This is a genomic window from Luteimonas notoginsengisoli, from assembly GCF_042648885.1.
Classification (GTDB): Bacteria; Pseudomonadota; Gammaproteobacteria; order Xanthomonadales; family Xanthomonadaceae; genus Luteimonas; species Luteimonas notoginsengisoli.
In genome coordinates, this window is record NZ_JBHRYF010000001.1 from 341,801 (window position 1) to 397,498 (window position 55,698).

Here is a 55,698-nt window from a genome sequence, read left to right on the forward strand (position 1 = left end):
GCTGGCTTCGTCGGCGGCGACGGCGTTGAAGTCGTACACGCAGCGGCCGTTCGCCGGCAGGATGTAGAAGTTCTCGTTGGTGCAGCCACCCGGCACCGGGTTGTAGGTGTCGATTCCGTTGACGTAGTTGGAGTTGACAAGATTGCCGTCGGCGTCCACCGAAACGTAGTTGTTGCCGTAGGTGCTGGCGCCAGGTGTGCCGCCCCACGGACGGCTGTTGGTGTAGATCATGGCGCGGCGGTTGTGCGAGAAGCCACCGACGATGTGGCCGCGGTCGCCGCTGACGCCGAACAGGATCGAGGCTTCGTCGGTCGGGCCCCACTTCGGGCTCGAATGGCCGACGGTGACCTGGGCGCCGTTGTAGTCCTTGCGCAGGATCAGGTTGATCACGCCGCCGACCGCGTCGGCGCCGTACACCGCCGAGGCGCCGTCAGTCAGCACTTCGATGCGCTCGACAGCCGCCAGCGGGATGGCGTTGAGGTCGGTACCCGAGCCGGCGGAGAACGGCGCCTTCGGCGCGCGGTGGCCGTCGATCAGGACCAGGGTGCGCTGGCCGCCGAGGCCGCGCAGGTCGGCGAACGCGCCGGCCTGGGCCGAGCTGCCCGACTGCGGGCGGAACTGGCCGACCGAGTTGAAGTTGGTGGTGCGCAGGTAGTCGGCAACGGACACTTCGCCGCTGGCGTCGATCTGGGCGCGGTCGATGACCGTGACCGGCATGGCGCCTTCGATCTCGGAGCGCTTCAGGCGCGAACCGGTGACCTCGATGCGGTCGAGGGTGGTGGTGTCGGAAGCAGCGGTGGTGCTGCTCTGGTCCTGGTCCTGCGCGAACGCAACACCGGTGCCGGCGAAACCGGTGGCGCCCGCAACGAGCGCGAAGGTGATCGCGTCGCGGAGCTTGGTGGTCTTGAACGTCATCTCTCTCTCCAAACGTAGAGTGCTCGGGAAAACCCATGGGAACCTCCCCGGTGATGTCAAGAAAGACACCAATGCCGGCAAGGCCGTCGCCGATAGTAGCCCCGCGCGCTGGAAAATTAAAGTGTCGTTAACAAACAGGAAAATTGGCGTGCGGACGGCGGTTGGCGTTCAGTACGCAGCCGTATGGAGCGCCGAGCGCATGCGCTCAATTCCCTTTCTCGTCAGACAGAGAGGAAGGCAGTCGCCGAGAGGGTTGCATGGTTCGCTGCCGGCAGGCCTGCAGCGGAATGCCTTCATTTCCAGCCCGACGAAGAATGTCGGTCGCTGCCCCGCAATTTCCCGACGTGTTTGGAGTGGAGGCTGCCCTCGTCGATCTCCCGTGCAGTCGGCCGCCAATCAGTCGCTGCGATCCGCTCCGGGGCCGGGAAACGATTCCGGATCGAAGTCCGGCAGTTCGCCGGCATAGGGACGCCAGCGGCCGGCGGAGCGTGCATGGATCGGCTCGCGCACCTGCCAGCGGCTCGGTGTCTGCACGGGGCGGTTGCTTCGGTGGAACTCCAGGCAAGCGCTTTCCCAGGGCAGGCCAAGGAAGGCGATCAGCGCCTTGGCCTGGGGTTCCGGGGATTCGACCAGGGCCTCGTATTGCAGCTCGTGGATCGGCAGCGGCAGCGTGGACTGCCAATGGCGCATCAGTCGCGTCTGCAAGGCAATGGAGTGGGCGATGGCGTCGAGATCCGTGGCAAACCGCGCGTCGAGCGAGAAGTTCTCGCTGTAGATCGACAGTGCGATGTCGCGCGGGTCGCGCCTGCACCAGACGACGCGGGCGCGCGGAAACATCAGCGCGATCAGGCCGAGGTTGAAGTAGTTCAGCGGCGACTTGTCGACCAGCCGCAGCGCGTTGGCCGGGGCATGCCTGGATGCAGCGGCGAGGTAGCGGGCGCTTTCCTGCTCGAGGTATTCGCGCCCGAGTTCGGCCGCGTTATCCGGCCAGCGATTGCCCATCGACTTGACGAGCAGCGGAATGTCGGGCAATTCGCCGCAGCCGTGCGCCTGCGAGTGCATTGCGACGATTTGTTCGGTGAGCGTGGTGCCGCTGCGCGGCATCCCGACCACGAAGACCGGTCGTTCATCGAGGTGGCCGATGGCAGCCGCCTCGCGCGCAAAGAATGCGGCGTCGAAAACATGCATCAGCCGCTGGATGCTGGTCTGCGCCTGCGACCGGTCGTACTCGCCGCTCGTCCGCCGCCTGGCGGCGTTGGCGTCGTGCCAGCTCGCCATGGCCGCCGCGTGCAGGCTGCGGCTGTCCTGGATTTTGCCCAGTGCGTAGCCGAGCAGCGCGCGGTCGCGGTCGGCGAGATCCGCTCGCGCCTGCAGGGCCAGGGCCTGCTCGACCAACTCGGCGGGCGGGTCTTTGCGCTGCAGCGACAGTAGCCCGCCCAGGGGCGTGATCCAGCCGGGCCGGAAACGCATTGCCTGCCCGTAGGCCTCGGCCGCACCCGTGCGGTCGCCGCCGTCCTCGCGGGCTTGGGCAAGCGCCATCCAGATGTCGGCCGACTCCGGCAGCGATCCCAATGCGTCCTGGTAGTTGGCGATCTCCCGGTCGAGCAGTCCCAGGCGATTGAGCGTCTCGCCCAGCTTCAGGCGCGCGTCGACGTCGGCCGGCCGCGCTGCGACCACCGATTGCCACAGCGGCAGGGCGTCCCCCGGCAGGCCTGCGTGGAATTCGGCGTCGGCCAGCGCACGCATTGCGTCCAGCTGGTCTGGCTGCAGCCGGTGGGCCTGGCGCAGGGCGGGCAGGGCCTCGAGCCGGCGCTCGTCGCGCATATAGGTAATGCCGAGCAGGAACCAGGCATCGAACGACGCCGGAGCGCATCGTGTCGCGAATTCGAAGCTCCGCCTCGCGCCCTGGAAATCACCCCGGGCAGCCTGCTGGCGGCCAAGTTCCAAGGCGTTTGCTGCTTCGTGGACGGGCAGGGAGGCGTGCGGTGCTGTCATCCCGGGAAGGGTAGCCGCCCGCAGTCGGGATGCCTATCTTGCGATGTCGCCGTGCGTGGGAAAAGAAGCTGCGCGCTTCGGGCGGAGCATCCCGCTCGCGATCAGAGATCCTGCTCGTAGCGGACGTAGGGGATTGCGCCCTCGTCCTGCTTGGCGTCGGAGCTCGGGGAAAACGGGTTCTTGCCGCGGGTCACCAGGTTGTCGGCGCCGATCGTGAGTTGTCCGCTCCAGGGCGTGCGCCACGTCAGGCCGATGCCGAGACCTTCCCACTGCTCTTGTCCGGGGGTGCTGACGACCTGGCCGATGATGCTGGCGCCGAACGCGCCGTAGGCGCCGCCGATCGACAGGGTCTTGCTGTCCCAGTTGTCGGCAAGTCCCGCCGGGATGTCGCCGCTGGGAATCAGCTGCGCCTTGGCCATGGTGCCCGCGATCGACACCGTGCCCTCGCGGCCGATGTTCTTCTGCGCGAACACGGTGAGGTCGTTGATGTTGATGTTGCTGGCCCGGGCAGTGTTCGGCGTCAGCCACGCGGGAAGCTTCGCCTTGCCCTTGCCGGCGGTGAGGCCGACACTGCCACCGGGCCGGCTCAGCGCGGCGGTGGCGCTGGCGTGGTGGCTGTCGTCGTCGCCATCGTCGCTGATGGAGCCGAGCTGGCAGTTGTTGACCAGGCTCGACAGCGCGCCGCCCAGGCCGCTCTTGCCGCTGCACAGCAGGGCCAGCGAATCGCCGGCCTCCAGCCCGAATGCGGCGTCGAGCTCGTTCTTGCCGCCGAAGCGCCAGCGCGCACCGGTGCGCGGGTTGTCGGTGGGCTCCAGCAGCAGGTAGGCGCCGACCTTGTTGCCGTTGTCCGAATCACTGTAGATGACCGGCAGGATCGCCCTATTGGCATCGTTCGCCTTCGACTGTGCGAACGCGCCCGGTGCCGCGCCAAGGGCGAGCAGCAGGACGAACGACAGTTGGACGAGGCGCAGGCGCATGAGCTTGGAATCGACCCTTTTCCCTGATCGAAGTTCCCGCCTTGGCGGGGCTCTTGACTCTAGCCGGTTTATGTTTCTTTAACAATCCCCCGGGACTGTCCCGTTCATTGAAGCGTGCCGGGCGTCCGGATCCCATCGTCGGGCCGGTGGAACAGGGCTTCGACCTCGTCGCCGCTGAACTGGTAATCCTGGCCGCAGAACTCGCAACGGATGCGGGCGGCGCCGTCGATGACTGCGGCCCGGGCTTCTTCGGGTCCCAGCGACTCCAGCATCGCCGCCACCCGTTCGCGCGAGCAGGAGCAGGCGAAACGCAGTGGCCGGTCGCCCAGCAGGCGTGGCGCGTCCTCCTGGAACAAACGCGCCAGCAGGGTGTCGGCCGGCCACTCCAGCAGCTCGCCGGGCTGGAGGGTGTCGAACAGCACGCTGGCGCGATTCCAGCCGTCCTCGTCGCCTTCGTCTCCGGGCAGCTTCTGCAGCATCAGGCCCGCGGCCTGGTGCTCGTCAGCCGCCAGCAGCAGGCGGGTCGGCAGCTGTTCGGACTGCCGGAAATACTGCTCGAAGGCGGCGGCCAGCGAGTCGGATTCCAGCGCCACGACACCCTGGTAGCGCATGGGCTCGCGCCCGGGCGCGCCACGGCTTTCGATGGTGATCGCCAGCATCGCGCCGGGACCGAGTTCGCGCAGGTCACGGGACACGGGAGAGTCGTCGCCTTCGGCCAGCTGGGCGATGCCGCGCAAGGTGCCAGCGGCCGTGCACTCCGCGAACAGCGTGCGCAGCCGCCCTTGGCCGCGCAGCTGCACCGACAGGCGACCGTCGATCTTGGCGTGGCCGGTAAACAACGCTGCCGCCGCCGTGGCCTCGCCCAGCAGTTCCGCCACCGCCAGCGGATAGTCGCCGCGGGCGCGGATCTGGGCCCAGCTGTCGCGCAGGTGCACGCGCACGCCGCGTACGCCGGCGCGATCGAGCAGGAAACGGGTCAGGCGGTCGCTGTCGTGGGTCATTCGTCAAAGCTCGCCGAGGTCGGCGCCGGTGCCGTAATAGGACAGCATTCCCTGCACGGTCTGCGACACCAGCTCGCGTTCCAGTTCGGTCAGCATCGGGTGCCAGACGTCGAAAATCAGCACCACCCGAAGCCGGTCGCTGAAGTTCCAGGCCTCGTGCCGGATCGTGTCGTCGAACATCAGCAGCTTGCCCGGCTCCCAGGTGCGGGTTTCGTCGCCCACGCGCAGCGCGCAGTCCGGCGGGATGATCAGCGGCATGTGCACCGTCAGGCGCGTGTTGGTCGCGCCGTTGTGCGGCGGGATGTGGACGCCGGGCTTCAGCGCCGAGAAGAACGCCACCGGTGCCCGGCCCGGCACGGTGTTCTGCGGCGCGTGCGCGAGCGCCGCCTCGGTGCGCGGGCACAGGTCGGCGTGCGCGTCGATTCGCGCGCCGTCCTTCCACAGGAAGTACGCACCCCAGTCGAGGTTGTTGTCGAGCGCGGCGAACTGCGCCGGCGGTTCGCCCGGCGTGGTCTTCACGTACGGTTCGAACGCCTGGTGGCTGGCGAGCACGCCCTGCAGTTCCTCGAGCATCGCCGGGAACGCCGCCTCCACCTCCGCGACCCACGGATAATCCTCGCGTTCGAAGAACGGGATCGCCGGCAGCCGGGGGAACGGCAGCATCAGCGGCCGCGCGGTGACGAACGGGCGCCGGCCGGTGACGATGTCCAGGCAGTGCTCGAAGCGCTGGAGTTCGCGCCGTTCGCTATTGCCCAGGAGCGCCTCCATGCGTTCGCGCAGGTGCGCGTGCAGCTGCTCCTGGTTCTCGCGGATCGCCGCGCGCGCCTGCTCGATCCAGGCCTGCATGTGCGGCGCGCGCGTCACCGGTTCGGGCATGTAGCCAAGAGCGTTGCTCCATGACATCGCCGCTTCGCGCGGGCGCCCGGCCGCCTGCAGCAGTCGGGCCCGCTCCATGTGCGCGCCCCAGGCCAGGGGGTCGGCGCGGATGGCCAAGTCGATCTGCTCCAGCGCCGCGGTGGCGTTGCCCTGTGCCGAATGCACGCGCGACAGGTTGGCGTGCGCGATCGCAAGCCCCGGCTCGGCCGCGATGGCATCGTCCAGCAGCTGCCTGGCCGCCACCAGGTCGCCTTGCGCCAAGGCGTGCGCGCCCAACTGGTTCGATGCCGCCGCGTGGCCGGGCTGCAATGCGAGGACCTGCCGCCAGCACGACAGGGCGGCATCCTGTTGGCCGCGCTGCGAAAGTTGTTCGGCCTGCGCGACCAGTTGGTTGATGCGTGTTTGCGCGGGCGCGTCCAAGGGCGGAGCCATGCGATCGTGGAATGTTCAAGGTTACCATTGCGCGGGTTGGCCCCGGCCGCTGTCCGGGCGCGGAAAACCCCTCCATGAATGCCGAACCCCGACGCCGCCGCTGGTTGCGCTGGCTGTGGAAGCTGCCGCTGCTGCTGCTCGTGCTGAGCGTGCTGCAGGTGCTGGCGCTGCGCTTCGTGGACCCGCCGTTCACCGCGTTCATGGCCGCGCGCCAGGTGCAGGCCTGGCGCTCTGGCGACTGGACGTTCCACATCGCCTACGAGTGGCGCGACCTCGATGAAATGGCCGCCAGCTTGCCGGTGTCGCTGGTCGCGGCGGAGGACCAGAACTTCGCCCGCCACAACGGTTTCGACTTCGCCGCGATCGAGCAGGCCCACGCAAGCAATGCGCGCGGTCGCAAGGTGCGCGGCGCCAGCACGATCAGCCAGCAGTTGGCAAAGAACCTGTTCCTGTGGAGCGGCCAGGGCACGGCGTCGCGCTGGGTGCGCAAGGGCATTGAGGCCTGGTACACGCTGCTGATCGAGGCGCTCTGGCCGAAATCGAGGATCCTTGAGGTGTACGCCAACGTCGCCGAGTTCGACGATGGCATCTATGGCGCGCAGGCCGCGGCACGCAGTTTCTGGCGCAAGGATGCCGCGCGGCTGTCGTCGGGGCAGAGCGCCACGCTGGCTGCGGTGCTGCCCAGTCCGAAGCGCTACAGCGCGTCGCGGCCGGGTCCGTACGTACAGCGACGCGCGCGCTGGATCGAGCGCAACGTGCGCAGGATCGGCGGGACGGGCTATCTCGACGCGCTGGATTGAGGGGCGGGCACGGCCAGGTTGCGGTCATGACTCGGCCATATCCCGCAGGGCAACCAGAACCGCTCGTGCGTGAAGCGTGGCTGCCGCGGCCCCTCTCCTTCCCGCGCGAATGTCGGGTTGAAGCCCCGCGGCTCGCCGTCCGACGAGGGCCTCTGGACAGGTCCCCGGGTCGGCTACCATGCCGGCATGACCAGCCGTGCCGCCGACCATGACCGCCTGACCATCGTCGTCGCCGCCTTCAATGAAGCCGAGTCGCTGCCATCGCTGCACCCGCGCATCGCCGCCGTGCTCGATGCGCTGGACGGGGTCGAAGGACGCGTGCTGTACGTGGACGACGGTAGTCGCGACGGCACCTGGGATGTGCTGCGTGGCATCGCCAACGGCGACGCGCGGGTATCGCTGCTCCGGCTGTCGCGCAACTTCGGCAAGGAGGCGGCGCTGACCGCCGGCCTCGACCAGGTCGAGCGTGGCGCGGCCATGATCCTCGACGCTGACGGCCAGGATCCGCCGGAGTTGATTCCGCAGTTCGTGGCCAGGTGGCGCGAGGGTTACGACGACGTCTACGGCACGCGCACCGTCCGTGAGGGCGAGACCTGGCTGAAGAAGGCGACCGCACACGCCTTCTATCGGGTGATGCAGCGGCTGTCGAAGACGCCGATCCCGGCTGATACCGGCGATTTCCGGCTGTTGTCGCCGCGCGCCCTCGCGGCGCTGCGGCAGCTGCGCGAGCGGCACCGGTTCATGAAGGGACTGTTCGGCTGGGTCGGCTTCGAACAGGTCGCCATCGCCTACCAGCGCGAGCCGCGGCTGGCCGGGACGAGCAAGTTCAGCTTCTGGCGGCTGTGGAACTTCGCCCTCGAGGGCATCACCAGTTTCTCCACGGCGCCGCTGCGGCTGGCGACCTATCTCGGCGTGCTGACCGCGCTGGCGGCGTTCGTCTACGCGCTGTGGATCGTGGCCAAGGCGTTGCTGTGGGGCGACGCGGTGGCCGGCTATCCGAGCATGATGGCGGTGATCCTGTTCCTCGGCGGCGTGCAACTGGTCGCGTTGGGGATGATCGGCGAATACCTCGGCCGCCTGTACGAGGAATCCAAGCAGCGCCCGCTGTACCTGGTCGATAGCTGGCGTCCGGGGTTGGGGGTATCCTCGGATCGTGTCCATGGCGAGGGAGAGACCCATGCGGACCGTACGACACCTGTTGGAAGGCAAGGCGCCTGAGGTCTTCGCGATCGGTCCCGACGCACCGGTGATCGACGCGGTGCGCCTGATGGCGGAGAAGGGCATCGGCGCTTTGCTGGTGATGCAGGAGGGCCGGCTGGCCGGCATCCTGTCCGAGCGCGACTACGCACGCAAGGTGGTGCTGCAGGGTCGCGCGTCCTCGACCACGCCGGTGCGCGACATCATGACGTCGCAGGTCATCAGCGTCGGCCTGGACGATACCGCCGAACATTGCATGCAGGTCGTGACCGAGCGGCGCATCCGCCACCTGCCGGTGCTCGATCGCGACGCCGTGCTCGGCGTGGTGTCGATCGGCGACCTGGTCAAGGCCGTGATCGAGGACCAGCAGAACGAGCTGGACCAGCTGCAGCGCTACATCGCCAGCTGATCGATGGCGCGGCCCCGGGTTGCGACCCGGCGTCGCGCAGGACGTCTCGCGTCCCGCGTGGTTCCGATCGACGCCAGTGCGGCGCGACACGCAGACGCGCCTCGCAACCCTCGTCGTGATGCCTGCGCGCGATACCGGTCGATTGCGCCGCGTTCCTACCCGGCGTTGGTCGCGTCTGTGCAGGCCAGCTCGCGCGCGCCGTCCTGCTGCGACAGGTGCGCCGCGCCTTCCTGGATCGTGAAGTACAGCGAGTCGCCGGTGTAGACCTGCGGCTCACTGCCGGCGACCCGGGTCAGCGCGTGGCGTTCGCCGCCGGGCAATGACACACGGACGGTGCCGTCGTCGAGCAGCTCGACCCCGGTGCCGGCCTGGCAGCCGAAGCGTCGCGTCACGTGTTCGTCGGCGCTCGACGCGTCGGCCGGCGATGGGGCCGTGGCAACAGGCTCCGTCGTCTGGGCTGCCGTGGCCGCGGGACGGTCACCGCAGCCGGCAGCCGCAGCGCAAACAAGCACCGTGGCTGCGAGGGCGAAGAGGTCGCGCATGGCGATCATCCGGGGAGATGGAACGCGCATTGTCCGCGCCGTACGGTCAAGCGCCAGTGACGCCACCGGCTGCGTGTCGCCCGTTATTTGGCGTACTGGCCGCCGCAGCCGCTGTCCTCGCCGCCGCCCAGGTCGACGGTGGCCAGAAGCGCGGCTGGCGGTGCGATGCTGCCGAGGGCCAGCGCGATCGCCCCGCGCAGCCCCAGGCGCTTGAAGTCCGGCCGGAAGGACGGGTCCTTGAACGTGCCGTCCACCATCAGCGGCGACCGCAATGTCAGGATGCTGCGATCCTTGGGTCGCGGCTTGAGCAGCAGGTCCAGGGTCTCGTCGCGCAGGTTCACCGTGCCTTTGCCGACGATGATCGTGTCGGTGGTGTCGAATGCCAGCGCGCGCGATGTCATCAGACCGTCCTTGACGCCGAAGTCACCGAACGCACAGCGGATCGGCACCTTGTGGTCCTTGCCGATGAGGAATTTCAGGGATTCGTAGATGTCGATCCCAGCCAGTTCCATGAGCAGGTTGCTGATCTGTCCACGGCCCATGCCGAGCGCGATGTCGCCGTCGGCGCTTCCCAGCATCCGCGCGATCGAATTACCGGTACCGGTAATCGCGACGCGGCCGCCGATCCGGCCGATCGCGTCGTCGGTCAGCTTGGCGCCGGGGAACAGTTCGCCCAAGTTGAGTCCCTTCGCCGTGATGTCGGCGCGGGTGTGGATGGTCTTCTCGCGCGCGTCCATGCGGATGGTGGAGCGGATGTCGCCGCCGGCGACGCCGAAGTTCAGGGGATCCAGGCGCAGCAGGCCGTTGTCCAGCGTCAGGTGCGCGTCCATGTCGTCCAGCGGCAGCGAAGGCGCGTTGATTCGATGCGCCTTCAGGCGCACGTCGGCGTCCATCGCACGCAGCTTCTCCAGCTTGTACGGCGTGTCCGGCAGCAGTTTCGGGTCTGCTTTGCGCTGCGCTGCGAGCGCGGCGAGTTCGGGATTGCTCGACTCGTCGCCGCCGGCCTGCGGCGCTCCACCGATGAAACCCGCCAGGTCGTCGAAGTCCAGGCGCTTGGACACCAGGTCCGCGCGCAGGAACGGTCGTGCACCGCCAGTGGTCACCGCGGCGGTGCCCGACAGGTCGCTGTCGCCGACCTTGCCGGTGAAGCCTTCGTAGCGCCAGGTGTCGTTGTCGCGGGTAAAGCGCCCGTCGAGTGCATAGGGCGGCGTGGGCGGCAACGAGATGCCGAGCAGGGGATACAGGTCCTCCAGGTTCTTGCCCGACAGCGCCATGCGCAGGTCGAAGTCGCGCAGCTGGAAAGGATTGACCAGGGTGCCGCGCGCGTGGGCGCGGGTGGCCCCTGCGGCCGCGTGCAGGTCGATGCGGTAGGGCTGGTCGGTCTGCTGCAGTTCGAGCGGCGATTCGGCCACGCCCTCCAGCGTGAAGCGATTCCCGGCCCAGCGGCCGCCGCCTTCGAGTGCGACCGGCGGGGCGCCGCCGCGCTTGTCGGGTTTGCGGCTGGCGACATCGATCTTGATGTCGGTCCGGTTGGGCGCATCGACGAACTGCAGGTGGCCGTCTTCGATCCAGATCCGCTCCAGGCGCGGCGGGTCGCCGTCTCCCGACTCCAGGCCGAAATCCCAGTTGCCCCCTCCTTCGGGACCGGTTTCCAGGTGCACGTCGGGTCTGGCGAGGCGGATTTCCGGGATGAGGATGTCGCCGCGCAGCAGGGCGAGCGGCGCGATGCGCAGTTCCAGGCGATCGGCGCTGGCCATCGTGGCCTGTTTCGACCATGCGGCGTTGCCCAGCTGCAGGCGATCGGCACGGACGATGGTGATGCGCCCGAGGTCGACGTCGAGGTCCCCGCCGATCTCGAAACTGCGTCCGGTGCGCGATTCCACCGCGCGTTCCACCGGGCCCTTGAACCAGTTCCAGTCCCACAGCAACACCAGCACGGTCAGTGCGACCGCCACCGCGGCCAACACGGTGCGCCACGGATGCCCGGTGGCGGCATCGCGCAGACGCTTGCCGAAGGTTTGTGATGGGGGAGTGGACACGGCGCAACCATCGCCGCGCGACGATCAAGCGCAGGTGAACGCGCTCACGGGCGGTTCATCGCGGCGGCAGCACCTGCGCCATCACCGCGACGTAATGGCAGGCGCTGCCGCCGATGCAGAACAGATGCCAGATGGCGTGCGAATAGCGCACCGATTCACGATGGTAGAACACCGTACCGAGTGTGTAGAACAGGCCGCCGGCGAGCATCCAGCCGAGGGTCCAGTTGTCCAGCGCGGCCATCACCGGCTTGATCGCCACGATGACCGCCCAACCCATCGCCACGTAGATCGCCGTGGACAGCAGCTTGAAGCGGCCAGTGTAGAACAGCTTGAACACCACGCCGGCGAGCGCCAGGGTCCAGATCGCCGCGAACAGGGTCCAGCCCAGGGTGCCGCGCAGGCCCACCAGCGTGAACGGCGTGTAGGTGCCGGCGATCAGCAGATAGATCGCGCAGTGGTCGAAGACCTTCAGCCGAGGCTTGGCGATGGGGTGCGAGACGGCGTGGTACAGCGTGGAGGCCACGTACAGCAGCAGCAGGCAGATGCCGAACACGATCGCGGCCGTCAGCTGCCAGCCGTCACCATTCAGCGCGGCCAGCGCGATCAGCACCGCACCGCCGGCAAGGGCCGCGGCGGCGCCGACGCCGTGGGTCAGCGCGCTGGCGAATTCCTCGCGTGGATCGTGCGTGCCCGGACCAGGCCCGCGATGCTCCTGCCCGCGGGGGTCGTGCCCGCTGGATTCATGCCCACGAGGACCGGAAGCGGAAGGAGTGACGGCCTGCATCCGGCCACCATGCGCCGCGCGCACCGAGCAATTACTCCGTAACCGCCGCGGCGCGGCACCGCAGCGTGTTGCCGGCAGTCCGCACCACCTGCAGTTCGTCGCCATTGCGCTGCAGCGAAATGGTTTCCCCGACGAATACGTCGCCGGCGCCCTTCGAGGCCGATTGCGCTTTCGGCAGCGATATCGTGGGCCCGCCGGGAAGTTCGATGCGGGCCTGTTCTTCGTCGCCGTAGGTCACCCGGACCACGCTGCCGTCGTCGCATTCGTAGCGCTGCGATTCGCCTTTCGTGGGGTCGGCGGAGAAAGAGGAATCCACCGGCGCTGCCGGGCTGGATCCTTCGCTGGCCTGAGGAGTGGCCGGCCGCGCGGGATCGGTGGGCGGTGCGGCCGGGCCGCAGGCGCTGCAGGCCAGCAGCATGACGACGGCGATGGCGGGCAGGCAGGGCGACATGGACGGGTTCCGGACGGGCGGAACCGCGAGTGTGCCCGCTGCGATGCGTGCGCGCGGTGATGGGCCGCGCGTCAGCGCGCGCCCACCACGTGCGCCTGTTCGCGCGTGGCCAGGAATTCCACCCCGGGCGCGCGCTCCTGCGCGAGCTGCAGGTTGATGCGCGTCGGCGCCAGGTAGACCAGCGCGCCGGCGCCATCGATGGCCAGGTTCATCGCGTTCTTCTCGCGGAACTCCTCCAGCTTCTTCTCGTCGGCGCACTTGATCCAGCGTGCGGTCGCCACCTGCACCTGCTCGAATCCGGCCTCCACCCCGTATTCGTCCTTGAGCCGGTAGGCCGCGACGTCGAACTGCAGCACGCCGACCGCGCCGAGGATCAGGTCATTGCTCATCAGAGGCCGGAAGAACTGCGTGGCGCCTTCCTCGCTCAGCTGCGCCAGGCCCTTCTGCAGCTGTTTGAGCCTGAGCGGATCGCGCAGGCGCGCGCGCCGGAACAGCTCGGGCGCGAAGTTGGGGATACCGGTGAACGAGATCGGCTCGCCCTCGGTAAAGGTGTCACCGATGGAGATCGTGCCGTGGTTGTGGATGCCGATGACATCGCCGGGAAAGGCCTCGACGGCGATTTCGCGGTCGCTGGCCATGAAGGTCAGCGCGTTGGCCAGCTTGACTTCCTTGCCGCTGCGCACGTGCAGCGCCTTCATGCCCGCGGCGAAGCGGCCCGAGCACACGCGCATGAACGCGACGCGGTCGCGGTGCATCGGGTCCATGTTGGCCTGGATCTTGAACACGAAGCCACTGAGCTTCGTTTCCGCCGGCTCGACCATGCGCGAAGTGGTTTCGCGCGGGCGCGGCGCCGGCGCGTGGCGGACGAAGAAGTCCAGCAGCAGCTGCACGCCGAAGTTGTTCACCGCCGAGCCGAAGAACACCGGCGTTTGCCGGCCGGCGAGGTAGGCCTGGAGGTCGAAGGGATGCGAGGCGCCCTGTACCAGCTCGAGCTCGTCGCGCAGCTCACCCAGCATGTCGGCGCCGATCCGCGCCTCGAGCTGCGGGTCGTCGATCGAAGCGAAGATGGTCGAATCCTGGCGGGTGAAGTTGCGCCCGGGTTCGTACAGGTGCACCTCGCCGGTCACCAGGTGCACGACGCCCCTGAGCCGTTTGCCCATGCCGATCGGCCAGGTCACCGGCGCGCACTGGATGCCGAGCACGCTCTCGACCTCGTCGAGCAGGTCGATCGGATCGCGGCCCTCGCGGTCGAGCTTGTTGATGAAGGTCATGATCGGGGTGTCGCGCATGCGGCACACCTCCATCAGCTTGATCGTGCGCTCCTCGACGCCCTTGGCGACGTCGATGACCATCAGCGCCGAGTCGACCGCGGTCAGCACGCGGTAGGTGTCTTCGCCGAAGTCGGCGTGGCCGGGTGTATCGAGCAGGTTGACGATGCGGCCCTCGTACGGGAACTGCATCACCGAACTGGTGACCGAGATCCCGCGCTCCTGCTCCAGCGCCATCCAGTCGGAGGTGGCGTGGCGGGTGGTCTTGCGCGACTTGACCGAACCGGCCATCTGGATCGCGCCGCCGAACAGCAGCAGCTTCTCGGTCAGCGTGGTCTTGCCGGCGTCCGGGTGCGAGATGATCGCGAAGGTACGGCGGCGGGCGGCTTCGGCGGCGACGTCAGGCATGGCGAAAGGCGCCTGCATGGCGCTGCGGTGGTGCGGGAAGGATGCGGATTATACGGGCTGCGGCGATTCGGGCAGGATGGTTGGCGCGTGTCCCATGCGGTTGATCACAAGTTTCGCTGCGACCTGAAGGGGGCCAGCGCGACCAACAGGCCTTCGGGGCGAATGTCCTCCGGCATCCGCCTGGCGGCGGATGCCTCCTCCTTTACTTCGCCCCGAAGGCTCGCCGGCCGCACCGGGCGCAGGATTGCAGGCTTTCTGACAGCGCGCATCGCTGTTTTACCTGTCTTGTAAAGCCACCGCGCAGGTCAGAGCGCCGGGTGCGGATGTCCTTGGGTGCGAAATCAAGGGGGAGGCGTCCGCCGCAGGCCGGCGCCGGAGGACATTCGCGCCAAGGGCATCCGTGCCCGGCGTCCCGCATCCCACGGAGGTGCTTAGCTCGCTCCACAAAGCACCGTGTCAGAGGGAACTATCGGAATCGCCTTCCATCGCCGGTTCGCTGAAGCGCAGGATTCCGCCGGGCCCGAACATCCGGAACGGGAGCGATGCCAGCTGCATGCCGCGATTGGCCTGCACTGCGAAGTGCAGGTGCGGCCCCGCGCTCTGGCCGCTGTTGCCGGACAGGCCGATCGGCTGCCCGCGGCGAACCCGCTGACCCGATCGGACCAGCGCGCCATCGCGCGCCAGATGGGCATAGACCGCCATGCTGCCGTCGGGGTGGAGGATGCGGATCAGGTTCGCATCGCCGTGCTGGCCGTTCGCCGCAGCTGATGCCATTTCGACTTGCATCACCACGCCCTCGCGCGCGGCGAACACGGTCGTGCCCGGCGGTGCCGCGAAGTCCACGGCATGGCGGTTCTCCACGTCCGCGTGGCTGTAGTGTCCGCCCCAGGCCTGTTCGATCCGCGGTTCGGGCAACTGCAGCGGAAACAGGTATTCGTAATCCCGCGGCCGGGCATTGACGCTGCCCGGCACCGTATCCAGCCGCAGGCCGAGGCCGCCGTCCTGCGCACCGGCGCGGCGATGCAGGCGTGCGACCAGCACGCTGGCGTTGGCCGGCACGGTGGCGCGCGCGGGCAGGGCCGGTTCGCCAGCCACGTCGCTGCGATCGGAATGCAGCATCACTTCCACAGGGCCGGCGAGCGTGTTGTCGGCCCACGCCAGGTAGGCGCCGTCGCCGGCTTCGATGCGAAGGCGCACGTCGTCGGCGGGAGGGGCGGCAGGCGCCCACAGGCAGGTTGCCAGTCCAAACACCGCCAGCAGGGCCAGCCGCGCATGGCGCAAGCGCGAACCCGGGCCAAGCGGGAGAAAGCGACGCATCCGCGCACTCGGGTTTCCCCCAGTGGGGTCGGCCCTAGATGTGCCGAGGCGGGGGTTGGCGTTCCAATGCATGCACGAATCATGCATGGACAAGCACTCCGGGAGGACAGCGATGGGCGACTTCATTACCGGCAACTTCAACTTCGGCGCCAGCCAGCAGATCGCCGCGGGCGGTTGCATCGGACGCGGCGAGGGTCCCTCCACCAGCAGGACGGCCGACGGCAAGGTGCAGTTCGAGAACGACAACTATCGCATCACCGCCGACGACAACAACGAGGTGATGATCCACAACAAGGCGACGGGGGAGACCTACCGGATCTGGGGCGACCCGCATGTCGAGATCGACGGCAAGCATGCGTTCGATTTCTGGGGCCAGACCACCTTCGTGCTGGACGATGGCACTCGCCTGACCATCGCGACCACGCCCTGGGACGCGGGCAACAACGGGGCCACCGTGGCGTCGCAGCTTACGATCGTCGACGGCGGCGGTGATTACGTCGCCCACATCGAGGGCATTGATTCCAATGCCCGCGGCGACCTGTCCTTCACCGATGTGCGCGTTGGCCAAAGCGACACGCTCAACGTGTTCGTGGATGAGGGCAACGTGCTGCGGGAGAACGCGAACGGCAGCGGTTTCGTCGCGGTCGGCGCGGACGGGAAGCTGCGTGGCGTGGACCAGGCGTTCATCAACGCCACCGACCAGGTGAAGCAGCAGGGCGCCCAGTTCGCCAAGCTGATGGGCAGCATCCTGACGGAGTTCAGCGGCATCGTATCGTTGGCTTTCGTGGGCACCCTGCTGGCGGTCGACATCGATGTCGGGCAGGAGCCGCCGCAGGTGGAAGCCACGCCGTTGCCGTTGTTCGGGAACCAGTTCAATTTCAACCTGGCCATCGGGCGCGGCTGAGTCCGCCGGAGATTCGACGCGAAGGGAATGCCGGTCATCCTGGATGGCCGGCATTCTTGTTTTCCTGCGGACCCGCATCCGCCAGACGGAGTGGAAGCAGCGACGCGTATCCTCAGCGCGTGCAGTCCGGATCCAGTGCGAGGACCCGTGCCACCTCGCCGAGGTCGAACGCTGCCACCGCCTTGTCATCGTGCACCGCGAACAGCGCGCCGGCGGGGAAGGTGGCCGTGGTCGCCGCATGCAGGGCGATGCCGTCGGTGTGCGCCGTGACCTCGCCCCGGAAGCTGCCGCGCGGCGCCAGGGTGTCGCGGTCGAACAGCAGGAAATGGGTCTGCGGGTAGCGCTGGTCGGCTGCGACCCAGTAGCCCGTGTCGGGTGTGCAGCTCCACAGCGCAACGCCTTCGGCTTGGGCCTCAAACGTCCCCGCGGGCAACTCGCGTCCGGTCGGCTTGCCGTCGAAGGTGTACTCGCGCAGGTTGGAGCCGCGCCGCAGACCCTCGGTGGACGTGAATTCGTCGGCGACCAGCAGCCGCTGCTGCGCCGGGTCGCCCGCGATCGATTCGACGATCCGCAGCGCGCTGGATTCGCCGGTGTCGCCGAATGCGCCCTCGTCGCGCGCGTTGAAGCGGGTGCCGTCGTCGTCGAATGCGATGCGGTAGCGGCGCACGCGGCGGTCGAGCTGGTCGAGCGGCGGCACCACGTCGTGGTGTTCGCCCTGCATGAAGCTGTCGGTGACGTAGACCTCGTACTCGCCCGGCGCGCTCTCGTGGATCCACAGCCCGTACGGACTGCGCAGGCGATCGCTGCCGAACGTGCCGAGCGGGGTGAAGTCCGGAAGCGACAGCACCTGCACGCGATGGTTGTCGCGCTCTGCCACGAACAGGTGGTTGCCGTGGATCGCGACTCCGTTGGGCCGCAGGAATTCGCCCGGCGCCTGGCCCTTGCGGCCGATGCTGCGCAGGCGTTCGCCGGTGTCGGCGTCGAACACCACCAGCAAATGGGTCGACTTGGCGGTGGCGATCAGCCAAGTGCGACCGTCCTCTGCCGGCCAGGTGGCCAGCGAGTCGAGTTCGTCACGCGGACTCTCGGGAGACACGTAGCGCTCCGGCACCACCATGGATGGCGCGGCGATCGCGATGGGTGCGGGCGGTAGTGCGCGCGGTGCGGGGCTGGTGCAGCCAACAAGGCAAACCGCCGCGGCAACACTGGACAGGACGAGTTTCGACATCGGCAAAGTATGCGGGAGAGGTGCAAGAGGGCGGAAGCGTGTCGACGGGCACGCTTCGGGAATCTTCATCGCTTCATGCCGATAAAGCGATTGACAATCCCCCGCGCCGGGGCGCAAGCTGTCTGCTCCATCGAGACCGGCTGAGGGACAGGCCCGAAGACGCCGGGGCAACCTGATGGAGCGCGGCCTTGCGGCTGTGCTCCTTCGCGGTGCCAAGTCCTGCGGGGACCTGTGGGTCCACCGGAAGATGGTTGCGGATCCGCCCTCGAGGCGGGTGCGCACGTGCCGCCCAGCGGCCGCTTCCGGCATGCCCCGCGCACTGCGATGGCCCGTCCTGTCATCGGAACGCGCCAATGAGCCTCGTCGAAAGCCCCATCGGGCAACACCCCATCCCGCACGCTCCTTTTCCGCATGCCCAGCCGCGCAGCGCGCCGCTGGCCGAAGTGCCCGTCGCGTCCGCGTCGCGCGGCCACGTCGACCTTGTCCTGCCGATGCGCCACGCCGGGGTGCGCAACCTGCGGGTCGCGTTCGAGGCGATCGGCGCGGCGGACGCGCCGGTGCTGCTGGTGGCCGGCGGAATCTCGGCGCACCGGCACGTCGCGGCCAGCGCGCAGTTCCCCGAGCCAGGTTGGGCCAACGACCTGGTCGGCCCCGGGCGCGCGCTGGATCCGGCGCGCTGGCGCATCCTCGCGTTCGATTACGTGGGTGCCGACGGCACGCTCGACGCGCCGATCGATCCTGCCGACCAAGCCGACGCGATTCGCGGCCTGCTCGATGCGCTCGACATCGAGACGCTGCACGCGGTCGTTGGCTATTCGTACGGCGCGCTGGTGGGACTGCAGCTGGCGGTGCGGAATCCGCGCCGGGTGCGGAAGCTGGTCGCGGTCAGCGGCGCGCACCGGCCGCATCCGTATGCGGCGGCGTGGCGCGCGCTGCAGCGCAGGGCGGTGGACCTGGGCCAGCTCCAGTGCGCGGACGGGCAGGGCCTGTCGCTGGCGCGGCAGTTCGCGATGCTGTCGTACCGCACGCCGGAGGAGTTCGAACAGCGATTCGATGCCGCGCCCGAACTCGTGCACGGACGCGTGCGCGTGGCGGCCGAGGACTACCTCGACGCGGTCGGTGCCCGCTACGTCGGGCGCACGCCGGCCACCGCGTTCCGTCGCCTGTCCGAATCGATCGACCTGCATCGCGTGGATCCGGCGCAGGTGCGCATCCCCACCGTGGTGGTGGCGGTCGAAGGGGATCGGCTGGTGCCGCTGTCCGATGCCGTCGCACTGGTCGAGGGATTGGGCACGCTCGGCAAGCTGCGCCTGCTGCGCTCGCGCTACGGCCACGACGCCTTCCTCAAGGACACCGACCGCATCGACGCGATCCTCGCCACTGCGCTGCGCGACACCGGAGACATCGCATGAGCTTCCGTGACCTTTCGATCGGCGGCGCTTGCCTTGTCGCCGCGACCCGCGCGGTGCGCGCCGGCATCGATCGCGACGAGGCCTTCGGCGCGGTCACGCCGCCGCTGGTGCTGTCGAGCAACTTCAGCTTCGCCGGCTTCGACGACAAGCGCCGCTACGACTACACCCGCAGCGGCAATCCCACCCGCGACCTGCTCGGCGACGCGTTGGCCGAACTCGAAGGCGGTGCCGGCGGCACCATCACCGCGACCGGCATGGCTGCGATCACGCTGGTGCTGCACGCGCTGTTGCAGCCGGGCGATCGGCTGGTGGTGCCGCACGACGGCTACGGCGGCAGCTGGCGGCTGTTCAAGGCGCTGGCGGCGAAGGGCGCGTTCGAGTTGGTGCTCGCCGACCTGACCGATCCGCGCGCGCTGGCCGTTGCGCTCGCACCGGTGGACGGGCGGCCCGCGCCGAAGCTGGTGTGGATCGAGACGCCCTCCAACCCGCTGCTGCGCATCACCGACCTGCGCTTGGTGATCGACGCCGCGCACCGCGCCGGCGCGCTGGCGGTGGTCGACAACACCTTCCTGTCGCCGGCCTTGCAGACTCCGATCGCGGATTTCGGCGCCGACGCGGTGGTGCATTCGACCACGAAGTACATCAACGGCCACAGCGACGTGGTCGGCGGCGCGGTGGTGGCACGCACGCCGGAGTTGCACGACCGGTTCACCTGGTGGGCGAACTGCCTGGGCATCACCGGCGCGCCGTTCGACAGCTTCCTGACCCTGCGCGGCCTGCGCACGCTGGACGCGCGCCTGCGCGTGCACCAGGAGAACGCGACCGCGATCGCCGCTCGTCTCGACGCGCATCCGGCAGTGGCCGCATTGCACTACCCGGGGCTGGCTTCGCACCCGGGCCATGCGCTGGCCTTGCGCCAGCAGAAGGGGTTCGGCGGGATGCTGTCGGTCGAGCTGGGTGGCGACGACGACGCGACCCGCGAACAGGCGGTCCGCGCATTCCTCGACGGACTGCGATGTTTCACCCTCGCCGAATCGCTGGGTGGCGTCGAGAGTCTGGTCGCGCACCCCGCGACCATGACGCACGCCGCGATGTCGCCCGAGGCGCGCGCCGAAGCCGGCATTTCCAACGGGCTGCTGCGGCTGTCGGTGGGCATCGAGGCGCTTGCCGACCTGCAGGCCGACCTTGAGGCCGCGCTCGGCCGTGCCCTTGCGGTGATCGAAGGTTGCCGACGCAAGCGGCCGCAGCTGGTGGACGCATGAATCGCGTGGCGATCGGCGCCAGCACGGCCGCGAGCGCATTGCCTGCGACCGTTCCACAACCGCGGCTGCTCCTGCTCGGCACCGGTACCGTCGGCAGCGCCTTCGTCGAGCGCTGGCAGCAACTGGCACGACGCGGGCTGGCATTGCCGCGCTTCGGTGCGCTCGCGAACTCGCGCGGCGTCATCCGCTGCGGCGAGGATGCGGGCGAGGCGCTGCGTGCGGCCAATCGCGCTCCTCGAGATGCCGCCGCGACCAATTTTTGGCAAAACGGCCATGGCTGCGATGCCCTTGTCGCCGATCCGATCGTGGCGGTGGCTGCTCCCATGGGGGATTTCGCATCGCCACGCCCCGGCGACATCATCGTCGACGCTACCGCGAGCGATGCGATCGCAGCGCGGCACGCGCCCTGGCTGGCGCGCGGCGTGCACGTCGTCACCGCCAACAAGCTCGGTACCGGCGCCGACCTGCTGCGTGCGCAGGCCGTCGCACGTGCGCGTAGCGATGGCAATTCCCGCTACGGCGATGCGGCCACGGTCGGCGCCGGGTTGCCGCTGCTGCGCTCGATCCGCGAGCTGCATGCAGGCGGCGACCGCATCCACGCGATTGCCGGCGTACTGTCGGGTTCGCTGGCGTGGCTGTTCGATCGCTACGACGGCCGGCAGCCGTTTGCCGACCTTGTGCGCACCGCGCGCGACGGCGGCTATACCGAACCCGATCCCCGCGAAGACCTGTCCGGCGAGGACGTGCGCCGCAAGCTGTTGATCCTCGCGCGCACGGCCGGCATCGCGCTGGAAGCGCACGAGGTCGCGGTCGAATCCTTGCTCACCCCCGAACTGGCCGCGGCAGCGCCGGAGGAGGTCGACGCCACGCTGTCCACGCTCGATGCACCGCTGCGCAGACGCCATGCCGGAGCCTGCGACCAGGGCGCCCGGCTGCGCTTCATGGCCCGTTTCCGGTACGACGGCGACGGCCGCATCCGGGCCACCGTGGGGCCGGAAGCCCTCGGCCCCACCGACCCCTTCGCCTCGAGCGGCGGCACCGACAATCGGGTCGCCATCTGGTCCGACCGCTACCGCGACCAGCCGCTGGTCGTGCAGGGCCCAGGGGCGGGCGCTGGCGTCACCGCCGCCGCGTTGCTGGACGACGTGTTGCGCGTCGTGGCCGCCGGATAGGAATTTCGGACAACTAGACGGTCGTCCAGGCGCAGCGACGAACCAGCCCCGGGAATCGATCAGGCCGCGACGGCTTTTCACCGGGCGCGAATCCTGATCGAAGTAGCAGTCACCGCGAAAATCACCCTGGACGCGAGCGCGAGCGCCTGCCCAGGGGCTGCCTTGCCACTCCACTGCAATGCGACGATCTGGTCCGGATCGTGGCGTGCGTTGTGCGAGCGTTGCGTCCTCCGTTCGGAAATCGGATCAGCTTGCAGCGCGGAGTGTGCGCGCCGCGGTGTTTGCTCCACGGTGCGAACCGGATAGCCGAAGAACAGATCACCGCCTCCCGCTTCCTCCCTCTCGACGCCGGGCGCCGTTACTCGAGCGCCTCCAGCAGCGCCGCATTGAAGCGCTCCGGCGCCTCCACCTGGGGCGAATGCCCGAGATCCTTGAACTCCACCAGCCGCGAGTTGCGGATCAGCCGCGCCGCGCGCTTGCCGAGTTCCGGATAGTCGCCGAGCCGATCGGACAGCTCCGGCGAAGCCAGGTCACGACCGATCGCCGTGCGGTCGCGCTGGCCGATCATCAGCGTGGTCGGTACGCGGATACGCGGAAACTCGTACACCACCGGCTGGTTGAAGATCATGTCCGAGGCCAGCGCCTGGTCCCACGCGACCGCCGCCTTGCCGGGGCCCGCGTACATGCCCGCTAGCATCGCCACCCAGCGGTCGTATTCCGGTTTCCACTTGCCCCCGTAGTAGACCTTCTGCTGGTAGGCCTTGATGCTCTCGAAGCCGGTCTTGAGCTCGCCCGCATACCAGGCATCGACGTTGCGCCACGGCACGCCCTCGGCGCGCCAGTCCTCGAGTCCGATCGGATTGACCAGCACCAGCTGTTCAACGCCGTCCGGATACTGCAACGCATAGCGCGCGGCCAGCATGCCGCCCATGGAATGTCCGACGACCACCGCGCGCCCGATATCGAGCGACCACAGCAGCGCCTGCGTGTTGTCGGCCAGTTGACCCAGGGAAAACTGGTAGCGCCGCGGCTTGCTCGACTTGCAGAAACCGACCTGGTCGACCGCCACCACGCGGAAGCCGGCCCCGGCGAGGGCCGTGATCGCGGACTCCCAGGTTGCGGCGCAGAAATTCTTGCCGTGCAGCAGGAGGACCGTGCGGCCGTTGGGTTCGGCGGCGGGCGCCACGTCCATGTAGGCCATCGCAAGCGATTGCTGCTGCGAATCGAACTCGAAGCGTTTGACCGGGTGCGGATAGTCGAAGCCTTCGAGTTGAGGGCCGTAGAACGGGGGTTTTTCAGCGAAGGCGGGCGCAGCGGCGAATGCGATTGCAAGTGCCGGCGCGAGAAGGAGCGTGCGCATGATGGATCCGGTGGACAACCCGGATCCGAGCATAGGCAGCGACGCGCGCGATTCCCGTGAAAGCCACCGAAGCGCGTCGGATGCTGCAGGAGCGGGGACCGCGAGCACTTGCTCTGCGCCGAGCGCGCCGGGCCACGATCGCCACTCGCGCGCACTGCTATCCCACGGGTGTGGTGGCGGGGCCGGCCGGGTGTACTCCCGTCAGCAGGAGGCGTGCGTACCCTTCAGCTTTCCTCGTCGGCGCGGCCGCTGCCGTCGCGGGCGGGCAGGGCGTTCGCGACTTCAGTTCTTCGAGGTGTTCCGGAAAACCGTGCGCCGCCTCAGCACTCGATGACGTTCACCGCCAGGCCACCGCGCGAGGTTTCCTTGTACTTGTCCTGCATGTCGCGGCCGGTGTCGCGCATGGTCTTGATGACCTTGTCGAGCGAGACCTTGTGCTTGCCATCGCCGCGCAGCGCCATGCGCGAGGCATTGATCGCCTTCACCGCCCCCATCGCGTTGCGCTCGATGCACGGAATCTGCACCAGGCCGCCGATCGGATCGCAGGTGAGTCCGAGGTTGTGCTCCATGCCGATCTCGGCAGCGTTCTCGATCTGGCTCGGATTGCCGCCCAGCGCCGCGGTGAGTCCGGCCGCGGCCATCGAGCAGGCCACGCCGACTTCGCCCTGGCAGCCGACCTCGGCGCCGGAAATGCTGGCGTTCTCCTTGTAGAGGATGCCAACGGCGGAAGCGGTGAGCAGGAAGTCGAACACGCCCTGCTCGTTGGACCCGGGGGTGAAGCGGTCGTAATAGCGCAGCACTGCGGGCAGGATGCCGGCCGCGCCGTTGGTTGGCGCGGTCACCACGCGCCCGCCGGCCGCGTTTTCCTCGTTGACCGCCAGCGCGTACAGGTTCACCCAGTCGAGCGTGGTCAGCGGGTCGCGGATCGCCGCCTCGGGCTTGGCCGCAAGCTCCGCGTGCAGCGCCGGGGCGCGGCGCGACACGTGCAGGCCGCCGGGGAGGGTGCCGCCCTGGGCGATGCCGCGGTTGATGCATGACTGCATCGCCAGCCAGATCTCGCGCAGGCCCTCGCGGACCTCGTCCTCGCTGCGCCACGACTTCTCGTTTTCCATCATCAGCTGGGCGATGCTCAGGCCGTGGTTGCGCGCCTGCGCCAGCAGTTCGTCGCCGCTGTTGAACGGGTAGGGCACCGACGTGGTGTCGGCAACGATCCGGTCTTCCGCGGCCTCGTCCTGGTTGACCACGAAGCCGCCGCCGACCGAGTAGTAGTCGCGCGTGGCCACGACCTCGTCACTGGCGTCGAAGGCGGTGAAGCGCATGCCGTTGGTGTGGTACGGCAGCTTCTGGCGCTTGTTCATGACCAGGTCGCGCTTCTCGTCGAACGCGACCGCATGCGTGCCGCCCAGCAGCACGCGCTTCTCGCCGCGGATGCGCTCGAGCGCGGCGGGAATGACGTCGGGGTCGATGCGGTTCGGCCAATGGCCTTCCAGGCCCATCAGCACCGCCTTGTCGGTGCCGTGGCCGCGACCGGTCAGCGCCAGCGAGCCGAACACCTCGGCGCGGATGCGTGCCACGTCCTGCAGCCGGCCGGCGTCCTGCAGCCAGTGCTCGACGAAGCGCGCCGCCGCGCGCATCGGCCCGACGGTATGCGAAGAGCTCGGCCCGATGCCGATCTTGTAGAGGTCGAAGGTGCTGACGGCCATCCGGGTATTCTAAGCCGCCAACCGCCCGCCAGGCTGGCACGCCATGAGCCCTCCCGCGCCCGACGCGATTCCCGCCCTGCAGCTGGTCCAGCGCGACGACTGTCCGCTGTGCGACCAGGCCCTGGCGGTACTGGCCGCGGCGCGCGCACCGGAGTTCGAAAGCGTCTGGATCGACGGCGTGGACGCGCTGGAAGCGGCCTACGGCATGCGCGTCCCGGTGCTGCGTGATACGGTCGGTGGCGCAGAGCTGGACTGGCCCTTCGACGTCGATGGCGTGCGCGCCTGGCTGTCCCGGACGCAATAGTTCGCGCGACAGGCATGCCGACAGGGCGCGCATGCAAGGGCTTGCCCTAGTCGCATCGTTAACGCGGTGGTGGCGATACTGGTCCAGTTCGCCGCAATCCATCGCCGCGCCGGAGACAGACCGATGCGAAGCACGCCGAAGCCACGCGCACCGATGCGCCCCCTCCTTTCTTTCCTCTTCCTGGGCATGATCCTGATGAACGACAGCCAAGCCGCCGACGCCATCCATACTCCCGAACAGGGCAGCAGCGAACGCCAGCAGCTGCTGGATACGGCGCGCGCGCCGGTGCGGCAGAAGCTCGGCCGCGACGTGCGTTTTGCGGTCGAGCAGATACGCGCCGGCGAGGGTTGGGGATTTGTCTATGCGCGGATGCAGGACCAGGACGGCACGGTGATCGATTACGCCGGAACGCCGCTCGCCGATGCCGCCAAGCAGGGCTACGTCTCGCCTGATTACGTTGCCCTGCTACAGCGCGTGGACGGCCACTGGGAGCTGCGCGCCGATGCGATCGGCCCGACCGACATGGTGTGGCTCGCCTGGCCGGAGAAGTACGGCGCCCCGCACGCGCTGTTCGAGGAAGAATGACGGCGCGCCGGCAGGCGCGGTGATGCACAGCAACGGCCGCGCATGCGGCCGTTCGCATGTTGGCGCGAATGCCCACGCAAACCTTGTAGGAGCGGCTTCAGCCGCGAGCTCTTCCACGACCGTTGCGTCGGACCAAAGAGCTCGCGGCTGAAGCCGCTCCTGCATGTGCAGTGTCTCGTGCTGATGTGTGTGCCCCACGCTCGAGCGCGACGGCCACGCCAATCCCACGCACCCAAAAGAACGAACGGCCGCTTTCGCGACCGTTCGTCCATGGCCCGGGGGGCAGGGCCGGGACAGGTGGCGACGATTGGGGCCGTCGCTGCCTGTCATCCCTTGGGGGGATCAGGGAGGCGACAGGTAGTAGGCGTTCCCGTAGGGATTGCCGTAGCTGACCTGCTGCGAGCCGTCGGGGTTGATGTTGTTCGAACCGATCAGCTTGATGTCGCCGTTGTTGTTGCTGGCCACCAGTTCCACGTGGCCACCGTAGTTGAGGATGCACACGTCGCCAGGCTTGGCCTGCGATGCCGGAACCACGGTCCAGCCTTCGGCCTTGAGCTTGCTGGCCGTGCCCGCCACGGTGTTGTCGTGCCAGTTGATCGCACCGGCCTGCTGCAGCACGGCGGTGACGAAGTTGGCGCAGTTGACGTTGTTCGGCACCCACGATTCCATCGGCAGTTCGCCGCTGCGCTTCAGGTCCGATGCGTTGCGACCGAGGAAGGCCTGGGCGATGTCGACCACGTTGCCGTCGCCGGCGCCCGGTGTGCCCGAGGTTCCAGACGTGCCGGACGTCCCCGAAGTTCCGGACGTACCCTGCGTGCCCGGCGTGCCGCCGCCCGGGATGTGCAGCTGCTGGCCCGGGTAGATCAGGTTCGGGTTGCGGACCTGGGGATTGGCTTCGATCAGGGCCGACAGCGACACGCCGTTGCGGGCCGCGATCCCCGACATCGTGTCCCCGCTGTTCACGCTGTAGCTGCCCCCGCCGCTGCCGGAGAGCTGCACGGTCTGGCCCGGATAGATGAGGTTGGGATTGCTGATCCGGGGATTGGCGGCCAGCAGCGAGTCGAGCGACATGCCGTTGCTGGCGGCGATCTGCGACAGCGTGTCGCCCGGGCGCACCGTGTAGCTGCCGCGCGCGCCCGTGTCGCTGCCACCCGGATTGCCGTTGCCTGGATCGGTCTGCCCCGGCTTGTCCGGGATGGCCGAACCGCCTTCGTCGATGTTGCCGTCCACGCGTCCGCGCACGGCGTTCGCCGCTTCGCCGGCGGTGATGCGCCCATCGCTGTTGCGGTCCAGTCCGCTGTTCCACTTGTAGGCGCTGCTGCCGCTGGACCACAGGGTCGAAGCGGGGTCGGACTTCGGCGAGCCGTACAGCACCGAGGTGTACACGCCCTCGAGCGTGGACAGCTTGCCGTTGTGCGCGCCAGCGCGCTCCATGAAGTACTTCTCGACGTACTGCAGCTGGTCGACCGAGCTCATGCGTGCCAGCGCAGCGGTGCTGGTGCCCAGCCCGGTCGCCGTGTCCGGCATGAACTGGATCAGTCCGGTTGCACCGCTGCCGGCGTTGTTCTTCTGGCCCGGCGAGAAGCTGCCGCCGGTCTCGAAGCTCATCACCGCCATCAGGTATTCGGGCTTGGTGCCCAGGCGCGCCGCCATGTCCTCGACGCCCTTGATGAAGGCCGGGGTCACGTTGGGATTGCCCTGCACGCCGGAAATCCGGTTGTAGTCGAACTTGCCGCCCGGCGAGGCGACGTCGCTGGCCTGGACGTTGCCCGCAGCGCCGGTCGAACCGGCCGCGTTGCCGCCACCGGGGATCTCGAGGCGGTCGCCCGGGTAGATGACGTCCGGATTGCGGATCTGCGGGTTGGCCGCCAGCAGCGCCGAGACCGAGACCCCGTTTTCCCGGGCGATGGCCGACAGCGTGTCGCCGTGCTGGACGGTGTGACTGGGCTGGCTGCTCGGTGCAGCTGCGTTGTGTTGGGACGAGACGGGCGAAATGCTCATCGATGCTCCTTGCGCTCGCGAATGTGAGGCCTGAGCTCCCCCTCGCTCGAGCTGGATCGATTGCAACACCGCGCCGCCGCTTCAACTATCCGGGGCGTGCCCTACCTAGGGTTTGTCCGAGGTTGAGCGAACGCGCAGGTTGGTGGCTGCACTGGCGACGAAAGGACGTCGCGTGTGCGCTGCGCTCGGGTCGTCATCGTGCTGCGCGCCGCCAAAGCCCCGCGCGTGGCCGGCTTTGAGGCCGATGCGCAGCCTGGCTTGCGCGCCGGCCGGCGAAGCGTTATGGCGCCGGCTTCAGCACCACCTTCGTGCTGATCGCCACCTCGTCGGGAATGGTCCCGGTGTCCGACCAGTCGCCGCCGCCGACGCCGAAGTCCAGCCGCTTCACGGTTGCCTTGCCAGCCAGCACCGGCGCGGCGCCGGGGGTCCAGGTGAACGTCAGCGTCACCGGCTTGCTTACGCCGCGCAGCTCCAGGGTGCCGTCGGCGGCGTAGCGGTCGCCGCCCAGGCTGCGGAACCCGGTCGCGCGGTAGCGCGCCTGCGTGAATTTCGCCACGTTGAAGAAATCGGCGCCGCGCAGGGTGGTGTCGCGGTCGTCGTTGCCCGTCCTCGCTCCCGCCAGCGGAATGGTGACGTCGAGCCTGCCGGCAGGCAGGTCCGCCGGATCGAAGCTGAGCCTGGTCGAGAAGCCGGGGAAGGTGCCGGTGAACACTTCGCCGTCGTACTTGGTGGCAAACACCAGCGTCGAACCTGCGTCCTGCACGTAGTCGGCGGCCGAGGCGGGGGCGGCGGCCATCAGCGCGACGAGGGTGGCGGCAACGGCGGCCGGGGTGGTGAGTCTGGAGGACATGACGTGGCTCCTGTGGAGGGGACCGGTGGGAGTGGCCATGGCCGCTCCCACGAAGTGTCGCAGCCGGCTCAGCCGGCGCCGGGACCACCGCGCCGGCGCGGCAGCATGCGCGTCAGCGTGGCGTCGTGCTGGAACAGGTGGTGGTAGAGGGCCGCCGCGGCGTGCAGTGCGACCAGCGCCACCAGCACCCAGAACAGCAATTCGTGCGCGTCGTTCGACAGCGCGCTGAGGCTTTCGTTCGGCGCCGACAGCTTGGGCATCTCCACCAGCCCGAACCAGCGGAACGGCCGCAGCCCGCTGGCCGAGTCGTACAGCCAGCCCGACAGCGGCATCGCCAGCAGCAGTGCGTACAGCAGGGCATGGGTCAACGAGGCCATGCGTGCCTGCCAGGCCGGCGTGCCCGCAACGGGGCGCGGTGCGCCGGCGTGCAGTCGCCAGCCGATGCGCACCAGCACCAGTGCCAGCACGATGATGCCCACCGACTTGTGCAGCGTGTAGACCCAGAAATATTTCGGCGTCTTCGGCAGTTCGCCCATCGTCAGGCCGACGATCGCCAGCACCAGCACCAGCAAGACGATCAGCCAGTGCAGCAACTGGCTGACCGGACCCCAGCGCTCGGCGGAGTTCTTCCAGCTCATGGCGTCGGCTCCTGCGCCGGGGGGTCGGTCGGCGCTTCATCGGAAGCGTCGCTCGCCGGCGTCGTTGCTTCCGCGCCGTCGTGTTCCGGTGCCGCCGCGGGCGCCGGCGCGGGATCATCGCCGCGCACCAGCTGCGCTTCGGCCTCGATGCGCAGCATCACGCTGTCGCCGATCACGGTCGGCCAGGCGTCGATGCCGAACGCCTTGCGGCTGATCGTGGTGGTCGCCGAGAAACCGATGGTGCGGCGGAACGGCGGCAGCGGATAGCGCCTGGCCTGGTTGAACGCCACGTCGAGCTTCACCTCGCGCGCCACTCCGCGCAGCGTCAGGGTGCCGAACACGCTTGCGTGGGTGGCATCCACGGGCTCGACGCGGGTCGAGACGAAGCTGGCCGCCGGATGGTCGTCGCCGTCGAGCAGGTTGCCCCCGAGCGCCGCGCGGTTCCACTTGTCGTCGCCGAGATCCAGCCGCGACACGGGCACGCTGACCTCGACCCGCGCGTGGCTCCAGTCCGCCGGATCGAACACCAGCGTTCCGGTGCTGCCGGACACGGTGCCGATCGCCTGCGAATAGCCCGCGTGCGAGAGCTCGAACATCACGCGCGTGTGCACCGGATCGATGGCGTAGCGCGCCGCCTGCGCGAACACCGCCGCCGGCGCGGCGAGCAGCGCCAGCAGCAGCGCGAGCCGCATGCGCCGGGCGCATGGCGCAGCCGGACAGGCGCGCGGGGAGGCGAGCCGGAACATGGCAGCGATGGCGGCTGGCGTCGAAGACATGGGCCGATTCTAGGGCCATGCGCCCCCCGTGGCCGTTCATCCGGCAACAGGACCGGCCTTGCATGCGCAACGCTGCGTTGCGAGGATTCCCGGGCGCGGGGAGCGCAGGCCGGGGAGGGAACCATGCTGCGCACAGTGATCGTGCTGCCGTTCGTCTTGCTGCTCGCGCTGCTGCCGCTCGCCGGTAGGATCAACGCCGCAGTGCCGGAAACACCGCGCTTCCGCATCATCGGCGCGGCCCAGGGCCTGCCATCCACCGATTTCTTCGGCATCGCCCGCGACCACGACGGCTACATCTGGATCGCCACCGGCGACGGCCTGGCCCGCTACGACGGCCTGCAGATGCGCGTCTGGCGCCACGAGCCGGACGATCCCGCCTCGCTGCCCGGCAACAACGTCCAGTTCGTCCACATCGACGCCCGCGACCGGGTCTGGGTGGCGACCGAGAACGGCGGTTTGAGCGTGCTCGACCGCGACCGCCGCGGCTTCCGCCACCTCCGCAAGGCCGACCATCCGCAGATGGGCAGCGACGATGTGTTTGCCATTGCCAGCCGCGGCGACGACCTGTGGTTCGGCAACTACGAAGGCGGCCTGCACCACCTCGCACCGGACGGCCGCATCACCCGCTACGCGCACGATGACGCCGATCCCGACAGCCTGCCGTCGGACACCATCATGTCGCTGGCGTTCGCGCGCGACGGCACGTTGTGGATCGCCACCCGCGCCGGCATGGCGAAGTTCGAGGCCGGCCGCATCCGGCGCATCGCCATGCCGATGGACGAAGCGCCGCTGCTGTATTCGGCCACCCGGGTCGGCGACGACCTGTGGGTCGGCGCCGCGCAGGGCGTGTACGTGCTTGGCGCCGATGGCAGCTGGTCGCAGCCGGACTGGACGCCGATGTTCGAGCGCCCGAACGCGCTGATCCAGGTCGCGCGTGACGACGCCGGCGCGTACTGGCTCGGCAGCCAGCGCGGCCTGTGGCGCGTCCAGCCGGGGCAGGTGCCGGTGCCGGTGCCGCTGGGCGGGCCGGGCATCGTCAAGACGATCTCGGCGCTGCTGCGCACCGACGACGGCGCGCTGTGGATACCGATCGCCGGCGCCGGCCTGGGCTACCTGCGTTCGGACTGGCGCTCGGTCGCGCAGTTCTCGCGCGCCGGCGGCGTGCTGGAGGGCGAGTTCTACCGCGCGGTCGCGCCCGCGCAGGCCGGCGGCGTGTGGCTCGGTGCCTACAACGGCCTGGTCGAGCATATCGATGCGAAGGGCGAGATCTCCGGTTTCGACGACGACGTGCGCGACCGCCTGCGCGACGTGCGCCTTTACGCCATTGCGCAGGACCTCAACGGCAACCTGTGGCTCGGCGCCACCGGCCTGATGCGGCTGTCGGCCGACGGCGCCATCGACGAGTGGAACCGCAGCCGCGACGGCGACGCCGTCCTGCCGGGCTACATCGACCTGCTGCGCATCGCCGCCGACGGCAGCGTCTGGCTGTCGAACCAGGGCGGCGGCATCCAGCAGCGCGACCCCGCCACGGGCGCGGTGATCCGGACCTGGCCGGCGGGTGGCGATGGAGGCGTTGGCGACGGCCAGACCGAAGAGCTGGCCTTCGCGCCGGGCAGCGGCGAACCGTGGATCGCCGGCTCCCAGGGCCTTGCGCGCCTGGAGGCAGCCAGCGGTCGCTTCGTGCCGGTGCCGGCCACCGCAGGCGCCAAGGTGTTCGCCTTCGACTTCGACGGCCCCGACGCGCTGTGGCTGCAGCGCCTGTCCGGGCTGGAGCGCTACGAGCGCCACGCAGGCCAGTGGCAGCGCACCGCCAGGGTCGGGGTCGAAGCCGGCCTGCCGTCGGTCGGCGCCGCCGGCCTGCGCGTGGACCCGCGGCACCGCGTCTGGATGTCCACCACCCGCGGCCTGTTCCGCTGGACGCCGGCGACCAAGCGCCTGCGCCAGTACGGCGTGCAGCAGGGCATCGGCAGCCAGGAATTCCTCGATCGCGCCATCGCGCTGACCGACGACGGCGTGCTCGCCGCCGCGACCGCCGACGGCGGCGTGGTGCTGGTCGACACGCTCGCCGCGGAGACGGCGCCGGCGACCCCTGCGCTGCGTCTGGATTCGTTCGCGGTGCGCCGCGACGGTCGCTGGCAGTCGGTACCGCTGCAGCCGGCGATGACGCTGTCGCCGAGCGAACACGAGTTCACCGTGCGTGCGCGCCTGCTGGCCTACGACGATCCCCAATCCAACCGCTACTGGTCGAAGCTCGAAGGCTTCGACAGCGACTGGGTGCAGCAGGGCGCCAGCGGCGAGCGCAGCTTCAGCGGCCTGCCCGCGGGCAAGTACACGTTGCGCATGCGCGCGGCCGACGCCATGGGCGGCGCCGCGCGCGAACAGGTGCTGGCCCTCACCGTGCGGCCGCCGTGGTGGCGCACCGCCTGGGCGCGCGCCGCGTTCGTGCTGGCCGCGCTGCTGCTGCTGTGGAAGGCCGCCACCGACTACCGCCACCGCCTGCGCCGGCGCAGCGCCTGGCAGATGGCCGAGCACCAGCGCGAAGTCGCCGAACAGGCCTCGCTGGCCAAGAGCCGCTTCCTCGCCACCCTGGGCCACGAAGTGCGCACGCCGATGACCGGCGTGCTGGGCATGAGCGAGCTGCTGCTGGGCACCAGCCTGGACGCCCGTCAGCGCGGCTACACCGAGTCGATCCGCAATGCCGGCGACCACCTGATGCGGCTGGTCAACGACGCCCTCGATCTCGCCCGGATCGAAGCGGGCAAGCTCGAACTCGACGCGCGCCCGTTCGACCTGCATGCGCTGGTCGGCGACGTGGTTGCGCTGATGGCGCCGGTGGCGCGCAAGCGCGGGCTGCGTTTCGAGCAATCGCTGGCCGTCGACACCCCGCGCTGGGTGCGTGGCGACGCCGTGCGCCTGCGCCAGATCCTGCTCAACCTGCTGGGCAACGCGATCAAATTCACCGACCAGGGCGACGTCTCGCTGCGCGTGCAGCCGCACGCCAACGGCCTGCGGGTGGTGGTCGGCGACACCGGCCCGGGCCTCAACGACGAACAGAAGCAGCGCCTGTTCCGCCGGTTCGAACAGGCCGAAGGCGCGCGCACCGCCGCCCGCTACGGCGGTAGCGGCCTGGGCCTGGCGATCTGCCAGGAACTGGCCGACGCGATGGGTGGCCGGATCGAGGTCGACAGTGCGCCGGGGCAGGGCACCCGCTTCACCGTCGACCTGCCGCTGCCCGCCACCGCCGGGCCCGCGGCAGCGGCCGTGCGTCCCGCGTCCGAGGCCATCGCGCCCGGCCCGCTGCAGTTGCTGCTGGTCGAGGACGATCCCACCGTGGCCGAGGTGATCAGCGGCCTGCTGCGCGCCCAGGGCCACGCCGTGGTCCACGCCGCCCACGGCCTGGCCGCGCTGTCGGAAGTCGCCGCCCACCGCTTCGACCTCGCCCTGCTCGACCTCGACCTGCCCGGCCTCGACGGCCTCGCCTTGGCCAGGCAACTGCGTGCCAACGGCTTCACCCGACCGCTGCTCGCCGTCACCGCCCGCGCCGACCCCGATGCCGAGCCCCAGGCCACCGCCGCCGGCTTCGACGGTTTCCTGCGCAAGCCCGTCACCGGCGACATTCTCGCCAACGCCCTGGCCGCCTTACTGCCCCGCAGCCCCGTAAAGCCCGACCACGCACCCGCCTAGCACCGCCCACGGCCAAAAAGCCGTTGCCCCTCCCCTGCGAAGGCAGGGGAGGGTTGGGGAGGGGTGCCGCCAGCAGCCACCGCAAGCCAATCCCCTCGCGCGCGCCCCCGCCCTCGTGGGAGCGGCTTCACCCGCGAGCCTTCGCCCCCCTCCCCTGCGAAGGCAGGGGAGGGCCGGGGAGGAGTGCCGCCAGCAGCCACCGCAAGCCAACCCCTCCCGCGCGCCCGCGCCCTCGTGGCAGCGGCTTCACCCGCGCGCCTCCCCCTCCCCTGCGAAGGCAGGGGAGGGGGAGGGGTGCCCTCAGAATCCTGCGTGCCGTTCCTCGCGTCACCCCGCGAACGCGGCGGCCCGGCGACCCAGGCACACCCCGCGCAACCGAACGCCCATCCCCAACACACCACCGCACAACCTCCATCTAGGAAAACTTCTCCCCCACCCCCGCGTCCCCGTCGCCCGCGACTACCATTCCCACCTTGCCCGGCGTTGCCCCGGCCGCCCGCGCCCTCGCGGAATCCCGGCCCGGCGCACCGGACAAGACCAGGGGGATTCGTGAACTCACTCAGCGACCGCTTCAGCCGCGCCGTCGACTACGCCCGCATCGCCCACGCGCGGCAGCGGCGCAAGGGCACCGACGTGCCGTACCTGAGCCACGTGCTCGGCGTGGCCGCGCTGGTGATCGAATTTGGCGGCGACGAAGACCAGGCCATCGCCGCCCTGCTGCACGACACCATCGAGGACTGCGGCCAGGCCCACGAAAGCATGATCCGCGCGCTGTTCGGCGAAGCGGTCGTCGACATCGTCATCGCCTGCACCGACGTCTCCGCCGAAGCCCGCGCCGCCGACGCCAACCCCGAAGTCGCCCGCAGCAACTGGTACGCCCGCAAGCGCGCCCACCTCGCCAACACCATCGACGCCGACGACAGCGTCCTGCTCGTCAGCGCCTGCGAAAAACTCCACAACGCCCGCGCCATCATCCAGGACCTCGAAAACCCCGCGATCGGCCCGGCCGTGTTCGACCGCTTCAACGGCGGCTGCGAAGGCACGCTGGGCTACTACCAGTCGCTGGCCCACGTCTTCGCCACCCGCAACGTCGTCGTCGCCGGCGAATTCGACCACGCCGTCGGCCGCATGCACGAACTCGCTGGGCGCCGACAGCGGTTGCCGCTGCGGCCCCTCGAGGACAACGAACGGCCGCATGCGATTGGGTGCCACTGACGTCAGGGCGGCGATCACCGCCGCGCATTGAAGCCAACCGAGGGGATCGCGACATGGCAGCACAGACCGACGCCGGCAAGCCAGCACCGGACACGACAGACAAGCCGGGTTGGCTCACCCGCCAGCTGGGCGACTTCAGGACTTGGCGGAAAACCATCACGGACCACCCCTTGAAAGGCGCCGTGTTCGCCATCGTGCTGTTCGTGCTGGGCGTGCTCGGCAACGAGGCCGCCGACCGCGTCATGCAGAACTTCCGCAAGCCTGACGCCTTCCTCGTGCAGATGAAGGACGAGCAGAAGCAGAACTTCGATGCCCTCAAGACCAGCCTGTCCGAACTCCGCGGCTCGCTCGACGGCAACGGCAATGCCGCCCTGCGCAACGTCGCCTCCGCCGCCGAAGCCCTGCAGCACACCAACGCCCGCCTGATCGAGGAATTCGCCCTGGCCAAGCGCGAGAACGAGACCCTGCGCAAAGCCGTGCGCGACAGCACCGGCATGGAAGGCGGCTCGGACTTCATCGTCGGCGAGTCGGGCTCGTGGCAGATCGACCCCGAGACCTCGATCGGCCTGGCCGGCGTCAACAACGGCTACGTCAGCATCAACCTCACCTCGCGCGACGCCGAGACATCGGTGCGCGAAAACCTCAACGTCGGCGAAGCCATCACCTACACCAGCGCCAGCGGGCAGGCCTGCAAGATCGCGCTGCACACGATCAACAACGCGCGGCCGGGGAGCGCTTCGTTTTCGAGGATTTGCCGCGCGGGGGCGTGAGGCGCGAAGTGACGGCAACGAGGCTCGGATGCTATGTCCGCAAGCGACCCGAACTGGATAGTCGGGGTCGCTACACGTCGTCGATTTTGCTGGGAGCTATTCACGTACGCTGAGCAGCATCAGGAGGTGGTCCATGCCGCTAAAACGCAAGGGAGAGGATGGCAATTGGCTTCCCACGTCAATCGATCGACTGGATGCTTTGCTATCAAATGTCATCTTCGGTCATGGTTATGGTCACATTTACGCGCTCCGTCGGAACATCGCCTACAACCTCCAGCACGTTCAGTACCTTGAGCAAACGCTCATAGACCTCAAGCTGACGACCGTACTGCTGACGCAGACTTGGAAAACTCAGATCATCGTCGGCTGCGGAATCATCGAGTCGCTGCTTCACTACCTCATCGTAGTTTCTGGCAATCAGTCGTCGATCGACTGGGAGGTGACGCAGGAATTCACGGGCGTGAACAAAAAGATCAACAACAAGTTGTATCGCATTGACTCGGTGGTGAAGGAAAAATTGGACGCCCCGAAGCCCCTTCCGATGACATTTGACGCAATGCTAAAAAAGGCAGAGTCCAAGAGGCTGATTGGCAATGATCAGGCACTGTACGGGAAGCTAAAGCGGTTGAGGCCGCTACGCAACCGCGTTCATCTTCAAGAGATTGGCCAGCCGGTCGATCACGATTTCAATGCGTTCACTTACGAAGACAAGCGGCTGATGATGCAAGTGCTACATGCAGTGTTTGCTGAGCTACTTTTCAATCCAACTGCCGAGCAACGCGCGTACTTCGACTACTTAGACAAATACATGCTGGAAGTGGATTGACTTCGCCCTGCTTACTTGAAGTGCTGGTCGTATGCCATGCCTAGCGGCCGCATATGGATTCTACGTCCGCTCTTGGCCGACACAGCCCCCTCTTGGTACTGGTGAAAGCCTGCACTTCCGACAGGTTCCGCGGCGCCCCTGCTGGGAGTTCGCAGTCTTCACGTACCCTATCGGCATCTGATGAAGGGACGACGGATGAGCAAGCTCGAAGCGATGCGTAACTACCTGGCCTCGGTGGAGCAGGCCCTTAAGACCGGCCAGGCCGGCGAACACACCCACCGTCCGGCGCTCGAAGCGCTGCTTGAAGCCCTCGGCGGGCCGGCAGTGGACGCGATCAACGAGCCGCGCCAGATCAAGTGCGGCGCGCCGGACTTTATCATTGTCCGCGGCACGGTGCCGCTGGGGCACGTCGAAGCCAAGGACGTCGGGCTGGACCTCGTCAAACTGGAACGCGGCGAGCAGCTCACCCGCTATCGGGAATCGCTCGGCAACCTAGTCTTTACCGATTACCTTTCCTTTCGCTGGTACTTGGACGGCGAACTGCGTCTGACGGCCGACCTGCCGCGCCCGGCCGCCAATGGCCGCATCCGTTGGAGCGACGACGCGGCGGCCGCCACCATGCAATTGCTGGACCAGTTCCTGTTGGCCGACATTCCGCTCAAGTCCACGCCACAGGACCTTGCCATCCGCATGGCGGGCCTAGGCAAGCTGATCCGCAGCCTGATCGGACAGACCTTCAAGGCCGAGGGTGAGCAAGGCGAGCTGCACGGCCAGTTGCAGGCCTTCCGAAAAGTCTTGATCGAATCGCTGACCGTCGAGCAGTTCGCCGACATGTACGCGCAGACGCTGTGCTACGGCCTATTTGCGGCGCGCTGCAACGCGCTCGCCAAGGGGTTCACCCGCCAGATCGCCGCCAGCGCGCTGCCAAAAACCAATCCCTTCCTGCGCAAACTGTTCAACTCCATCGCCGGACCGGATCTAGACGAGCGCATCGCCTGGGCCGTGGACCAGCTGGCCGAGTTGCTGGCGCGCGCCGACATGACCGCGATCCTGTCCGACTTCGGCAAGCGCACCCGCCAGGAAGACCCCGTGGTGCACTTCTACGAGACGTTCCTCGCTGCCTACGACCCGAAGATGCGCGAGGCACGCGGTGTGTACTACACACCCGAGCCGGTAGTGGGGTACATCGTGCGCAGCGTCGATGTCGTGCTGAAGCGAGACTTTGGCATGAAGGAAGGCCTGGCTCACGCGAAGAAGATCAAACTCAAGCGCCCGAAGGTGCACGGAAAGGGCGAGGAAACCTACGAAACGCACCGGTTACAGATCCTCGACCCGGCCACCGGCACAGGCACCTTCCTATATGCGGTGATCGCGAAGATCCGCGAGCACTTCGACGGCAATGCGGGGGCGTGGCCAGGTTACGTGGCCGAACACCTGCTGCCGCGCCTGTTCGGCTTTGAGCTGCTGATGGCGCCGTACGCCGTGGCGCACATGAAGCTGGGGCTGGAACTGGAGCAGTCCGGATACGACTTTGCCAGCGACCAGCGCTTGGGCGTGTTCCTGACTAATTCGCTGGAGGAAGCGCACGAACTGACCGGCCTCCCGCTGTTTACCCAGTGGCTGGCCGAGGAATCGCGCGCAGCGGCGAACGTGAAGCGCGACGCGCCGGTGATGGTGGTGCTCGGCAATCCGCCGTATTCCGCAGCGTCAGCAAATACCGGAGCATGGATTGCCAATCTTCTGCGCGGAAGAGACATCATTAGCAGTGAAAAGACCGAAAGCTACTTTCATGTAGATGGAAAGCCGTTGGGAGAAAGGAACCCGCGGTGGATTAATGACGACTACGTGAAGTTCATTCGCTTCGCGCAATGGCGTATTGAGAAAACTGGGTACGGCATCATCGCATTCGTCACCAATCATGGGTATCTGAACAACCCAACATTTCGAGGTATGCGCGAAAGCCTGATGCGCTGCTTCGACGAAATCTACCTGCTGGACCTGCATGGCAATAGCAAGAAGAAGGAAAAGACGCCTCAAGGAGGAAAAGATGACAACGTATTCGACATTCAGCAAGGCGTCGCGATTGGAATCTTCGTTAGACGTGAAAGCGCTAACCCTATCGAAGGCCGCTTAGCAAAGGTCTTTCATGGCGACATGTATGGAACCCGCGCCGAAAAGTACGCCTTGTTGGACGAAAGTGATATCGGCAGCACGCAATGGCGCGAACTTGCCCCAGTCAGCCCGAGCTACTTCTTTGTTCCAGAAGACGCAGATTTGCGGCTCGAATATGCGCCGGGTTGGAGCGTACTCGACGTCATGCCGGTCAGTAATGTAGGCATTATCACAAAGCGTGATGCGCTAACCATAGACATGGACAAAATCAAGCTATGGGATCGTGTGGTCGATTTCTCCCATCTCCCAGAATTAGAAGCGCGTCACAAGTATGATCTCCCTGAAGATGTGCGCGACTGGTCAATCGAGCGGGCTCAAAAAGATCTTCGTGAGTCTGGGCCTGTCGCAGAAAGAATAATTGAAGTTTGCTATCGACCGTTCGATAACAGATTTATGTATTACACCGGAAATGCAAGAGGTTTTGTAGGTTGGCCTGTTGAGAAGGTGACGCGGCACTTCCTTTCCGGTCCAAACGTCGGCCTTGTCACCGCGCGATCGAACAAATCACAATCCGTTGACCACTTCTTTGCAGTAGCCAATATGCCGGAAACGAAGTGTGGTGAGCGAACTACTCAGTCGTGCGTATTCCCGCTGTGGCTCTACAAGAAGCAAGCTTCAGACCTACTCGGGTCAGATGAAGTGCAACGGGTTGCGAACGTTGGAAGGGATTTTGTGGCCGCCCTCTCAATGGTCATTGGTATCGATCCTGCCCCCGAAGACACCCTCGCTTGGATCTACGCAGTGCTGTACACCCCAACCTATAGAAGCCGTTATGCGGACTTCCTGCGTAGCGACTTCCCGCGTATCCCGCTTCCGCCGGGGCGCGACATTTTTGACCGCTTCGTCTCCATCGGCCGCGAGCTGATCGCGCTGCACACGATGGAACAGAAGCAGCCACGCATCAGCCGCTTCGACGTCACCGGCAGCAACGAGGTGGTGAAGGTGCGCTGGGCCCCCGGCAATGGCGGCAAGGGTCGCGTATACATCAACGATGCACAGCACTTCGATGGCGTGCCGCAGTGCGTGTGGGACACCCACATCGGCGGCTACCGCGTGGCCGAGAAGTGGCTGAAGGGCCGCAAAGGCCGCCAGCTCAGTTTTGAGGACGTCATGCACTACCATGAGATTGTTGCTGCCCTTGCTCGCACCCTAGAGCTTCAGGTGGAGCTGGATGCACTGGTAGACAACCTCGGAGGTTGGCCATTGGGCAAAGTCAAACAACAGGCTGTAGGGTCGCAAGCGCTATGACCTCTTCTAGCCGACAGTCGTCATCCCGATTGGACTGAAGGCTCGTCGATCGCCGGACAAAGTGCTGCTGGGCTTCGGAGTAAAGAGGTCAGGTCCACTTACATTCGAGTTGGACGCATGAGCTTTGCGAACGCATTCGACATAGCCGTCTGCGAGTTCGTGGATAGGTAGGAATCGGGTCGCATATTTCCATGCGAACTCGAGTGGGGGAATCAGATGACCGAACGAGGAGTGTCATCCGGCGACAGGGATTTTGGCAGCCTGCGCTTTAGTTCACGACGTAATCGTTATGCCGAAGGCACGCCTGAAGACAACGCCAACAGCCGCTTCGTGATCGGGCTGGTGGTGTTCGTCGCGGTGGCGCTGCTTTATCCCTGGTACTCGTACTGGGTGCAGACGCAGCTGCTTGCGCGGGATTTCCAGAGGGCGGCGGGGGAGTTGGGCGCGCAGCTGCGCGACGAGACGCAGGCGATGACCGATCGGATGCAGCGCGATCAGGTACAACAGCGGGCGGCCGTGAACCGGCGCCGTGTGACCGATGTGTAGGTCATGGGTGCGATGACGACGCAGGACGATCCGGTTGTCATCGTGAGGATGGGGGATGCCGGGCTGTCCGAAAGCAGGGCGACGATCTGTCGCCAGGCATCGCATTGGCTGAACCGGCCGACCTCGGGAATGAGTCTGCACGTGCAATCGCAGCGGGGGCGCTTGCCGGCAGTCACGATCGGGTCGGTGGATTGCTGATTGCAGTAGGGCGTCGGTCAGCCAGTCACGCTGAATTCGCCGGAACTTAACTGCGGCCTCGTGGCACCTCGACTCCGTCCCTAAGCGGCCAGTCGCCTCCTGCTCGGCGCCGCAAGCGGACAGAGCACCGCGAGACGCTGACGAACCAGCGCCGCCAGCGTCTCGACCGACACACCGTTCCGACGCATTCGCCCCGCGCGCGGTGGTGAAGGTGCCGCGCGCCGACGTTTGAGCGCTGCGCGCGAACGGAGAAGTGTCTCCTTTCGAACTGTCCGCCTTGCGCGCAAGGGTCCGACCGTCGCGCGCAAGGCCGGGAGGCTTGCGGATCGCAGGCTTCGGGGCTTGCACGCGCGCTGCCAGCGTCGCGCGCGAGGCTTTCCGCCTCGCGCGCAAGGCTTTGGACTTTGCGCGCGCAGGTACGCGGCTTGCGAACGGGCTGTCGCCGGCGCTGCGCGCAAGCCTGCGGGTCGGCGTTCGGGCCGGATCGGTCGGCGGCCGGCGCTATTTCGTTCGCGCGCAAGGCTCGGCGGCTTGCGCGCGGGGGTTCGGGGTTTGCGCGCAAGGGTCTGGGCTTGCGGTCGGGAGCGGCGGGCGGGGCGCCTGCCCGCGGCGGGGCAGGGGTCCGACTTCCGACCCAACGATGCGGGGTTTTCCTACACCGGTCCGGGCGGTTGGCCGATTCCGGGGTGGGCCTGCCTGCGGTGAACTGTCCCTGCCGGCCAAGCGGGCCGGTTCCAGCCATCAGCGATCCGACAAGGACAAGGGAGTGCACACATGAGTCAGAACCGCATCGATCTCGAACTTTCCACCGAGGCCCTGGCCGCCGTCGACGGCGCGCTGGGCGTGCTGGAACTACACCTCGCCCCGCTGGTCGGACTGAGCCCGGACGAGCGCAAGGGGCTCAGCCGGATGGGCGACAAGTCCGAGGCGTTCTGCCGGCAGGCGGTGGTCGCCTTCACCGAGAACCCCGACGTGCTGCCGCGCAACTTCGACCTGGACGCCTACCGCCGCGACCTGGCCATGCTCGACACCCTGCGCCCGCGCCTGTCGAAGATGGGCCGGCTGTTCGAGCGCATGCAGGACACCGAGACGGCGCTGGGCAGCGACCTGATGGCGAACTCGCTGGAGGGCTACGCGGTGCTCAAGGTGTCCGGCAAGGGCGCCGGCCTGGAAAGCCTGCGGCAGATGTTGTCCGCCCGCTTCTCCCGCAACCCGCGCACCGCCGCGGCCCAGCCCGACCCGGCCCCGCAACCCGCTGCTGCATGATCGCGACGTTCCTCCCCTGACACTGCGATCCATGCACGGAAGGCCCCGCATTGCGGGGCTTTTTTTGTCGACTCGTGGCGGTAGACCGGCTTGGGGAAGTCCTGCCCGCGGCCGCAGGCCGAAACCGCGTTCCACCGGCCTGTCCTGTTCGGCGGGTGGGCGTGCGGCAGTGCGGGAAACCAGGCGGTACTATCCCGCACGATTGCCGATACGACGGCAGGCAACCCGGGGCGCGGGCCGTGAGCGAGAATTTCCGTGCGCCACTGCGTGCCAGCGGGGTTCATGGATCCTGCCGATGCGGTTGCGGACCTGGAGTGGCATGGCGCCTGCGACGCGCAGTGACGCTGACATTTCACCGATGCCGCCGCTGCGCGTGGCGGCCTGACTCACGCCTCAGGGTGCAAGGGACATCATGGAATCCGCGATCCGGGACCTGGAAGAACAGCTTCGGCTGGCCATGCTCGGCAGCGACGTTGCAGCGCTCGAACGACTGGTCTCGGACGACTTGCTGTTTGTTGGTCCCGGAGGCGCAACGTTTGGCAAGCAGGACGATCTCGAGCTTCATCGGTCCAGGCGGCAGAAGCTCTCGCAGGCCGACTGGGAGGCCGTCAGCGTCCAGGCGCGGGCGCATTGCGCGGTATCGGTGGTCACCGCAGCCCTGTCGGGATCGCTGGATGGGGCAGCTTTCTCGGGCAGGTTCCGGTACATCCGCATGTGGGCACGCCTCGGGGATGCCTGGAAGGTGGTCGGCGGCAGTGTCACTGCGGTCGCGCCTTGAAGGTTCGCCGGGGCCCGGGGCACGCGGCCCGGTTCGATCCAGGCGCCAGGGAGTTCTTCAACGATCATGGAAATCCGACCAGCCACGACCGCCGATCTCGATGCGATGTGGGGCATCTTGCAGGCCGTCATCGCCGCGGGCGACGCTTTGCCGTTCTCCGACGACTTCGATCGCGCGACATTCGAGTCGCACTGGTCGGGCGGCCAGGCCTCGTACGTCGCGGTGGTCGATGCGGACGTCCTTGGCGTGTACAAGTACGGCGCCAACTACCCGGGCCGGGGGGCGCACGTGGCCAGTGCGACCTACGCCGTGCACCCTGCCGCCCAGGGCAGGGGCATTGGTCGCGCCCTGGTCCAGCACAGCCTGGTCCAGGCGCGGAACGCGGGATTCCTCGCGATGCAGTTCAACTATGTCGTCAGCTCCAACGCGCCGGCGGTCGCGCTGTACAGGTCGCTGGGATTCGCGGTCGCCGGCACGCTGCCGAAGGCTTTCCGGCACGCGCGACTGGGTCTGGTGGATTCGTATGTCATGCACAGGTTCCTGCAGCCACGGGGCGCCTGACCGTCCGCTCGAATCGCAGCCGCGTTGCCGAGCGGCTTGATGCATCAGCCAGCCGCAAGGAGGAACCGCATGATCGATCACACTGGCATTGGGGTTGCGGACGTCGCTGTCTCCGCCATCTTCTACGACGCTGCGCTGGGCGCGCTTGGCATGCGTCGCGCCATGCAGATGCCGGAAAACGCAGGCACCGATGGCGTGGGGTACGGGGTGGAATACCCGGTTTTCTGGATCGATCGGTTCCATCCGCACTCGACCCGACAGCACACGGCCTTCGTTGCCCGCAGCCGCGCGGAGGTCGATGCGTTCCACGCCGCTGCCCTGGCTGCGGGGGGAACGGACAACGGCGCGCCGGCTGCGCGGCAGGATCAATCAACGCCGATCTACTACGCTGCGTTCGTGCTCGACCCGGACGGAAACAACATCGAGGCGGTGTTTCGTGGTTGAGCGCAGCCGGCGGGCGCGAGATCCCGGGCCACGGATGGGGGACCGTCGGAGCGCCGATCCGGACCTGACGCTCGGCGGACGCTGCGCCGCCGCGTTCGTGTCGCTGCTGTTTTCCGTGCCGCTGCTGGGCCTGTTCTGGCTGCTGCTCAACCGCTGGATCGCCCCGGTGTCGGACAGCGTGCTGCCGCTTTCCTGGCTGGGCGCGGCGATCGCGGGGTTCGCCGTGCTGTCCTTCGCCTGGCCGCGCCTGGGGCCGGGTGTGGTCGGCGGGCTCTGCAGCGTGCTGATGCGCTTGGGCAGGTGGTTCTGGTAGCGCGCTGCGCCGGCCGTCGTTGCGTCGCGGTCAGCGGGGGCCATCGGCTATCGTGGCGCCACCCGGCCCAGGCTTGAAGGCAGGAGCGTCGTCATGTTGCGACATGTATTGCGGACTGCCTGCATCGCCGCCGCGGGTTGCGCGCTGAGCTGGCTGGTGCTGTCGGGCCACTCGCCGCTGTCCCACCGCATGGCCAGCATGCCGCTGGCCACCAACCTCGCGTCGGCGGTGAACCTGCCGACGATGCTGTTCGCCATGACCGGCTTGCCCGGCGCCCGCGCACCGTCGGGCGGCGCCGTGGCGCTGGTCGCGGCGATGCAATGGCTCGCGTACGGCGCTGTCCTGGGCTGGCTGTGGCACAAGCTGCGGCCCGGCAACGCGCCCAGGGCGAAACCGGTTCGCGCCCGGACGTGATCCCGGCGTCCGCGGCGTCGGGCCGAACCCGCGCCGCGGATGCGCCCGATGCGCTGCCCACCACCGGCCGCGTCTTCGACCTTAAGCAGCCACGCCAGCAGACCGGCAGTTCCACGTAGCCCAATCGCCGTACCGCTTCGCCGCCTCCAGCGCCAGGACCTCCTTCAGCGCGGCCGGGTCCGTCGCCGGCATGCGCACCGCGTGCGCGTGGCGGTTGCCGATGCAGGCTTGTCGATCTGCGCCGCCCGCGTTCGTCGCACTGGCACGACTTCCGAAAAAGGACCGCCATGACCCGCATGATCTTCGTCAACCTGCCCGTGTCCGACCTGCCGGCCTCCATGGCCTTCTATGAAGCCTTGGGCTTCACCAACAACCCGCAGTTCAGCGACGACACGGCGGCCTGCATGGTCTGGAGCGAAGCGATCCACGTGATGCTGCTGACGGGCGACAAGTGGCGCAGCTTCACCGATCGCCCGATCCCGCCGCCGACTTCGAGCGAAGTGTCGCTGGCGCTGTCGATGGACAGCCGCGAGACGGTGGATGCCATGAACGCGGCGGCCGCGGCGCACGGCGGTACCGCCAACATCAATCCGGTCCAGGACCTTGGCTTCATGTACGGCCGCGACCTGGCCGACCCCGATGGCCACATCTGGGGTCCGTTCTGGATGGATCCGGCCGCTATGCCGCCGGCCTGACGGATCTCCGGATCACTCGTCGTCGTCCTGAGTACAGCGAGGGGTCTGCTTTGCTCCTGCATATGGAAACTGATCCTTCGCTGCGCCGGGAATGGCAGGAATGCTGGCGCTCGGACCTCGACAACGCGGCTTTTGGCCCCATTGCGCGAAGGCGGGCAAGCCGCAGGGATGACGGCTTCGTTCGGAGGTCCCCCGGCAATCGTCGGGAAAAGCCGGCCGGTGTTGCGGCATGGCGCCCGAGGTGGCACAACGGGCGCCGGCGCATCGTCGCCGGGAGCCATGACATGATCGAACTCGTCATCGAGCAGCGTCGCCGCGACCTGGGCAGTTTCGAGGTCGGCCGCGTGCTGCCGTTCGCGAAGCGCCGAATGGTCGGTCCCTACATCTTCTTCGATCGCATGGGCCCGAAGGAGCTGGCGCCCGGACTGCCGCGCGAGGCCGACGTGCGCCCGCATCCGCACATCGGCCTGTCGACGATCACCTACCTGTTCGACGGCGAGATCATGCATCGCGACAGCCTCGGGTCGGAGCAGGCGATCCAGCCGGGCGAGGTCAACTGGATGACGGCCGGCAGCGGCATCACCCATTCCGAGCGCTTCGAACGCCTGCGCCGCGAGGGCGGGCCGCTCGACGGCATCCAGGCCTGGGTGGCGCTGCCCGAAGAGCGCGAGGAAATGGCGCCAGGCTTCTGGCACTACGCCAGCGAGGCGCTGCCGGTGTTCGACGACGACGGCGTGGTCGGGCGCCTGATCGCCGGGCGCCTGTCGGGCCTGGAATCTCCGGTGCGGGTCGATTCGCCGCAGTTCTACGTGCACTGGCAGCTGCGCGCAGGCGCGCGGGTGTCGCTGCCAGCCGAGTATTCCGAGCGCGCGGTGTATGTCGCCAGCGGCGCGGTGGACGTGGAGGGGCAGCGCGTGGACGCCGGCAGCATGGCGATCCTCGAAGCGGGCAAGGCTGCCACCCTCGCCGCGGTCGGCGACGCCGCGGTCATGGCCCTGGGCGGCGAGCCGGTGGGGCCGCGCTACATCGACTGGAACTTCGTGTCGTCGTCGAAGGCGCGCATCGACCAGGCGCGCGACGACTGGAAGGCCGGCCGCATGAAGCTGCCCGACCTCGACCACGATGAGTTCATCCCGCTGCCGCCGAAGATCGGCGAGCTGCGCGAGCCAGAGCCGATGTCCTGATCGAGCCATCGCTGGCACGGCTTGTGGTCGCAGGGGCAATGCGTTGCCCGGAGTGCCCGGCGACGATGGCGTGGCGGTCCGGCAGGCGCGTATTCCTCCGCCTTGGCCCTGCGCTGCGTGGCGGCGACAATGCGCCGGGCGCGGGCAGGCCGTAATTCAGGGTCGCGCCGCCCTGACGCCGTCCACCCGAGGATCGATTTCATGGAACTCACCGCCGAGGTCATCGCGCTGCTCATGGGCGTGTCCTTCGTTGCCGGCGTGATCGACGCGCTCGCCGGCGGCGGCGGCCTGCTGACGATCCCCGCGCTCATGGCGGCCGGTGTCCCGCCGGTCGCCGCGATCGCCACCAACAAGCTGCAGTCGAGCTTCGGCACGGCCAGCGCGGTCTACGGTTTCGCGCGACAGGGACGCATCGACTTCCGGCGCTTCGCCAAGCCCGCGGCGGGCGCCTTCCTCGGCTCGATGCTGGGGGCGTGGACGCTGCAGCGGGTGGATCCGGGATTCCTGCGCGGGCTGGTCCCCGGCCTGCTGCTGCTCATGGTGGTGTACTTCCTGGTCGCGCCGAAGGCGTCCGAGGAGGACCGGCACAGCCGGCTCGGGCCGGCGGCGCTGGTCGGGGCGATCGCCGCGATCGGCTTCTACGACGGTTTCTTCGGGCCGGGTGCCGGCTCGTTCATGACCACCGTGCTGGTCGCGGCGTTCGGGCTCGGCCTGGTGTCGGCCACAGCGCACACCAAGTTCCTCAACCTGTCGAGCAACCTGGCCGCGCTGCTGATTCTGGTGATCGGCGGGCACGTGCTGTGGAAGGTCGGCCTGCCGATGGCCGTTGCGAGCATCGCCGGTGGCCGGCTGGGCGCGCACCTGGCCGTGCGGGTGGGAAGCCGCGTGATCCGGCCGCTGCTGGTCACGATGTCGCTGCTGCTGACGGCGAAGTTGCTGTCCGAACCCGGCAATCCGCTGCGGGAATTCTTTCTCGCGCGCTTCTGAAGGTGCTGCGCTGGTCGCGAAGCGCGGTGGGCTTGGTGCGCGACTGACGCGCAGCGCACGCCCGCTACGAAAACGGACGCATCTGCAAAGGGCCGAACATTTCCTTTCGCCAGCAAAGGCGGGGATTCCCGAGGGCTGGCGCGAAAATGAATGTTTCCAGGAGCGCGGGTCGGCTCGTGACATCGTCCTGCCGACGGCACGGATATCTTCGCGGCACCGCCATCGGAAGGAACACGCGAATGTCCGACGACAACGCCAAGACCGACCTCGACCACGTCCATGACACCCTGACCCAGCTCAAGGAGATGCGCCACTACTCCAAGAACAACGTGGAAGCGCTGACTGCGGCGTGGCTGCTGTTCGACGGGGAACTGTCCAAGCTCGGCCAGACTGCAAAGATCGACGACCTGATGACCCGCCAGGGCGAGCTGCACGATGCGCTGGAAAGCGTGATTGCCGATTTCGAGGAGCTGGCGATCCAGCTGCAGCCTGCGCCGGAAGAGTAGGGGGCTTGGTCTGTCGCGGCAAGGACGGTTTTACAGGTGGGACGGGCCACGCTTGATGGCTTCCGCCGATTGCTCGACGGAAGCCACGGACGGCTCTACGCCAGGCCAGCTCAGTTCAATAGTTCGAACCCGACCACGGCAGTGAGGATCGCGGCGAGAATCGCGTAGTTGCCGTTGTCGTCGCGCTGGCCATAGCGGTAGCGGCTGCTGTAGCCGTCGTCGTAGCCGCGCGCGAAGCCTTGGCGGAAGTAGTAGTTGTATTCGTCCTGCGGGATGTAATAGCCGTTGTAGCCGTAGTTGGCATCCTGGTAGGCGTAGCTGTTGCGGTAGTCGGCGCGCCAGCCGTCCTGGCGGTCGGCGCGGCCGGCGGACAGGCCTTCACGGTAGCCGTAGTTGACGGCCTGCCGGATCAGGTCGGCTCCGTAGCGGTTGGTGCGCTGCCAGCTGCCCTGGTAGGAATAGCGGTACCGGTCGGGCGTGTAGTAGTACGGGTCGTTGCGATAGTCGTAGGAGCGCGCGCTCCAGCGCACCTGCTGCTCGCGCAGACGGTCGTAGTACTGCTGCTGGTAGCGGTACTGGGCCATCCGACGCTGTTGCTGCAGGCGTTGGGCGCGCTGTGCGGCGCGTCGCTGCCAGTCGCGGCGCTCGTCGCGGTAGCGCTCGGCGCGCTGGCGCTCTTCGCGGATGCGGCGCTCCTGCTGTTCGCGGCTCAGACGCTGCTGCTGTTCGATGCGCTGCTGGGCGCGACGGTCATCGTCGCGGCGGCGGGTTTCCTCATTGCGGTTGCGCGGCAGGATCCCGCCGGACACGCGCGGCGCTTCATGGTGCTGCTGCTCGTGCCGGCCCGCCGTGCGTGCCTCGCGTTCGCGCGCCTGCTGCTCGCGGGCCTGTTGCTCCCGGACAAGGCGGTCGCGCGCATCGGTGCGCCCGCGCTCGTCGTTGCGATGCGACTGCGCGCGCCGTTCGGTCCGTTCGCGATTCACGCGCTGTTCGTCGCGGCGTGCCTGCTCCTGGTGGGCCTGCGCCTGCCTGACCTGCTGGGCCTGGGACCGCCGGCGTTCGGCCTGCCGGGCATCGGCCTGCTGTCGGGCGCGCTGGGCGTCGGCACGCCGTTCGGCTTGCTGGCGGCCGGCATCGCGGCGCGCTTCGGTCTGGCGGCGCTGCTCGCTGGCGCGGTGCTGCGCGGCCCGCTGTCGCGCTTCGGATTCCCTGCGCTGTTCGCCGGCACGACGCTGAGCCTGCTGGCGTCGTTCCCCGGCGCGGCGCTCCGCCTGCTGGCGCATGGCTTGCCGCGCGTCCTGCCGGTCGTTGCCACGGCGTTCGGCCTGCGGCCGCTGTTGATGTTCGACGCGCGCCTTGTCGTGCTGCTTTTCCTGGTCGGCGCGTTCGCTGCGCTGGTTGTCGCGGGCGACGGCGGGCGCGGCGACGCCCATGGCCAGGACGGCGGCGAGCGAAATCGAGACCAGGAACTGTCGGGAGGAAATAGTTTTCATGTCGATCACCTTTTGTCGCGCTCCATGGCGGCGCCCCGGTGTCCACTTTGCGCGCCCGGCATGAATAGGCTCTGAGAGTGATCGGGAGTGTTCAGCGGCGAGCGGGCGTAATCGCTTACAACGACGTGGTATCGGCGCATCCCTTTCGCTGCGGGACGTTCTCGTTGCTTCGACCGATGGCGGAACCTGCGGCAAACGCGCTGCAATGCCCAAGCGGATCCTCCTCGCTCCGCGAGCGGCCGCCGTCGAGGGCAGCGCGGTGTGGCGATGCAGGAACACGGCTTGGGGCGGCACCCAGCGGCGCTGATGCGCCTCCAGCTCCCTGGCCGGGAGTTGCCAGGCCGAATGCGGCGGGAATCCTGGGGTGCAGCAGTGCAGGCCTGCCGGTCCGACGCTGCCCGATTTCAGATATCGGGTCGCCCGTGCCCGGATGAGATCAATAGATCCGTGCTTTACACATGCATTCGGGGTGGAATAGCTTGCAGAAGCCCAGGATGGACTGGTCGCAAGCCGCGACGTCTCCGGGAGCCCTCTGATGTCCACCTCATTCAAACCCCTTGGCCTGGCCATCGCGCTGGCGCTGGCCGGCTGCAACCAGGTGCCGCCTGCCGACACCGCCGACGCGGCCGTGCCCGCCGACACCATGGCCGAGGCCCCGGCCGCCATCGCCGGCCCTGCGCCTGCGGCCGAAGCCGCCGCCGTCCCGGCGCCGCAGCTGCAGGCGGCGATGCGCGACCTGTGGCACGGGCATATCGTCCACGCCCGCGATTACGCGTTGGCCGTGCATGCGGGCAACCAGGCCGACGCGACCGCCGCCGCCGACAAGGTGGTGGAGAACGCTAGGCAGATCAGCGGCGCGGTCGCCGGCTTCTACGGCAAGGCCGGAGGCGACCAGATGCTGACCCTGCTCGGCGGCCACTGGGGCGCGGTCAAGGCGATGACCGACGCCCGCGCGGCCCAGGACGAAGCCAGCGCGACCAAGGCGATGGACGACCTCAACGCCAACGCCGCGGCCATCGCCAGGTTCCTGGCGGGCGCCAATCCGAACCTTCCGGAAGACACGGTGCACGGTTTGATGCTCGCGCACGGCGCACATCATTCGCAGCAGATCAACCTGATCCTGGCCGACGACACCGCGGGCGAAGCGCAGGAGTGGGCGGCGATGCAGTCGCACATGGACATGATCGCCGACGCGCTTGCCGCCGCGATCGCCAAGCAGTTCCCGGACAAGGCGAGCTGAGGGATGACCCAGGGGCTCGCGCAATTCGGCGACACCCGCCAGCGGCTGCTGCGGCAGCTGCTGATGGCCCGCGACGGGATGGGCGTCGAGGCGCTGTGCGAAGCCCTGCGCCTGAGCCACAACGCGGTGCGCCAGCACCTGACCACGCTGATCGTGCGGGGACTGGTGGAACGCGTCCAGCCGCGCGCCACCGGCGGCCGGCCGCAGGCGCGTTATGCGCTGAGCGCCGAAGGACGCGAGCTGTTTCCGCGCAACTACGGCGCCATCGCCGCGGCGCTGATTTCGCAGCTGCTCGCGCGCGTGGGCGAGGCCGAAACCGGCGCGATGCTGCAGGAACTCGGGGCCACGGTGGCGGCCACCCAGTCTTCGCTGCAGGCCGAAAGCGGCGAAGCGCTGGCGCGCGCGCTGGCACAGCGACTCGACGCATTGGGCTACGAAGCCGTGCCGGCGCGGCACGGCGACGATTGGCAGGTGGAGGCGTTCAACTGCGTGTTCCACGGCTTGGCGAGGCAGCATGCGCAGGTCTGCAAGTTCGACATCGCCTACATGGAAGCCACCACCGGACGGCGTATCCAGCACGTGGAATGCATGGTGCGCGGCGGACAGGTGTGCCGCTTCAAGCTCGGTGCCGCCCCCGCGCCGACGCGGGGCGTGGCGGCGGTCGATACACGCGCCTGAGCAACGTCTGTCGTTCCGCCGCGAGGCGGGGAATACGCCGGCATGGGGGCCGCGGCGGAGCAGATCGATCGTCGATGTCCCGGGCCACGTGCCGGTGCTCCGCACCACAGGACGCATGGAGACGTGATTTGCGCGCGGAAACCACCCGTGCGACACGGAGCGTGCCCGCACCCAGCACTTCGACGCAGCGGAAGACTGTCGTGCATCGCACATCGCGAACGTGCGCGTCGTCCCGTGCATGCACGCATGTCTTGTGCGGCGCGTCACGTATCCGGAATTTAGCTGGATAACTGCGTAGCAGGTCACTCAAGCAGGTGGGGTACGCGTCGATAACGAACGCGAGCCGCGCGCATTCTGCGTGGTCGTTGTCTCGTGACGCAGCGGTGCGCAGGCGTGGGCCGTTGCACTTCGGGACTCCGGCGCCGGCTTACATCGGAGACCCGCGATGCCCAGGATCCTTTTCGTCGTGCTCGCCGTCGCGGGGGCGCTGCTGTCTGCGCGCGACGTCAAAGCCGCCGAGGCCGCTCCGGGCGAGGTCGTGCAGGGCAAGCTCGAACTGCTGTGGGGCGATGGTCCCGGCCGGCATGTGTTCGAAAGCCACCTGTTGCGCGATGACGGCACGCGCGTCGCCCTCGATCCGGCGCAGGCGCGCCGCGCCGCGGGCGACCTCTATGCGCTGATCAATCGCCGCGTGGCGGTCAACGTGGTCGCGCCGGCGCGCGGACTGCAGCGCGCGCGCATCGACGCGATGGTGGCGGTGCAGCCGGTGCGCGTGGCCAGGTCTTCCGCGATTCCCTCCTTCCAGGCCGCCGCGGCCCTGCCGGTGGCCGGCAACCGGCGCTGGGTCACGGTGATGTGCAAGTTCAGCGACATGGCCGCCGAGCCGAAGAACGCCGCGTTCTTCGAGCAGCAGTACGCGGACGCGCCGCGCCTGCTCGGCCGCTACTGGAAGGACGTCTCCTACGGCAAGGTCGACCTGTCCGGCTCGCAGGCACATGGCTGGTTCACCCTGCCGCACCCGCGCGCGTACTACACGCCCGAAGGCAAGCGCACCAACCTCTACCAGCTGTTCCGCGACTGCGTGGCGGCGGCCGATGCGGTCATCGACTTCTCGCAGTTCTACGGCGTCAACACGGTCTACAACGGCGAGCTCGACGGCATGGCCTGGGGCGGCAGCGGCTGCGCGCCGTTCGATGGCGGTCCGTCGGTCTGCAAGCCAGGCACCTTCCTGCCGCCGTGGGCCTACGAGAGCCTCGCGCCGTTCGCGCACGAGATGGGGCATGGCTTTGGCATGCCCCACTCCGACAACTCCGACGGCGACGGCGACTCATACGACAACCCGTGGGACAACATGAGCGACGACTGGTCGAATGCGACCGTCGACGCCACCTTCGGCACCCTGCCCAAGCACGTGAACATGTACCAGCGCGAGCGCATGGGCTGGGTGGACGATGCGCGCAAGCTCAGCCTTCCGTCCACGATGCAGGCGCCGCAGGAGATCGCCCTCGATTACGCCTCGCTCGCGGCCGCGTCCAACCGCCAGCTGGTCGTGGTGACCCTGCCCGAAACCGCCGACCCGGCCGCGCAGGTGGCTTACACCATCGAGGCGCGCCGCCCGACGGGCGACTTCGAGGGCGAGCTCGCGGGCGACGCGGTGATCGTGCACCAGTTGGAGGGCTATGGCACCGCGCGCAGCCAGGACGGTGACCAGACCCCGGCGACGCGCTCGAACAACGAAGGTTCGATGTTCAAGGTCGGCGAGAGCTTCCGCCTGCCCGGCACTTCGCTGCGCATGAGCGTGGTCGCGCGCACCGCCACCGGCTTCCGCGTGCGCCTGTCGAAGGGCTATTTCACCGGCGGTGCGATGCAGGCGCTGCGCAAGTAGCGCAGAGGCCGGGGACGTCCATCGAACCGGCGGGCCGCTCCGCAGCGGGGATCGAAGCATCGAGCCCCGCATGGTTGTGGATCGCCCTGCGGTAAACCCTTCGCCGCAGCCAGGGGCCGCAATGGCCCTGTCCCGCGGCGCGCCGGGCGGATCCCTCGATCAGCGCGCGCTGTAGGCGTGCACCTCGTCCACCAGCACCGCGACGTGCGCGGGATCCATGTCGGGCGACATGCCGTGGCCGAGGTTGAACACGTGGCCATCGCGCGAGCCGCCGTTGCCGTCGCGGTAGCTGTCGAGCGCGCGGCGGACTTCGCTGCGGATCGCCTCGGGCGAGCCGTACAGCGTGGCCGGGTCGAGGTTGCCCTGCAGCGCGACCTTGCCTTGCGTGCGGCGCGCCGCTTCGCCCAGTTCCACCAGCCAGTCCACGCCGACGCCATCGGCGCCGCTGGCGGCCAGCGCTTCCAGATGCGTGGCGTTGCCCTTGCCGAACAGGATGAGTGGTGTACGCGCGTCGGCTTCGCCGACATGGCGCGTGCGTTCGGCGCCTTCGCCACGCGCCAGCTCGCCCGCGATGCGGGTGAGGTAGGGCAGCGAGAATTCCCGGTACATCGCCGGTGACAGCACGCCGCCCCAGGTGTCGAACACCTGCAGCGCCTGCGCGCCCGCCGCGCGCTGCGCCGACAGGTAGGCGATCACCGCGTCGGTATTGACCGACAGCAGCGCGTGCAGCGCCTTCGGGTCGTTGAGCGCCATCGCCTTGATGCGCGCGAAGTCCTTGCTGCCGCCGCCCTCGACCATGTAGCAGGCCAGGGTCCACGGGCTGCCGGAGAAACCGATCAGCGGCACCTTGCCGTCGAGCTCGCGGCGGATCGTGCGCACCGCGTCCATCACGTAGCGCAGGTCGGTTTCCATGTCCGGCACGCCAAGCCTGGCGATCGCCGCGGCGTCGCGTACCGGATGGCGGAACTTGGGGCCTTCGCCTTCGACGAAGTACAGCTCCAGGCCCATCGCGTCGGGGATCGTGAGGATGTCGGAGAACAGGATCGCGGCGTCGAGGTCGAAGCGCGCCAGCGGCTGCAGCGTCACCTCGCAGGCGATCTCCGGATTCTTGGCCATCGCCAGGAAGCTGCCGGCGCGCTTGCGCGTTTCGCGGTACTCGGGCAGGTAGCGACCGGCCTGGCGCATGAGCCAGACGGGCGTGCGGTCGACGGGCTCGCGGCGCAGGGCGCGGAGGAAGCGATCATTGGCTGGCGTGTTGGGCATCGTGCTTCTGCGGCAGTGGTGGGGATTGGCTCGACTTCACTCCCCAGCGGGGGCCGGAGAGCCCGGGGAGGGCATGGGCGTGGGCGAAACTTCGGCAAGTTCCGCTGGCGCCGCCGCAATCGCCGGCCTCCCTGCCCTCGCAGGGAGAGGATTCATTTCGGTGCGCCTGTTCCTTGCGCGAACGTCAGCTGGAAACCACGCTTGAGCTGCTGGTCGCGCGAGCGCTCCAGCGCGCTCACGGCGCTGGCCTGGTCGAGGAACTGTTCGCGGCGCACGGTACTGCGTCCGCCGATCTGTCCGGTTTCGCGCACCAGCTCCCAGCCGCCCAGCAGGTCGGGTTGCAGCATCAGTTGCACGAAGCGGGGGGCGTCGTGGCCGTCGGGGTGTTGTTGCAGGAACAGGCGCATGGGCCGGGCATTGTACGGGGCGGCGGGGGCCAGTGGCCTGGAGCGGCCATTGCAGGACGGCTTCAACCGCGAGCTTTTGCCCCCTCCCCTGCGAAGTCAGGGGAGGGTCGGGGAGGGGTGCCCTTTGGCAACGCCGCGAACCGTGCACACCGCCTCCCAACCTCCCCCCTGCCTTTGCAGGGGGAGGGCAGCAGCCAAGATCTCGATGTTCCAGCGAAAACGGGTGCCTATGTGCTGCCCAGGATGTCGCGCACCGCGTCCCCGGGCACGTCCGCCACCACCCGCGCTCGCCCCAGGCCCTCCCACAGCACGAACCGCAGGCCGCTGGCCTGCGCTTTCTTGTCCAGGCGCATGTGGGCGAGCAGGACATCGGGATCGAGGCCCGTGGGCAGCGCGGTCGGCAGGCCGAACCGCTGCAGCAGCGCCTGCAGGATCATCGCGTCGGTGTCGGTGGCCAGGCCCAGCGCGGAGGACAGCCGCGCGGCCAGGACCATGCCGACGGCCACGGATTCGCCGTGGTTGAGCGTGCCGTAGTCCTGCGCGGTCTCGATGGCGTGGCCGAAGGTATGGCCGAAATTGAGCAGCGCGCGTTCGCCTCGTTCGAACGGATCGCGCTCGACGATCGCGGCCTTGTGCACGCAGCTGCGGGCGATGGCGTCGACCAGCGCGTCGCCGTCGCCGCCGAGCAGGGCGTCGGCACGCGCGGCGAGCCAATCGAGGAAAGAGGCATCGACGATCGCGCCGTACTTCACCACTTCCGCGAGCCCGGCCCGCAGTTCGCGCGCGGGCAGCGTCCGCAGCGCGTCGGTGTCGGCCACCACCGCGACCGGCGGGTGGAACGCCCCGACGAGGTTCTTGCCCTGCGGCAGGTCGATTGCGGTCTTGCCGCCGACCGAGGAATCCACCATCGCCAGCAGCGTCGTCGGCAGTTGCACGCAGTCGATGCCGCGCATCCAGCAGGCGGCGGCGAAACCGGCAAGGTCGCCGACCACGCCCCCGCCGAGCGCGTAGACGCAGGCGTCGCGGGTGGCCCCGAGCGCGGCCAGCGCGTCGACCGCCTCGCCGAAGCGGGACAAGGTCTTTTCCCGCTCCCCCGCCGGCATCACGTGGGTGGCGATCCGCAGGTCCGGCCGCGCGGCGCGCAGGGCATCCACGACGGCCTGCGCATACAGCGGAGCGACGTTCGCGTCGCTGACCACCAGCACGTGGCGCCCACGCAGCGATTGCGCGAGCAGGTTGCCGTCGCGCAGCAGGCCACGACCGATGGTGATGCGGTAGGGCGCGGTGCCGCCGACTTCGACGTGGCGCAGGCTCATGCG

General features: G+C 68.3%; 52 protein-coding genes and 1 riboswitch (2 of these 53 only partly in view). Of the genes, 29 read left to right on the top strand and 23 right to left on the bottom strand.

The features are described 5' to 3' along the window. The 5 genes from ACFOM9_RS01510 to ACFOM9_RS01530 all read right to left on the bottom strand — a co-directional run. Positions 1 to 915, bottom strand: the 5' portion of a protein-coding gene (locus ACFOM9_RS01510) for a TonB-dependent receptor (protein WP_386705491.1). Its footprint begins 1,674 nt before the window's first position; 915 of the gene's 2,589 nt are visible here — the first part of the coding sequence; its start codon is at positions 913 to 915; the stop codon falls past the left edge of the window. Between the two features lie 396 nt (positions 916 to 1,311). Beyond that, entirely contained in the window at positions 1,312 to 2,910 is a 1,599-nt protein-coding gene (locus ACFOM9_RS01515; RefSeq protein ID WP_386705493.1) for a tetratricopeptide repeat-containing sulfotransferase family protein, read from the bottom strand. Between the two features lie 101 nt (positions 2,911 to 3,011). After that, positions 3,012 to 3,851, bottom strand: coding sequence for an XOO1806 family protein (locus ACFOM9_RS01520; protein ID WP_386707229.1), 840 nt, complete (start codon positions 3,849 to 3,851; stop codon positions 3,012 to 3,014). A 140-nt stretch (positions 3,852 to 3,991) separates the two neighbouring features. Continuing rightward, positions 3,992 to 4,888 (bottom strand): Hsp33 family molecular chaperone HslO, encoded by an 897-nt coding sequence (gene hslO / locus ACFOM9_RS01525; RefSeq protein ID WP_386705496.1) that lies wholly within the window; start codon positions 4,886 to 4,888, stop codon positions 3,992 to 3,994. Between the two features lie 3 nt (positions 4,889 to 4,891). Then, positions 4,892 to 6,196 (bottom strand): aspartyl/asparaginyl beta-hydroxylase domain-containing protein, encoded by a 1,305-nt coding sequence (locus ACFOM9_RS01530; RefSeq protein ID WP_386705498.1) that lies wholly within the window; start codon positions 6,194 to 6,196, stop codon positions 4,892 to 4,894. A 74-nt stretch (positions 6,197 to 6,270) separates the two neighbouring features. Between ACFOM9_RS01530 and mtgA the strand changes: the two genes are divergently transcribed. From mtgA to ACFOM9_RS01545, 3 genes are all read left to right on the top strand, one after another. Continuing rightward, complete coding sequence (gene mtgA / locus ACFOM9_RS01535; protein ID WP_386705500.1) at positions 6,271 to 6,996, top strand: monofunctional biosynthetic peptidoglycan transglycosylase; 726 nt, start codon at positions 6,271 to 6,273, stop codon at positions 6,994 to 6,996. A gap of 186 nt (positions 6,997 to 7,182) precedes the next feature. After that, positions 7,183 to 8,214: a glycosyltransferase family 2 protein gene (locus tag ACFOM9_RS01540; protein ID WP_386705502.1), complete on the top strand. Its 1,032-nt coding sequence runs from the start codon at positions 7,183 to 7,185 to the stop codon at positions 8,212 to 8,214. Then, positions 8,174 to 8,602: a CBS domain-containing protein gene (locus ACFOM9_RS01545; protein WP_386705504.1), complete on the top strand. Its 429-nt coding sequence runs from the start codon at positions 8,174 to 8,176 to the stop codon at positions 8,600 to 8,602. Before ACFOM9_RS01540 ends, ACFOM9_RS01545 begins: the two co-directional genes overlap by 41 nt. 155 nt (positions 8,603 to 8,757) lie before the next feature. Here the strand turns inward: ACFOM9_RS01545 and ACFOM9_RS01550 are convergent, their stop codons facing one another. The 6 genes from ACFOM9_RS01550 to ACFOM9_RS01575 all read right to left on the bottom strand — a co-directional run bounded on the left by ACFOM9_RS01550 (position 8,758) and on the right by ACFOM9_RS01575 (position 15,411). After that, the gene (locus ACFOM9_RS01550; RefSeq protein WP_386705506.1) at positions 8,758 to 9,144 is read right to left on the bottom strand and encodes a hypothetical protein; all 387 of its coding nucleotides are present in this window, start codon (positions 9,142 to 9,144) and stop codon (positions 8,758 to 8,760) included. 83 nt (positions 9,145 to 9,227) lie between these two features. Continuing rightward, complete coding sequence (locus tag ACFOM9_RS01555; protein WP_386707232.1) at positions 9,228 to 11,147, bottom strand: AsmA family protein; 1,920 nt, start codon at positions 11,145 to 11,147, stop codon at positions 9,228 to 9,230. A gap of 91 nt (positions 11,148 to 11,238) precedes the next feature. Beyond that, positions 11,239 to 11,967, bottom strand: coding sequence for a PAQR family membrane homeostasis protein TrhA (gene trhA, locus ACFOM9_RS01560; protein ID WP_386705508.1), 729 nt, complete (start codon positions 11,965 to 11,967; stop codon positions 11,239 to 11,241). A gap of 31 nt (positions 11,968 to 11,998) precedes the next feature. Beyond that, positions 11,999 to 12,418: an MliC family protein gene (locus ACFOM9_RS01565; protein WP_386705511.1), complete on the bottom strand. Its 420-nt coding sequence runs from the start codon at positions 12,416 to 12,418 to the stop codon at positions 11,999 to 12,001. Positions 12,419 to 12,489: 71 nt separating this feature from the next. Next, positions 12,490 to 14,094 (bottom strand): peptide chain release factor 3, encoded by a 1,605-nt coding sequence (locus tag ACFOM9_RS01570; RefSeq protein WP_386705514.1) that lies wholly within the window; start codon positions 14,092 to 14,094, stop codon positions 12,490 to 12,492. 456 nt (positions 14,095 to 14,550) lie between these two features. Continuing rightward, the gene (locus ACFOM9_RS01575; RefSeq protein WP_386705517.1) at positions 14,551 to 15,411 is read right to left on the bottom strand and encodes a M23 family metallopeptidase; all 861 of its coding nucleotides are present in this window, start codon (positions 15,409 to 15,411) and stop codon (positions 14,551 to 14,553) included. Between the two features lie 85 nt (positions 15,412 to 15,496). Between ACFOM9_RS01575 and ACFOM9_RS01580 the strand changes: the two genes are divergently transcribed. Further along, entirely contained in the window at positions 15,497 to 16,315 is an 819-nt protein-coding gene (locus tag ACFOM9_RS01580; protein ID WP_386705519.1) for a DUF1521 domain-containing protein, read from the top strand. 112 nt (positions 16,316 to 16,427) lie between these two features. Here the strand turns inward: ACFOM9_RS01580 and ACFOM9_RS01585 are convergent, their stop codons facing one another. Beyond that, complete coding sequence (locus ACFOM9_RS01585; protein WP_386705521.1) at positions 16,428 to 17,543, bottom strand: phytase; 1,116 nt, start codon at positions 17,541 to 17,543, stop codon at positions 16,428 to 16,430. A gap of 124 nt (positions 17,544 to 17,667) precedes the next feature. After that, a riboswitch (SAM riboswitch) is annotated at positions 17,668 to 17,797 on the top strand. A 99-nt stretch (positions 17,798 to 17,896) separates the two neighbouring features. Between ACFOM9_RS01585 and metX the strand changes: the two genes are divergently transcribed. Genes metX through ACFOM9_RS01600 form a run of 3 tightly spaced genes read left to right on the top strand, consistent with a single transcriptional unit; the run spans position 17,897 to position 21,389 of the window. Beyond that, positions 17,897 to 18,955: a homoserine O-succinyltransferase MetX gene (gene metX, locus ACFOM9_RS01590; RefSeq protein ID WP_386705524.1), complete on the top strand. Its 1,059-nt coding sequence runs from the start codon at positions 17,897 to 17,899 to the stop codon at positions 18,953 to 18,955. Further along, positions 18,952 to 20,217: a cystathionine gamma-synthase gene (gene metB / locus ACFOM9_RS01595; RefSeq protein ID WP_386705526.1), complete on the top strand. Its 1,266-nt coding sequence runs from the start codon at positions 18,952 to 18,954 to the stop codon at positions 20,215 to 20,217. The genes metX and metB overlap by 4 nt, the downstream gene beginning before the upstream one ends. Then, positions 20,214 to 21,389 (top strand): homoserine dehydrogenase, encoded by a 1,176-nt coding sequence (locus ACFOM9_RS01600; RefSeq protein WP_386705528.1) that lies wholly within the window; start codon positions 20,214 to 20,216, stop codon positions 21,387 to 21,389. Before metB ends, ACFOM9_RS01600 begins: the two co-directional genes overlap by 4 nt. Positions 21,390 to 21,747: 358 nt before the next feature. On the opposite strand, the gene ACFOM9_RS01605 is transcribed toward ACFOM9_RS01600, so the two are convergent. Then, entirely contained in the window at positions 21,748 to 22,749 is a 1,002-nt protein-coding gene (locus ACFOM9_RS01605; protein ID WP_386705530.1) for an alpha/beta fold hydrolase, read from the bottom strand. A 320-nt stretch (positions 22,750 to 23,069) separates the two neighbouring features. Next, positions 23,070 to 24,452 carry an L-serine ammonia-lyase gene (locus ACFOM9_RS01610; RefSeq protein WP_386705532.1) on the bottom strand — a complete coding sequence of 461 codons (1,383 nt, stop codon included), beginning with the start codon at positions 24,450 to 24,452 and terminating at the stop codon, positions 23,070 to 23,072. A 43-nt stretch (positions 24,453 to 24,495) separates the two neighbouring features. Here ACFOM9_RS01610 and ACFOM9_RS01615 point away from each other — a divergent pair, with 43 nt between their 5' ends. Continuing rightward, a complete protein-coding gene (locus ACFOM9_RS01615) occupies positions 24,496 to 24,756 on the top strand; it encodes a glutaredoxin family protein (protein ID WP_386705534.1) in 261 nt (86 codons plus the stop codon). Between the two features lie 69 nt (positions 24,757 to 24,825). Next, positions 24,826 to 25,341, top strand: a complete 516-nt coding sequence (locus tag ACFOM9_RS01620; RefSeq protein ID WP_386705536.1) for a hypothetical protein — start codon at positions 24,826 to 24,828, stop codon at positions 25,339 to 25,341. Positions 25,342 to 25,683: 342 nt separating this feature from the next. Here the strand turns inward: ACFOM9_RS01620 and ACFOM9_RS01625 are convergent, their stop codons facing one another. From ACFOM9_RS01625 to ACFOM9_RS01640, 4 genes are all read right to left on the bottom strand, one after another. Next, a complete protein-coding gene (locus ACFOM9_RS01625; RefSeq protein WP_386705538.1) occupies positions 25,684 to 27,342 on the bottom strand; it encodes a LysM peptidoglycan-binding domain-containing protein in 1,659 nt (552 codons plus the stop codon). Between the two features lie 280 nt (positions 27,343 to 27,622). Further along, complete coding sequence (locus ACFOM9_RS01630) at positions 27,623 to 28,192, bottom strand: YceI family protein (RefSeq protein ID WP_386705541.1); 570 nt, start codon at positions 28,190 to 28,192, stop codon at positions 27,623 to 27,625. Between the two features lie 68 nt (positions 28,193 to 28,260). Next, positions 28,261 to 28,830, bottom strand: coding sequence for a cytochrome b (locus ACFOM9_RS01635; protein ID WP_386705543.1), 570 nt, complete (start codon positions 28,828 to 28,830; stop codon positions 28,261 to 28,263). Beyond that, on the bottom strand, positions 28,827 to 29,522 hold the full coding sequence (locus ACFOM9_RS01640; protein ID WP_386707235.1) for a YceI family protein: 696 nt from the start codon (positions 29,520 to 29,522) through the stop codon (positions 28,827 to 28,829). Before ACFOM9_RS01640 ends, ACFOM9_RS01635 begins: the two co-directional genes overlap by 4 nt. A gap of 207 nt (positions 29,523 to 29,729) precedes the next feature. Here ACFOM9_RS01640 and ACFOM9_RS01645 point away from each other — a divergent pair, with 207 nt between their 5' ends. The 16 genes from ACFOM9_RS01645 to ACFOM9_RS01720 all read left to right on the top strand — a co-directional run bounded on the left by ACFOM9_RS01645 (position 29,730) and on the right by ACFOM9_RS01720 (position 47,413). Further along, positions 29,730 to 33,290 (top strand): hybrid sensor histidine kinase/response regulator, encoded by a 3,561-nt coding sequence (locus ACFOM9_RS01645; protein ID WP_386705545.1) that lies wholly within the window; start codon positions 29,730 to 29,732, stop codon positions 33,288 to 33,290. Positions 33,291 to 33,839: 549 nt separating this feature from the next. Continuing rightward, on the top strand, positions 33,840 to 34,505 hold the full coding sequence (locus ACFOM9_RS01650; RefSeq protein WP_386705547.1) for an HD domain-containing protein: 666 nt from the start codon (positions 33,840 to 33,842) through the stop codon (positions 34,503 to 34,505). Between the two features lie 53 nt (positions 34,506 to 34,558). After that, complete coding sequence (locus ACFOM9_RS01655) at positions 34,559 to 35,275, top strand: hypothetical protein (protein WP_386705550.1); 717 nt, start codon at positions 34,559 to 34,561, stop codon at positions 35,273 to 35,275. A gap of 133 nt (positions 35,276 to 35,408) precedes the next feature. Further along, on the top strand, positions 35,409 to 36,101 hold the full coding sequence (locus tag ACFOM9_RS01660; protein WP_386705552.1) for a hypothetical protein: 693 nt from the start codon (positions 35,409 to 35,411) through the stop codon (positions 36,099 to 36,101). A 195-nt stretch (positions 36,102 to 36,296) separates the two neighbouring features. Continuing rightward, the gene (locus ACFOM9_RS01665) at positions 36,297 to 39,521 is read left to right on the top strand and encodes a type ISP restriction/modification enzyme (protein WP_386705554.1); all 3,225 of its coding nucleotides are present in this window, start codon (positions 36,297 to 36,299) and stop codon (positions 39,519 to 39,521) included. A 216-nt stretch (positions 39,522 to 39,737) separates the two neighbouring features. Further along, positions 39,738 to 40,067: a hypothetical protein gene (locus ACFOM9_RS01670; protein WP_386705556.1), complete on the top strand. Its 330-nt coding sequence runs from the start codon at positions 39,738 to 39,740 to the stop codon at positions 40,065 to 40,067. 972 nt (positions 40,068 to 41,039) lie between these two features. Continuing rightward, a complete protein-coding gene (locus tag ACFOM9_RS01675; RefSeq protein ID WP_386705558.1) occupies positions 41,040 to 41,531 on the top strand; it encodes a hypothetical protein in 492 nt (163 codons plus the stop codon). 412 nt (positions 41,532 to 41,943) lie between these two features. After that, on the top strand, positions 41,944 to 42,309 hold the full coding sequence (locus ACFOM9_RS01680) for a nuclear transport factor 2 family protein (protein ID WP_386705560.1): 366 nt from the start codon (positions 41,944 to 41,946) through the stop codon (positions 42,307 to 42,309). A 66-nt stretch (positions 42,310 to 42,375) separates the two neighbouring features. Further along, entirely contained in the window at positions 42,376 to 42,870 is a 495-nt protein-coding gene (locus ACFOM9_RS01685) for a GNAT family N-acetyltransferase (RefSeq protein ID WP_386705562.1), read from the top strand. Between the two features lie 69 nt (positions 42,871 to 42,939). Continuing rightward, a complete protein-coding gene (locus ACFOM9_RS01690; RefSeq protein ID WP_386705564.1) occupies positions 42,940 to 43,314 on the top strand; it encodes a VOC family protein in 375 nt (124 codons plus the stop codon). Positions 43,315 to 43,348: 34 nt separating this feature from the next. Then, on the top strand, positions 43,349 to 43,627 hold the full coding sequence (locus ACFOM9_RS01695; protein ID WP_386705566.1) for a hypothetical protein: 279 nt from the start codon (positions 43,349 to 43,351) through the stop codon (positions 43,625 to 43,627). Between the two features lie 93 nt (positions 43,628 to 43,720). Continuing rightward, positions 43,721 to 44,041 carry a hypothetical protein gene (locus ACFOM9_RS01700; protein WP_386705568.1) on the top strand — a complete coding sequence of 107 codons (321 nt, stop codon included), beginning with the start codon at positions 43,721 to 43,723 and terminating at the stop codon, positions 44,039 to 44,041. A 287-nt stretch (positions 44,042 to 44,328) separates the two neighbouring features. Next, entirely contained in the window at positions 44,329 to 44,736 is a 408-nt protein-coding gene (locus tag ACFOM9_RS01705; protein ID WP_386705570.1) for a VOC family protein, read from the top strand. Between the two features lie 284 nt (positions 44,737 to 45,020). After that, positions 45,021 to 45,920, top strand: a complete 900-nt coding sequence (locus ACFOM9_RS01710; RefSeq protein WP_386705573.1) for a pirin family protein — start codon at positions 45,021 to 45,023, stop codon at positions 45,918 to 45,920. A gap of 201 nt (positions 45,921 to 46,121) precedes the next feature. Then, positions 46,122 to 46,907, top strand: coding sequence for a TSUP family transporter (locus tag ACFOM9_RS01715; RefSeq protein ID WP_386705576.1), 786 nt, complete (start codon positions 46,122 to 46,124; stop codon positions 46,905 to 46,907). A 239-nt stretch (positions 46,908 to 47,146) separates the two neighbouring features. Continuing rightward, positions 47,147 to 47,413 carry a hypothetical protein gene (locus tag ACFOM9_RS01720; RefSeq protein WP_386705578.1) on the top strand — a complete coding sequence of 89 codons (267 nt, stop codon included), beginning with the start codon at positions 47,147 to 47,149 and terminating at the stop codon, positions 47,411 to 47,413. Between the two features lie 110 nt (positions 47,414 to 47,523). Here ACFOM9_RS01720 and ACFOM9_RS01725 read toward each other — a convergent pair whose 3' ends face one another. Next, positions 47,524 to 47,997, bottom strand: coding sequence for a hypothetical protein (locus tag ACFOM9_RS01725; RefSeq protein ID WP_386705580.1), 474 nt, complete (start codon positions 47,995 to 47,997; stop codon positions 47,524 to 47,526). A gap of 21 nt (positions 47,998 to 48,018) precedes the next feature. Here ACFOM9_RS01725 and ACFOM9_RS01730 point away from each other — a divergent pair, with 21 nt between their 5' ends. From ACFOM9_RS01730 to ACFOM9_RS01745, 4 genes are all read left to right on the top strand, one after another. Beyond that, positions 48,019 to 48,981 (top strand): hypothetical protein, encoded by a 963-nt coding sequence (locus tag ACFOM9_RS01730; RefSeq protein WP_386705582.1) that lies wholly within the window; start codon positions 48,019 to 48,021, stop codon positions 48,979 to 48,981. 460 nt (positions 48,982 to 49,441) lie between these two features. After that, the gene (locus ACFOM9_RS01735) at positions 49,442 to 50,146 is read left to right on the top strand and encodes a hypothetical protein (RefSeq protein ID WP_386705584.1); all 705 of its coding nucleotides are present in this window, start codon (positions 49,442 to 49,444) and stop codon (positions 50,144 to 50,146) included. A 3-nt stretch (positions 50,147 to 50,149) separates the two neighbouring features. Further along, complete coding sequence (locus tag ACFOM9_RS01740) at positions 50,150 to 50,824, top strand: helix-turn-helix transcriptional regulator (protein ID WP_386705586.1); 675 nt, start codon at positions 50,150 to 50,152, stop codon at positions 50,822 to 50,824. Positions 50,825 to 51,269: 445 nt separating this feature from the next. Beyond that, positions 51,270 to 52,709, top strand: a complete 1,440-nt coding sequence (locus tag ACFOM9_RS01745) for a hypothetical protein (protein WP_386705588.1) — start codon at positions 51,270 to 51,272, stop codon at positions 52,707 to 52,709. A 159-nt stretch (positions 52,710 to 52,868) separates the two neighbouring features. Here the strand turns inward: ACFOM9_RS01745 and hemE are convergent, their stop codons facing one another. From hemE to ACFOM9_RS01765, 4 genes are all read right to left on the bottom strand, one after another. After that, complete coding sequence (gene hemE / locus ACFOM9_RS01750; RefSeq protein ID WP_386705590.1) at positions 52,869 to 53,972, bottom strand: uroporphyrinogen decarboxylase; 1,104 nt, start codon at positions 53,970 to 53,972, stop codon at positions 52,869 to 52,871. 152 nt (positions 53,973 to 54,124) lie between these two features. Next, the gene (locus tag ACFOM9_RS01755) at positions 54,125 to 54,379 is read right to left on the bottom strand and encodes a WGR domain-containing protein (RefSeq protein ID WP_386705592.1); all 255 of its coding nucleotides are present in this window, start codon (positions 54,377 to 54,379) and stop codon (positions 54,125 to 54,127) included. A 227-nt stretch (positions 54,380 to 54,606) separates the two neighbouring features. Continuing rightward, positions 54,607 to 55,695, bottom strand: a complete 1,089-nt coding sequence (gene aroB, locus ACFOM9_RS01760) for a 3-dehydroquinate synthase (RefSeq protein ID WP_386705594.1) — start codon at positions 55,693 to 55,695, stop codon at positions 54,607 to 54,609. After that, positions 55,692 to 55,698 carry the 3' end of a shikimate kinase gene (locus ACFOM9_RS01765; RefSeq protein ID WP_386705597.1) on the bottom strand. The gene runs 554 nt beyond the window's last position, so 7 of the gene's 561 nt are visible here — the last part of the coding sequence; its start codon lies beyond the right edge, outside the window; the stop codon is at positions 55,692 to 55,694. Before ACFOM9_RS01765 ends, aroB begins: the two co-directional genes overlap by 4 nt.

Excerpts from the sequence above, each read along its gene's own strand:
- ACFOM9_RS01610 (WP_386705532.1), bottom strand. The coding sequence starts at position 24,452 with ATGGCCGTCAGCACCTTCGACCTCTACAAGATCGGCATCGGGCCGAGC.
- ACFOM9_RS01645 (WP_386705545.1), top strand. The coding sequence starts at position 29,730 with ATGCTGCGCACAGTGATCGTGCTGCCGTTCGTCTTGCTGCTCGCGCTG.
- ACFOM9_RS01635 (WP_386705543.1), bottom strand. The coding sequence starts at position 28,830 with ATGAGCTGGAAGAACTCCGCCGAGCGCTGGGGTCCGGTCAGCCAGTTG.
- metB (WP_386705526.1), top strand. The coding sequence starts at position 18,952 with ATGAGCTTCCGTGACCTTTCGATCGGCGGCGCTTGCCTTGTCGCCGCG.
- metX (WP_386705524.1), top strand. The coding sequence starts at position 17,897 with ATGAGCCTCGTCGAAAGCCCCATCGGGCAACACCCCATCCCGCACGCT.
- ACFOM9_RS01530 (WP_386705498.1), bottom strand. The coding sequence starts at position 6,196 with ATGGCTCCGCCCTTGGACGCGCCCGCGCAAACACGCATCAACCAACTG.
- ACFOM9_RS01580 (WP_386705519.1), top strand. The coding sequence starts at position 15,497 with ATGGACAAGCACTCCGGGAGGACAGCGATGGGCGACTTCATTACCGGC.
- ACFOM9_RS01695 (WP_386705566.1), top strand. The coding sequence starts at position 43,349 with ATGGGGGACCGTCGGAGCGCCGATCCGGACCTGACGCTCGGCGGACGC.
- ACFOM9_RS01655 (WP_386705550.1), top strand. The coding sequence starts at position 34,559 with ATGGCAGCACAGACCGACGCCGGCAAGCCAGCACCGGACACGACAGAC.
- aroB (WP_386705594.1), bottom strand. The coding sequence starts at position 55,695 with ATGAGCCTGCGCCACGTCGAAGTCGGCGGCACCGCGCCCTACCGCATC.
- ACFOM9_RS01640 (WP_386707235.1), bottom strand. The coding sequence starts at position 29,522 with ATGCGGCTCGCGCTGCTGCTGGCGCTGCTCGCCGCGCCGGCGGCGGTG.
- ACFOM9_RS01575 (WP_386705517.1), bottom strand. The coding sequence starts at position 15,411 with ATGCGTCGCTTTCTCCCGCTTGGCCCGGGTTCGCGCTTGCGCCATGCG.
- ACFOM9_RS01515 (WP_386705493.1), bottom strand. The coding sequence starts at position 2,910 with ATGACAGCACCGCACGCCTCCCTGCCCGTCCACGAAGCAGCAAACGCC.
- mtgA (WP_386705500.1), top strand. The coding sequence starts at position 6,271 with ATGAATGCCGAACCCCGACGCCGCCGCTGGTTGCGCTGGCTGTGGAAG.
- ACFOM9_RS01720 (WP_386705578.1), top strand. The coding sequence starts at position 47,147 with ATGTCCGACGACAACGCCAAGACCGACCTCGACCACGTCCATGACACC.
- ACFOM9_RS01705 (WP_386705570.1), top strand. The coding sequence starts at position 44,329 with ATGACCCGCATGATCTTCGTCAACCTGCCCGTGTCCGACCTGCCGGCC.
- ACFOM9_RS01685 (WP_386705562.1), top strand. The coding sequence starts at position 42,376 with ATGGAAATCCGACCAGCCACGACCGCCGATCTCGATGCGATGTGGGGC.
- ACFOM9_RS01570 (WP_386705514.1), bottom strand. The coding sequence starts at position 14,094 with ATGCCTGACGTCGCCGCCGAAGCCGCCCGCCGCCGTACCTTCGCGATC.
- ACFOM9_RS01605 (WP_386705530.1), bottom strand. The coding sequence starts at position 22,749 with ATGCGCACGCTCCTTCTCGCGCCGGCACTTGCAATCGCATTCGCCGCT.
- ACFOM9_RS01725 (WP_386705580.1), bottom strand. The coding sequence starts at position 47,997 with ATGGCCCAGTACCGCTACCAGCAGCAGTACTACGACCGTCTGCGCGAG.
- ACFOM9_RS01550 (WP_386705506.1), bottom strand. The coding sequence starts at position 9,144 with ATGCGCGACCTCTTCGCCCTCGCAGCCACGGTGCTTGTTTGCGCTGCG.
- ACFOM9_RS01600 (WP_386705528.1), top strand. The coding sequence starts at position 20,214 with ATGAATCGCGTGGCGATCGGCGCCAGCACGGCCGCGAGCGCATTGCCT.
- trhA (WP_386705508.1), bottom strand. The coding sequence starts at position 11,967 with ATGCAGGCCGTCACTCCTTCCGCTTCCGGTCCTCGTGGGCATGAATCC.
- ACFOM9_RS01675 (WP_386705558.1), top strand. The coding sequence starts at position 41,040 with ATGAGTCAGAACCGCATCGATCTCGAACTTTCCACCGAGGCCCTGGCC.
- hemE (WP_386705590.1), bottom strand. The coding sequence starts at position 53,972 with ATGCCCAACACGCCAGCCAATGATCGCTTCCTCCGCGCCCTGCGCCGC.
- ACFOM9_RS01545 (WP_386705504.1), top strand. The coding sequence starts at position 8,174 with ATGCGGACCGTACGACACCTGTTGGAAGGCAAGGCGCCTGAGGTCTTC.
- ACFOM9_RS01630 (WP_386705541.1), bottom strand. The coding sequence starts at position 28,192 with ATGTCCTCCAGACTCACCACCCCGGCCGCCGTTGCCGCCACCCTCGTC.
- ACFOM9_RS01735 (WP_386705584.1), top strand. The coding sequence starts at position 49,442 with ATGTCCACCTCATTCAAACCCCTTGGCCTGGCCATCGCGCTGGCGCTG.
- ACFOM9_RS01665 (WP_386705554.1), top strand. The coding sequence starts at position 36,297 with ATGAGCAAGCTCGAAGCGATGCGTAACTACCTGGCCTCGGTGGAGCAG.
- ACFOM9_RS01680 (WP_386705560.1), top strand. The coding sequence starts at position 41,944 with ATGGAATCCGCGATCCGGGACCTGGAAGAACAGCTTCGGCTGGCCATG.
- ACFOM9_RS01745 (WP_386705588.1), top strand. The coding sequence starts at position 51,270 with ATGCCCAGGATCCTTTTCGTCGTGCTCGCCGTCGCGGGGGCGCTGCTG.
- ACFOM9_RS01615 (WP_386705534.1), top strand. The coding sequence starts at position 24,496 with ATGAGCCCTCCCGCGCCCGACGCGATTCCCGCCCTGCAGCTGGTCCAG.
- ACFOM9_RS01585 (WP_386705521.1), bottom strand. The coding sequence starts at position 17,543 with ATGTCGAAACTCGTCCTGTCCAGTGTTGCCGCGGCGGTTTGCCTTGTT.
- ACFOM9_RS01660 (WP_386705552.1), top strand. The coding sequence starts at position 35,409 with ATGCCGCTAAAACGCAAGGGAGAGGATGGCAATTGGCTTCCCACGTCA.
- ACFOM9_RS01670 (WP_386705556.1), top strand. The coding sequence starts at position 39,738 with ATGACCGAACGAGGAGTGTCATCCGGCGACAGGGATTTTGGCAGCCTG.
- hslO (WP_386705496.1), bottom strand. The coding sequence starts at position 4,888 with ATGACCCACGACAGCGACCGCCTGACCCGTTTCCTGCTCGATCGCGCC.
- ACFOM9_RS01755 (WP_386705592.1), bottom strand. The coding sequence starts at position 54,379 with ATGCGCCTGTTCCTGCAACAACACCCCGACGGCCACGACGCCCCCCGC.
- ACFOM9_RS01540 (WP_386705502.1), top strand. The coding sequence starts at position 7,183 with ATGACCAGCCGTGCCGCCGACCATGACCGCCTGACCATCGTCGTCGCC.
- ACFOM9_RS01690 (WP_386705564.1), top strand. The coding sequence starts at position 42,940 with ATGATCGATCACACTGGCATTGGGGTTGCGGACGTCGCTGTCTCCGCC.
- ACFOM9_RS01740 (WP_386705586.1), top strand. The coding sequence starts at position 50,150 with ATGACCCAGGGGCTCGCGCAATTCGGCGACACCCGCCAGCGGCTGCTG.
- ACFOM9_RS01700 (WP_386705568.1), top strand. The coding sequence starts at position 43,721 with ATGTTGCGACATGTATTGCGGACTGCCTGCATCGCCGCCGCGGGTTGC.
- ACFOM9_RS01625 (WP_386705538.1), bottom strand. The coding sequence starts at position 27,342 with ATGAGCATTTCGCCCGTCTCGTCCCAACACAACGCAGCTGCACCGAGC.
- ACFOM9_RS01565 (WP_386705511.1), bottom strand. The coding sequence starts at position 12,418 with ATGTCGCCCTGCCTGCCCGCCATCGCCGTCGTCATGCTGCTGGCCTGC.
- ACFOM9_RS01710 (WP_386705573.1), top strand. The coding sequence starts at position 45,021 with ATGATCGAACTCGTCATCGAGCAGCGTCGCCGCGACCTGGGCAGTTTC.
- ACFOM9_RS01715 (WP_386705576.1), top strand. The coding sequence starts at position 46,122 with ATGGAACTCACCGCCGAGGTCATCGCGCTGCTCATGGGCGTGTCCTTC.